This window comes from Streptomyces sp. NPDC001137, from assembly GCF_040298885.1.
Lineage (GTDB): Bacteria > Actinomycetota > Actinomycetes > Streptomycetales > Streptomycetaceae > Streptomyces.
This window is the reverse complement of the sequence record NZ_JBEPBA010000006.1, coordinates 394,786-438,662: the sequence shown is the minus strand read 5'-3', so window position 1 is coordinate 438,662 and position 43,877 is coordinate 394,786. Positions and strand designations below refer to the sequence as shown.

At 69.6% G+C, this 43,877-nt stretch carries 34 protein-coding genes and 1 pseudogene (1 of these 35 running past the window's edge); 19 read left to right on the top strand and 16 right to left on the bottom strand.

Annotation, left to right across the window (positions count from 1 at the left end):
- Positions 1 to 150: 150 nt before the first annotated feature.
- On the top strand, positions 151 to 891 hold the full coding sequence (locus ABT254_RS15475) for an alkaline phosphatase family protein (RefSeq protein ID WP_351469099.1): 741 nt from the start codon (positions 151 to 153) through the stop codon (positions 889 to 891).
- An 18-nt stretch (positions 892 to 909) separates the two neighbouring features.
- Here the strand turns inward: ABT254_RS15475 and ABT254_RS15470 are convergent, their stop codons facing one another.
- The 4 genes from ABT254_RS15470 to ABT254_RS15455 form a co-directional block, all read right to left on the bottom strand.
- Complete coding sequence (locus ABT254_RS15470) at positions 910 to 2,253, bottom strand: lipopolysaccharide biosynthesis protein (protein WP_351469096.1); 1,344 nt, start codon at positions 2,251 to 2,253, stop codon at positions 910 to 912.
- The gene (locus ABT254_RS15465) at positions 2,250 to 5,090 is read right to left on the bottom strand and encodes an HAD family hydrolase (RefSeq protein WP_351469093.1); all 2,841 of its coding nucleotides are present in this window, start codon (positions 5,088 to 5,090) and stop codon (positions 2,250 to 2,252) included. Before ABT254_RS15465 ends, ABT254_RS15470 begins: the two co-directional genes overlap by 4 nt.
- 72 nt (positions 5,091 to 5,162) lie before the next feature.
- Positions 5,163 to 6,227 carry a GNAT family N-acetyltransferase gene (locus tag ABT254_RS15460; RefSeq protein ID WP_351469090.1) on the bottom strand — a complete coding sequence of 355 codons (1,065 nt, stop codon included), beginning with the start codon at positions 6,225 to 6,227 and terminating at the stop codon, positions 5,163 to 5,165.
- A gap of 188 nt (positions 6,228 to 6,415) precedes the next feature.
- Entirely contained in the window at positions 6,416 to 7,468 is a 1,053-nt protein-coding gene (locus ABT254_RS15455) for a phosphotransferase family protein (RefSeq protein ID WP_351469087.1), read from the bottom strand.
- Between the two features lie 167 nt (positions 7,469 to 7,635).
- Between ABT254_RS15455 and ABT254_RS15450 the strand changes: the two genes are divergently transcribed.
- Together ABT254_RS15450 and ABT254_RS15445 are read left to right on the top strand one after the other, a co-directional pair.
- Positions 7,636 to 8,361, top strand: a complete 726-nt coding sequence (locus ABT254_RS15450; protein ID WP_351469084.1) for a TetR/AcrR family transcriptional regulator — start codon at positions 7,636 to 7,638, stop codon at positions 8,359 to 8,361.
- A 20-nt stretch (positions 8,362 to 8,381) separates the two neighbouring features.
- A pseudogene (locus ABT254_RS15445) lies at positions 8,382 to 8,513 on the top strand (glycoside hydrolase); the annotation flags it as partial.
- 29 nt (positions 8,514 to 8,542) lie between these two features.
- On the opposite strand, the gene ABT254_RS15440 reads toward ABT254_RS15445, so the two are convergent.
- The 7 genes from ABT254_RS15440 to ABT254_RS15410 all read right to left on the bottom strand — a co-directional run bounded on the left by ABT254_RS15440 (position 8,543) and on the right by ABT254_RS15410 (position 18,092).
- Complete coding sequence (locus tag ABT254_RS15440) at positions 8,543 to 9,841, bottom strand: phospholipase D-like domain-containing protein (protein ID WP_351469081.1); 1,299 nt, start codon at positions 9,839 to 9,841, stop codon at positions 8,543 to 8,545.
- A gap of 234 nt (positions 9,842 to 10,075) precedes the next feature.
- Complete coding sequence (locus tag ABT254_RS15435; protein WP_351469078.1) at positions 10,076 to 11,932, bottom strand: RICIN domain-containing protein; 1,857 nt, start codon at positions 11,930 to 11,932, stop codon at positions 10,076 to 10,078.
- Positions 11,933 to 12,005: 73 nt separating this feature from the next.
- On the bottom strand, positions 12,006 to 13,742 hold the full coding sequence (locus ABT254_RS15430) for an amylo-alpha-1,6-glucosidase (RefSeq protein WP_351469075.1): 1,737 nt from the start codon (positions 13,740 to 13,742) through the stop codon (positions 12,006 to 12,008).
- A 77-nt stretch (positions 13,743 to 13,819) separates the two neighbouring features.
- On the bottom strand, positions 13,820 to 14,644 hold the full coding sequence (locus ABT254_RS15425) for a carbohydrate ABC transporter permease (RefSeq protein WP_351469072.1): 825 nt from the start codon (positions 14,642 to 14,644) through the stop codon (positions 13,820 to 13,822).
- Entirely contained in the window at positions 14,641 to 15,633 is a 993-nt protein-coding gene (locus tag ABT254_RS15420) for a carbohydrate ABC transporter permease (RefSeq protein WP_351469070.1), read from the bottom strand. Before ABT254_RS15420 ends, ABT254_RS15425 begins: the two co-directional genes overlap by 4 nt.
- Before the next feature lie 10 nt (positions 15,634 to 15,643).
- A complete protein-coding gene (locus ABT254_RS15415; RefSeq protein ID WP_351469067.1) occupies positions 15,644 to 16,891 on the bottom strand; it encodes a sugar ABC transporter substrate-binding protein in 1,248 nt (415 codons plus the stop codon).
- A gap of 178 nt (positions 16,892 to 17,069) precedes the next feature.
- Positions 17,070 to 18,092, bottom strand: coding sequence for a LacI family DNA-binding transcriptional regulator (locus ABT254_RS15410; protein WP_351469064.1), 1,023 nt, complete (start codon positions 18,090 to 18,092; stop codon positions 17,070 to 17,072).
- Positions 18,093 to 18,500: 408 nt separating this feature from the next.
- Between ABT254_RS15410 and ABT254_RS15405 the strand changes: the two genes are divergently transcribed.
- Positions 18,501 to 22,115 (top strand): LamG-like jellyroll fold domain-containing protein, encoded by a 3,615-nt coding sequence (locus ABT254_RS15405; protein WP_351469160.1) that lies wholly within the window; start codon positions 18,501 to 18,503, stop codon positions 22,113 to 22,115.
- Between the two features lie 200 nt (positions 22,116 to 22,315).
- Here ABT254_RS15405 and ABT254_RS15400 read toward each other — a convergent pair whose 3' ends face one another.
- A complete protein-coding gene (locus ABT254_RS15400) occupies positions 22,316 to 23,302 on the bottom strand; it encodes a LacI family DNA-binding transcriptional regulator (protein ID WP_351469061.1) in 987 nt (328 codons plus the stop codon).
- A gap of 613 nt (positions 23,303 to 23,915) precedes the next feature.
- On the opposite strand from ABT254_RS15400, the gene ABT254_RS15395 reads away from it, so the two are divergent.
- The 5 genes from ABT254_RS15395 to ABT254_RS15375 all read left to right on the top strand — a co-directional run bounded on the left by ABT254_RS15395 (position 23,916) and on the right by ABT254_RS15375 (position 26,988).
- Positions 23,916 to 24,314, top strand: a complete 399-nt coding sequence (locus ABT254_RS15395; protein ID WP_351469058.1) for a hypothetical protein — start codon at positions 23,916 to 23,918, stop codon at positions 24,312 to 24,314.
- Positions 24,315 to 24,473: 159 nt separating this feature from the next.
- Positions 24,474 to 24,968 (top strand): MarR family winged helix-turn-helix transcriptional regulator, encoded by a 495-nt coding sequence (locus tag ABT254_RS15390; protein ID WP_351469157.1) that lies wholly within the window; start codon positions 24,474 to 24,476, stop codon positions 24,966 to 24,968.
- A 136-nt stretch (positions 24,969 to 25,104) separates the two neighbouring features.
- Positions 25,105 to 25,722, top strand: coding sequence for a DsbA family protein (locus tag ABT254_RS15385; RefSeq protein WP_351469055.1), 618 nt, complete (start codon positions 25,105 to 25,107; stop codon positions 25,720 to 25,722).
- Positions 25,723 to 25,768: 46 nt separating this feature from the next.
- The gene (locus ABT254_RS15380; protein ID WP_351469052.1) at positions 25,769 to 26,575 is read left to right on the top strand and encodes an MBL fold metallo-hydrolase; all 807 of its coding nucleotides are present in this window, start codon (positions 25,769 to 25,771) and stop codon (positions 26,573 to 26,575) included.
- 2 nt (positions 26,576 to 26,577) lie between these two features.
- Positions 26,578 to 26,988 (top strand): nuclear transport factor 2 family protein, encoded by a 411-nt coding sequence (locus tag ABT254_RS15375; protein WP_351469049.1) that lies wholly within the window; start codon positions 26,578 to 26,580, stop codon positions 26,986 to 26,988.
- A 28-nt stretch (positions 26,989 to 27,016) separates the two neighbouring features.
- Here ABT254_RS15375 and ABT254_RS15370 read toward each other — a convergent pair whose 3' ends face one another.
- Positions 27,017 to 27,661: a dihydrofolate reductase family protein gene (locus ABT254_RS15370; RefSeq protein ID WP_351469046.1), complete on the bottom strand. Its 645-nt coding sequence runs from the start codon at positions 27,659 to 27,661 to the stop codon at positions 27,017 to 27,019.
- Between the two features lie 300 nt (positions 27,662 to 27,961).
- On the opposite strand from ABT254_RS15370, the gene ABT254_RS15365 reads away from it, so the two are divergent.
- The gene (locus ABT254_RS15365; RefSeq protein WP_351469044.1) at positions 27,962 to 30,253 is read left to right on the top strand and encodes a transglycosylase domain-containing protein; all 2,292 of its coding nucleotides are present in this window, start codon (positions 27,962 to 27,964) and stop codon (positions 30,251 to 30,253) included.
- A gap of 10 nt (positions 30,254 to 30,263) precedes the next feature.
- Here ABT254_RS15365 and glpK read toward each other — a convergent pair whose 3' ends face one another.
- A complete protein-coding gene (gene glpK / locus ABT254_RS15360; RefSeq protein WP_351469041.1) occupies positions 30,264 to 31,778 on the bottom strand; it encodes a glycerol kinase GlpK in 1,515 nt (504 codons plus the stop codon).
- 42 nt (positions 31,779 to 31,820) lie between these two features.
- Entirely contained in the window at positions 31,821 to 32,588 is a 768-nt protein-coding gene (locus ABT254_RS15355; RefSeq protein ID WP_351469038.1) for an IclR family transcriptional regulator, read from the bottom strand.
- Between the two features lie 141 nt (positions 32,589 to 32,729).
- On the opposite strand from ABT254_RS15355, the gene ABT254_RS15350 reads away from it, so the two are divergent.
- The 3 genes from ABT254_RS15350 (at position 32,730) to ABT254_RS15340 (ending at position 35,473) form a co-directional block, all read left to right on the top strand.
- Positions 32,730 to 33,164 carry an ATP-binding protein gene (locus ABT254_RS15350; protein WP_351469035.1) on the top strand — a complete coding sequence of 145 codons (435 nt, stop codon included), beginning with the start codon at positions 32,730 to 32,732 and terminating at the stop codon, positions 33,162 to 33,164.
- 273 nt (positions 33,165 to 33,437) lie between these two features.
- Entirely contained in the window at positions 33,438 to 34,322 is an 885-nt protein-coding gene (locus ABT254_RS15345; protein ID WP_351469032.1) for a LysR family transcriptional regulator, read from the top strand.
- Between the two features lie 92 nt (positions 34,323 to 34,414).
- Positions 34,415 to 35,473, top strand: a complete 1,059-nt coding sequence (locus ABT254_RS15340) for a tartrate dehydrogenase (RefSeq protein WP_351469029.1) — start codon at positions 34,415 to 34,417, stop codon at positions 35,471 to 35,473.
- A gap of 170 nt (positions 35,474 to 35,643) precedes the next feature.
- Here ABT254_RS15340 and ABT254_RS15335 read toward each other — a convergent pair whose 3' ends face one another.
- Positions 35,644 to 37,266, bottom strand: coding sequence for a PucR family transcriptional regulator (locus ABT254_RS15335; protein WP_351469026.1), 1,623 nt, complete (start codon positions 37,264 to 37,266; stop codon positions 35,644 to 35,646).
- 278 nt (positions 37,267 to 37,544) lie between these two features.
- Here ABT254_RS15335 and solA point away from each other — a divergent pair, with 278 nt between their 5' ends.
- From solA to ABT254_RS15305, 6 genes are all read left to right on the top strand, one after another.
- Positions 37,545 to 38,681, top strand: coding sequence for an N-methyl-L-tryptophan oxidase (solA, locus tag ABT254_RS15330; protein ID WP_351469023.1), 1,137 nt, complete (start codon positions 37,545 to 37,547; stop codon positions 38,679 to 38,681).
- Between the two features lie 119 nt (positions 38,682 to 38,800).
- Positions 38,801 to 39,484, top strand: a complete 684-nt coding sequence (locus tag ABT254_RS15325) for a haloacid dehalogenase type II (RefSeq protein ID WP_351469020.1) — start codon at positions 38,801 to 38,803, stop codon at positions 39,482 to 39,484.
- A 156-nt stretch (positions 39,485 to 39,640) separates the two neighbouring features.
- Entirely contained in the window at positions 39,641 to 40,660 is a 1,020-nt protein-coding gene (locus ABT254_RS15320) for an ABC transporter substrate-binding protein (RefSeq protein WP_351469017.1), read from the top strand.
- A gap of 7 nt (positions 40,661 to 40,667) precedes the next feature.
- On the top strand, positions 40,668 to 41,624 hold the full coding sequence (locus tag ABT254_RS15315; protein WP_351469014.1) for an amino acid ABC transporter permease: 957 nt from the start codon (positions 40,668 to 40,670) through the stop codon (positions 41,622 to 41,624).
- The gene (locus ABT254_RS15310; RefSeq protein ID WP_351469011.1) at positions 41,621 to 42,388 is read left to right on the top strand and encodes an amino acid ABC transporter ATP-binding protein; all 768 of its coding nucleotides are present in this window, start codon (positions 41,621 to 41,623) and stop codon (positions 42,386 to 42,388) included. Before ABT254_RS15315 ends, ABT254_RS15310 begins: the two co-directional genes overlap by 4 nt.
- A gap of 325 nt (positions 42,389 to 42,713) precedes the next feature.
- Positions 42,714 to 43,877 carry the 5' portion of an NAD(P)/FAD-dependent oxidoreductase gene (locus ABT254_RS15305; RefSeq protein WP_351469008.1) on the top strand. It continues 117 nt past the right edge of the window, so the window shows 1,164 of its 1,281 coding nt (coding positions 1–1,164); its start codon is at positions 42,714 to 42,716; the stop codon falls past the right edge of the window.

Sequence of the window (43,877 nt, the reverse complement as noted above, 5' to 3'; positions counted from 1 at the left end):
TGCACCCGTCCCGGGGGGCGGGGGGTGGGGGGGGGCCCCCCCACTGCACCCCCGCCTTCCGGGCCTGCCCCCGCGATCGCGACCCTGTTGCCCGCAGCCGGCTGTGATGCGCCGTCGCGCCACACGATCCCCCGCCCGGACCACATCGTCGTGGTGATTGAGGAGGACCGGGCATACGGCGACATCATCGGGAACGCTCAAGCCCCGTACCTCAACGAGCTGGCCGGGCGAGGCGCCTCCCTCACGGAGTTCTACGGCATTACCCACCCCAGTCAGCCCAATTACCTGGCGCTGTTCTCCGGCTCCACGCAGGGAGTCAGCGGGGACTCCTGCCCCTTCACCTTCAGCGGGCACAATCTCGGCTCTCAACTCCTGCAAGCGGGCCTGACCTTCGCCGGTTACGCGCAGAGCATGCCCCAGGTCGGCTTCACCGGCTGCACCAGCGGGCACACCTACGTGCGCCGGCACAACCCCTGGGTGAACTTCAGCAACCTGCCCGCCTCCGTCAACCGCCCGTGGAGCCACTTCCCACGCGACTACACGCAACTGCCGAACGTGTCGTTCGTCGTCCCGGACTTGGAGCACGACATGCACGACGGCAGCGTGCGGACGGCCGACACCTGGCTGCGGAACAACCTCGACGACTACGCGCGCTGGGCGATGACCCACAACAGCCTGCTGGTGGTGACATGGGACGAGGGCCCCGAAACAGCCGACGGGACCAATCACATCCCGACGCTTCTGGTCGGTGAGCATGTCCGGCCGGGACCGCACGCCCAGCCGAACAACCTGTACGGTCTGCTGCGCATGCTGCTGGACGCCTACGGCTTGAAACCCCTGCGCCACAGTGCCGATGCCGATCCCATCCGCGTCTGGAAGAAGAACGCGTGAGCGGTCCCACGGAGCGCCTCAATCACCTGAGCCCGCCGGCCCCTGGGGCTGCGTGGGCAGCCAGTACGGTCTGCGCCACCACAGCGTGGCCGCCGCGGCGGTCTGCGCGAGCAGCCACGCCGCCCCGACTCCGGTGATACCCATGACCGGCAGCAGAACGTAGGTCAGCACGGTGGCGAGCGTGCACACCGCCCCCAGGATGCCGACCAGCAGGAACAGCCGTCGTCGGATCCGGCACATGCTGACGGCCGCGACCACGACGATGTTCGGCAGAGCGGAGAGGGCGATCAGCCGGAGCAGATCGGCGCCGTAGCGAGCGTAGTCCGGTCCGAAGATGCGCAGGATCAACGGTGCGGCGGCGCACAGGACGACGACGCCGCCGGCCAGCAGCACACCCGTGTGCCGAAGCACCAGCCGGCAATGAGCGGCAAGCCGGGACGGGTCGTTGGTCCCCTCGACGATGAGGGAGGCGCCCATATTGGTGTTGAGCTGATAGAGCGAGAAGGCGACGAGCCAGGCGAGCGAGAAGTAGGCGGCCTGCCGGGGCCCGCGATGGTTGAGGACGATGATCGGCAGGGCGGTGGTGGCACCCAGCCAGAACAGGGCCGCCAGGTAGTCCGCGACGATGTAACGGCCGGTGGGTCGGCTGGGGTCCACGCGGTCGTCGCCCGTGGCCTCCGCCCGCCGGGGCAGAAAACGAGCGAACAGCAGGATGTTGGTCAGAACGATGGCGACAACGACCGAGAGTGCCCAGGACCACAGGATCCCGGTGGCAGCCAGGAAGGCAAGAGCCGCCACGAGCCCTATCTTCACCACAGCGAAGACGAGGTTCTCCAGCACGACCCAACCGGGTCTGCGCAAGCCCGTCAGCACCCCGTCCTGCAGCACGAAGATCGCGTAGCCGACGGTCGCCAACACGAAGCCGCAGGCCACCAGGGGATGGTGCAGGAACATGAGGCCCGGTGACACGGCCGGGATGACGAACACGAATCCCACGGCAAGGACAGCGGTGGTGACGCACGCGGCCAGATAGCCGGCGCCGACCAGGCGGCGGCTTCGCCGGCCGGCCCCCGGAGTGAACCTGATCATCACATTGGTCATGTTGAGCTGGCCCACTCCGGCCAGCAGCATCATCGCCGCCACCGCCGAGTAGTTCCGACCGAGACTGTCGTCGCTGTAGGAATGTGCGGCCAGTGCCCAGTACAGGGCCCCGAGCACGGAGGTGAGCAGCGAGCTGACGGTCAGCATGTGGCCATTGCGCAGCACGGCCTCCAACGACCAGATCTCCTCCAGGGATCGGATGCGCCGGGGCCTGGCTTCCGGCACTCGTTTGAGCAGGCGGGCGGCAATGGTGGTCCTCATCGCCGTCGCCTCCGGCGCGTGCGCGCGGCGGCCCCTGAACCAGTCGTTTCGCTGGGCAGGCCCCCAGTTCTCCGGGTGTGGGGCCCAGCCGCGGCCACACGGGCTCTCGCGAACCGGGCCAGCCGGAGGGGTATTCCGGCCCGGCCGGACTCGGACACCGCCAAGAGTGCGGTCAGGGCCACATCGGTGGGTGACATCGCGGGTGGCCGGCAGAGAGGGCAGCCGCCCGGCGAGTGCCCCAGCAGCCGCCGCACGGCGTCGGCCAGCCCGGCCTGGTACGGCCGGCGCATGACCGTGAGTCCCGTCGCCCGGACCGCGGGGGCAGCGTTGCCCGGAGCGCAGCCGTTCCGGGCCTGCCGCAGCAGCGCGATGTCGGTGGCGCTGTCGCCGATGGCGAGCACCGGGCGGATTCCCGCCGGGGCGCCGAGCAGTCTCAGCAGCGCCACCAGGCCTGTGGCCTTGTCGACACCCTCGGGAAGGAAGTCGGTTTGCGTCTCGCCCTGTACGGCGCGGAAGCCGGCGGCCTCCGGACGGCCGGTCACTTCGTGCACGGTACGGTCGTCGAGCGCCGTGCGGTCCGGGCCGCATCCCCGGTACGCCCGGAGGCACGACTGATACTGGGGGTCGACCGTCACGGAAGGCAGCCCGGAGAGCAAGCGGGCCAGCGCGGAGCGGTCGTGCCCGGTCACCAGCGGTGTGGAACGGTCGTTCCCGGCGTCGTACACCACAGCCCCGTACTCGGCTACACCGCCGGGCAGCCCGTACGCACGGCAGCGGTCGCGGACCTCCGGCACGGGACGGCCGGTGGCGAGCAGTACCTGGTATCCGTGGGCGCGCAGCCCCCGCAGGGCCAGCATCCCCGTCGGCGAGGGCGCGGGCGCACCGGACAGGTCCGACTCCAGGACGCCGTCCACGTCCAGCACACACCATTGCTTCGCGGGCCGGTCGGTGCCGTCCTCGCGAACGATCTCATCGAGGTCGTCGAGGTCGTCGAGATAGAGACCGGCGAGATACCGCTGCACTGCCCGGGACCGCGCCCTCCGAGCGGCGGCCTCGTCCATACCGGCACCTGTTCCGGAACACACGAGACGCTCGGCGTTCCAGCCGAGCGCGGCCTGGTACACGCACCATTGAGCGGCCGGTACCCGGGTCCCCGTGCGCCGCCGGTATTCGACCAGCAGCTGGGCCACGTGCTCGGGCAGGGCCTGGGCCACACCCGCGAGGTCGTAGGCGGCGTCATAGCAGGCGAGGTCCAGATGGCCGAAGTACCCTTCGTGGAAGTCTGCCTTGGCCCATCCGTCGGGGTCGAGCCACCAGCGCCCGAGAGCCATGCGTCCGTCCACCAATGAGGCGGAAGAGGTGCGCAGCAGGTCTCGCAGCAGCGGATCGATCAGCAGCGGGCGCACGAAGGCCGCCAATCGGCCACACCTGCCGGCGAACAGCCGCGCGCCGACCTCCCAGACCGGCTGGCAGCCCGTCAGCAGCGCGCTGCGGTCCGCCGGCAGCGGCAGACGTTCACGGCGTTGCACGACGTAGCGGACCAGGTCCGCTGCCGGCACCCCCTCCGTCGAGACGAGGTCCGGCAGTCGACCGGGGTCCGCGGGCCGCAGGTCCCGTAGCAGCACTCCGTCGTGGAACCCCAGGATCGGGGGCACCAGACCACCCAGCGCCCCGGCGACCGCCAGGGTGTGGCGGCCGAAGTACCCGGTGCCCGCGCCTTGCGCGACCAGGTGCAGTTCCCTGTCCCCGGAGCCGCTGCGCGTCAGGACGGTGAAAGGAACCTCCAGGTGGGACCAGCGAGAGGGCAGGCCGGGCTCCGCCGCTGACACTCCGAGCACCTCGTGATCCGGCAGCAGGGATGCCACGGTGCGGTGCAGGCCCTTCGTGCGCATCCGCTCGCGGATGTACCAGTCGTCCGGCCGCAGAACGACCTTGGGACAGTCGGCGATGACTTGGGGAACCGGCCGGTCGTCGAAGGCGGCGAAGAGCAGGACGATCGATTCGGCGGGGAAGCCGGCCCGCAGCAGCCTGTGCGCGGCCGTCGCGAGGGTGCCACCGGTGCGCGGCGGATCGTCGATCAGCAGGACAAGGGCACCGTCACGCAGGGCGGAACGCAGCTGCGTGGTATCCGTGTGAGCGGACGCCCCTGACGGTCTTGTCGTGCAGACGCCGACGTCGGTGTACCCCTCGGCGCGGAGGGCGGCTCCGGCGAGCGGCGCCAGATAGCTCCCCGACGTACGCAGTCCCCTCACAAGAAGCGGGCGGCGCCGGTCGCGGTACCGGTGGGCGAAGCGCTCGACAAGCTGGACAACGTCGCGAGGATGCTGGTCGAAGCTGCGGAAGCAGGACGGGGGGCGCAGGACAACACCTTCGAGCATTGTGGTGACGGGCTCCGGTACCTCGGCGCCGAGGCGGTCCAGCAGCGCGCGGGCCGGTCCGGGGAGCGTCTGTCGGTCGGCATCGCCGTCGGGCGGCCGGACGATCACGGCGTCCGCCAGTGCATCGGTCAGTTGTTGTACGACCGACAGCCAGGACCGGAGCCGCCGGACGGCCGGTGTCAGTCCGGTGGCCGTCACGGTGCCGTTCAGCATGAGGCGCAGCAGGGTCCCGGGCCGAGTTCCTTCGAGCTGCTGGGTGGCTCTGCTGAGCAGCCATGGCGTGCCATCGAGACGGTCCTCGCCCACCTGGACCATGCCGGCCGCGAAGAGACAGGCGTCGAGCGGGTCGCCACGAGCTGCGGCGTCGAGCAGCCCGCGGTGCAGTTCTGCCACGTCCGCGAACAAGTCGGGGACCGGCTGCCAGGGGGTGCCGACATCGCCGTGGGAAATCGGAACCACTCCTCTCCGTGCGAACTGCTTGCCCTACGCCGGGGAGATCACCGCACCCACGCACCAGGAAGGAGCGGGACGTCATGCGTCCTGGAAGCGGATCGCACGTTTGACTGCCGTCCGCAGCCAGCCCTCGGCCACCGACACGGGAAGCCGCTCACGGAAGTAACGGGGGGATGAGAGGCTTGCCCCTCCAAAGCCCCCTTTGAAGTAGGCCAAGGAGGACCCTGGGGCGGACTCCCCCATGTCGAACCACCCACAGCCCGTGGCGCACGCCTCGTCGATCGCGTGCTTGTAGAGCAGGGGTACGGCCCGGACCGGGTGGGCCAAGTCCCGATTCATGGCCCCGCGCCAGAGCTTGGCGTAGTGACCGTGACGCAGGACGACGATCGCCGCGGCAGGCTCACCAGCGGACCAGGCCATCCAGATCGCGCACGATGCGCCCAGCCGGGTGGCCACGGCCTCCAGCCGCTGCATGGGGAACGCTCTCCTCCTGCGCCACCGCGCCAGAGCCAGCGGCTCGTGCTGCTGCGCGGCCCAGCGCACGATCGACTGCTCGTAGAGGTGACCGAAAACAGGAACGAGCCTGCCGGTGCGGTCCGCCTCCACATCGACCTGGGATCTCTCGGCCCGGCGGATGTCGCGCCGCACCCGGGTGTGGAAGCGACGCTCCCAGACAGCACCGAACCCGCCGTCCAGGTCGAGCACCTGCGTCATATGGGCATTCCGCTGGAAGCTCGAAGGTGCGGCACTCGCCCAGACGTCCGCGTCTGCGGGCCGGAACCGGACACCGACCTGGAAGACCGGTCGCCGCGACAGGTCGTCGAAGACCGCCCGGGCCTTTGCCGAGCTGACCTCCCCCTGGGACACCGGCCCCCCGATGCCCCAGTCGGCCGGCCAGGACTCCTCCGTGTCCAGCCACCCCGGGCGCTGGCTTCTCCGGACGAGAGGCAACAGGATCCGGGTGCCGTCCGGGAACTCGTAGAGCCGACTCGCGTCCCGGAACGGCCCCGTGGCGCAGATGCAGTCCAGCCACGCCGGAGTCTGGGTGACGTAGGTACCGGCATCCTGATCGGCAAGCGCCCACCACGCTTCGCGAGGAGCCGGCACCGTGATGTGCGTGGGGCCGGCCGGTGTGTTGATCAAGGCCACCGAAGGTGCATTCACAGCCTTCTCCCGCCAGGGGGTGTGGGCCCCACCTGGGCGAAACGCGCGGAGCGAAGATCCTCGCGCCGTCCTCGCACATGCGCGCGCACGTGCGTGGGGTACCCCGTACCGATGTTAGGTGGGGTGGGCGGTGCGGGCATCTCAGGCGCCCGGCAGCCGGTCAGCGGTCAGGGGGCTCCCTCCGCGGCCACCTCGCTGAGCACGGGAACGACGTTCTCGGTGACCCATCGGTGGCTACGCCCGTACCGAGCCGATTTCGCCACGTTGCCCGCCACGTGCCACAGCCAGGTGAGGAGCGTGAGCGCAGTCTCCCCTTGGTTGTCGGTCACGGGCTCGCCCACCTCGGAGAGCAGCCGCCGGTCCTCGGGCCGCAGGGAGTCATCGCGCACCGCTTCGGCCACCACCCGGCCGAACTGGCGGCCTTCATGCTGATGCCGCATGGTCAGCACGAAGGTGCGGCAGTCGATGGCGGACGGCCCGTCGGGGACGGCACCCACCCAGTCGATCACTCCGAGCAGTCCGCCCTCTCTTCGCGCGAGCAGCACGTTGCCTGCGTGGAAGTCGCCATGCGTCCATCCGACGAGGAGCCGGCGACCGAACAGAGCACACTGCAGACGGCCCCTCAGGACCGACATGGCGTCCGCACCACGGCCGTGCCGACACCAGCGGACCTCCCGCGCGAGGACGGACAGCTGGGGCTCGACCCAGTCGCTCAGGCGAGTCGTCACCTCCTCCGTTCTCCCCGTGGCCAGGTGCAACTCGCGAATCGCCCCCAGCGCGGACAGGGCCACTTGATGGGTGAGCTGCGGGGAACGCTGGAGCAGCGTGTCCCCCTCGATACCCGGCAGGCAGCGTTGCACCACCAGGGGCAGCGGCCCTTGCAGTCGGCGCTGCTCCACCTGGGGCACGAGCCGTCGCCACGAGCCGAGGCGCTCGTCGTGCTCCAGGCGTTGCACGACCTCGCACTCCCGTGCGAGCGACGCAACGGCGCGCTGGGTGCGTGGGTGCTTGACCATCACGGATGGCGCCGCACCGCCGTCGAGACGGAACACGAGGAGATCGGAGAGTGTCCGCCGTGGTCCGCGCGGCCCACCGTAGGCGACGCCCTCCGCGCGCAGGGAGCCTGCCAGCCGACGTGCGGTCAGGAGGTCGGCAGGACGGGTCAGCAGGCCTGCAGTGTGCATGGGCAGGAAACCGCGGAGCTCGGCTGTGAGGCCCATCCGACCCTCCTCCCAGAGAGTCACGAACTGTCCCGAACCCCTCTCATCATCCCCGGGGGTGCGTCCACCGGGCCAGTCGGCCTGTTGTCGACGCGCGCCGGCTCATGCGTGTTTACGGTGTACGTGATGCGGTGGCCAGCCTGGTCACAGGGTGAGGAGGCAGGCGCATGGCACGTGACTCCGGGGTCGGCCAAGCACGCCGCGCCAGCGATCGCGGCCGCTACGGCAGGCTCAACCGCGAGCGCGTCCTGGGCGCCGCCCTGGCGCTGGTGGATCGCGAAGGGCTCTCCGCGCTGAGCATGCGGCGGCTGGGTGCCGAGCTCGGGGTGGAGGCGATGGCGCTCTACCGGTATGCGGCGAGCAAGGACGCCCTCCTCGACGGCTTGGTCGAAGCCCTCTATCTGGAGCTCGAGGAACGCCTGACCGCCGAGTCGGGCACAGCGGCCGGGGCGCGGTCATGGCGCAGCGAGCTGCACCGCATCGCCCGCGCCACCTACGAGGTCTGCCTCGCACACCCCCAAGCCGTCCCACTGCTCACCACCCGCATGCTCGCCGTCCCGCTCGCGCGTCGTCCGCTCGCCGTGCTCAAGGACCACGAGAGGGTGCTCGCGCTGCTCAGGGAGGCCGGGCTCGACGACGCCGGTACGGCAGCCGTCTTCCGGGCCTTCACGGCCTGGCTGCTGGGCTATGTGTCCGTGGAGCTGCGGCCCATGGTGGACAACCCCGACGAGCAGGACCCGGCGTTCCGCCTCGGCCTGCACCGCATGCCGCCCCAGGAACTGCCCGGGCTCCGCGAGGCGGCCCCCGCCCTCACCGAGCCGGGCGGACCGGAGGGCCTTGCGGCGGGCCTGGACGCCCTGCTCGACGGGTTCGGGGAGATCGCCGGGAAGTAGGCATCCGCCGGAACGTACTCTTCTACGGCCGGCTGATGATGGTCCTTCACCGCCTGTTCGAGAGTGCACGCGGGAAGCTGTACGAGATGCGGCTCGTCGGCCACGAGCTACGGGTGCTCCGGCAGCGGACGGACCTCGACGGCGGCGGATGACGGCCGAGACGGGGTAGCAACGGGGCCCGTCAACCGCCACAGGCTGAGCGGATCTTGTAGAACGTGCTCAGATACTTCGCGTGGTACGACGCGCTGGCGATCCGCACGATCGCCTCGTCCGCCGAGCGCAGCGACGAGCCGGTCAGGTTGGCGCTGCCCGTGTAGACGCGCGGTGTGATGTCGCCGCCGAAGGAGCCGTCGATCAGGATCTCCTTGTTGTGCGGGCGGACGTCGATTCCCGGGCCGTTAGGGATACGGCATCTGCGGTGCTGGATGCCGGCGTTGGTCAGTTTGCCGGTGATCCTGCTGTCGCTCTCGGCGTAGATGACGTCGATCCAACAGCCCCTGCCCCGTAGCTGGGCCAGTTTGTCGGCGACCTGGACGCGCGAGCCCTGGAAGCTGTGCATCACGATGCGGATGTCGGTCTGGTGCCGATTCCCGTCCGCGCCGGTGTAGTGGCAGGCGACCTCGTCCAGCGAGTTGACGATGGTGTCGGTGGACGGGTTGTTGTACGAGGAGTCACCGCGGGGGAAGAAGAAGCCGCGGTAGGCCGAGCCGGTCGGGGTGGAGAAGTACACGTGGTTGTTGCCGCCGGGGAGTGCGCGCGCGGTGCGCTGTTTCCCGTGGTACGAGGCGTAGCCGTCGTACACGGCGCCGTTCGTGAAGGTCACGGAGTCGTTGAAGGACTCGACCTTGTACCAGTCGGAGAGGTTCGAGGAGGTCTGGAAGACCACCTTCGAGTAGCTGGTGCCGTCGTCGAAGGGCCCGATCCTCGAGAAGATGAAGAACTTGTTGTGGTTGTAGGCGGGCTCGGGCGGGGCGACGCTCAGACAGCCGCGCTCGACCTCGTCCACGCCGTCCTGATCCTCGAACTTGTCGTCGCAGACGACGATCCAGGAGCGGGCCGCGTCGTTGGTTCCGAGCCCCGCCCGCAGCGACCGGAAGGCCGGATTGGGGAACTCCTTGCTGTCACCGTCCACGTAGGTCGAGTCGTCGACGATGATCCTTACGTTCACACCGCGCCGGTGGGCGGCGAGCAGCGCGTCGGCGACGTCCTGGTCCTGGAACTCGTGCATCGAGCCGCGGATCGTCGCTCCGGCGGGCGTCGCGTCGATCAGCCGGATGAGCTGGGTGAAGATCGCGCCCTGCTGCGCCGGCGTACCCAGGGGGTCGTTGAACACGGGCCCGTTGATGACGGGCTTGGTCAGTGCGGCGGCCGGTGTCGCACCGCCGACGAGGAGGGCGGCCACCAGATACAGCACGACGGCGACGAGCCGCAGCGCTCGGAGCGGACGGATCGGGCGCGGGACCGCAGTCGAACGGGTCATCTTCGCCTTCCTCGAGGTGAGTGCACGAGCGTTTCAGGCATGACCAGCTCAGTCGGATCACGGCGGCAGGACAATCACTTTGCGTCGTATGAGCCCGGGCGGCGGCGGGAGATCAGTCGTTCGGAGCAGTCGGTGTGCTCCACGAGTGGTGCGCGCCCGGCCTCGGCGCCCTGCGCACGGCACGGGTGGCCGTCCGGCGGCGACACCGGACGGCCACCCGTCTGAGAGGCGCCGTCAGCTCTTGCCGAGGAGCCGCCAGATCTGGTTCCTCTTGTTGTTCAGCGCGCTCGCCGGGTCACAGGTCCACTGGTGGATCAGCGCGCCGGGTGTGGTCGAGACCCCGCTGACGTCCACGCACTTGCCGCTGTGCACCGCGACCAGCTGGTAGTCCTTGCTGTTGCCGAGCGCGGTGACCGGGTTGAGGGTGAACATCTGGTTCGTGCTGCCGCTGCAGGTCCACTGGATGACGGCGGCGCCGTCGGCCGTGGAGGCACCCGAGACGTCCAGGCACTTGCCGCTGTGCTCATTCACGATGGTGTAGGTGTTCGCCCGTCCGGCGACCGGCTTGAAGTCCAGCATCTGCTGGTAGCCGCCCTCGCAGGAGTACTGCTGGTACTGCGTGCCGTCGCTGGTGCTGAGGTTGGTGTCGTCCAGGCACTGACCACTGTGCTGGGCCACCGCGACAGTGGAGACGGTGGTGTTCGACGGCGGCAGCAGCGTGACCGTGTAGCCGTCCGCGGAGTCCGTCCACGGCACGCTCACCGAGGCCGAGTTCCCGTTCACGGTCAGGGTCTGGTCCAAGACCGTCACCGGACCCGTCACCGCACCGCCGCCGTTGTTCGGTATGCGCTGGACTATCGCGCGCACCCGGCTGTTCTCCACGACCGAGGTGGTGTCGAGACGGTTGAGGCTGACGGTGACATTGCCGGTGTTGGCATTGCTGCCCAGCAGGATCTTCGCGTTCCGCGCGGAGTTGTCCTTCGTCGCCAGCCCGTCGGTGTTCGTACCGGGCGTGAGGTTCACGATGTTTCCGGTCTGGGAGCCGTAGTACCGGTACAGGAACCACTCGCCGAGCGGCAGGTACTGGCCGGAGCTGTTCTTGGTGAGCAGGTTGGCCGCGTAGTCGTGCAGGCTGGGGCCCCCTCCCCAGTTGGAGCGCAGGCCGTCGGCGCCGGCCCGCTCCAGGCGGCTGATGAACCAGCCGCCGCCACCGGGGTTCTGCTGTTCGCGCCCTGCGTACTCATTGATCTGGTACGGGCGGGTGTTGGTCAGGCCCGCGGCGGCGATGGTCGAGTTGGCGTTGCTGACGGCCGGGACGGGGTCGTGCGGGATCGCATGCCAGCTGTAGATGTCGGGGGCGACGTTGTTGGCCTTGACGTAGTTCAGGTAGGTGGTCCACCAGGTGTTGGAGGCGCTGGGCGGGTTGGCCATGCTGGGGCCGACGATGAGCTGACCGGGGAGGTTGGCCCGCACGGCGGCGTGGAACCGCGACCACATCTGAAGATACTGGCTCTGGGACCGGCCCCAGAAGCCGCTGAGTTCCGGCTCGTTCCACAGGTCCCACTCCACCGTCATGTTGTTGGCCTTGACGTCGGAGATGAGCTGGTTGACGAAGTTGTCGAACAGCGTCCAGTTGCCGTTGTCGCCGGGAAAGCCCTGGCTGGTGGTGCCGTCGGCGCCCCACAGGTCGTGCGGCAGGATGACGAACGTGCCGCCGAGCGCCTTGGTGCGCTTGTACTGGGCGAGGGTGGCGTTCCAGCGGGTCTGGTAGTCAGCGAGGCTGGTGGCGTAGCCGCCACCGTTGAGCTGGGCGCCGCCGGCCCGCTCGAAGTGCCACTTGATGTCCTTGAAGAAGTGGTCCGGCGGCAGCGACCCGTCGGGAGTCAGCCCGTAGATCATGCCCGAAGCGCGGTAGGTGGGGGCGCCACCGGCGACGGAGAAGTCGACGGCGACGGTGGTGTCGGCGGCCTGTGACGGGCCGGCGGGCACCAGGGTGGCGGCCAGGGTGGCCAGGAGGACGGCCGCGGACGAGATGGCTCGGCGTCTGGTGCGCGATGCGCGTCCGGGCGGTGCGGAGGAGAGCGACTTCATTGTGCGGCTCCTAACAGGGTGGGGGAAAGGACCGGGGACTGAACGGCCCCCGGAGCTCGCGTGAGGCAGCCGGTCAGCGGCCGCCCCGGTGTGCGTGGGCTTCGGCCAGCAGGAGGTAGCTGCTGGCGGTCCAGGTGTAGGCGCGGTCGCGCAGGCCCGTTCCGGTGAGGGCGTCGAAGTTCTCGGCGAACCCGTGGGCTTCGCACAGGGCGCGGAAGCGGGCGCTGACGTCGTCGGCCAGCCGGTGGTGGCCGGCCCGGCGCAGGCCGTCCTCGACCAGGACGGTGGCGGGGGCCCAGATCGGGCCGCGCCAGTAGCCGTCGGCGAGGTAGTGCGGGGACGTGGTCAGTTCGGTGGCCAGGCCGTACGGGGTGAGGTGTGCCTTGATGTGGTCGGCCAGCGCGCTGCTGACCTCGCCGGGCAGGTGCTCGCCCAGCACGATGGGCATCAGGTCGAGGAGACTGGCGCTGCTCCAGGTGTCCCCACTGGCGGCTCCCCTGGCGACGAACCGTTCGCCGGTCCAGAGCTGGTCGAGCAGTTCCGCCTGTGTCTCCTCGGCCACGGCCGTCCATCGGCGCGCCGCATCCGCCTCGCCCAACTCCCCTGCCAGATCGGCGAGTTCGCGCAGCTGGAGCACGAGGAAGGCGGCCAGGTCGGCGGTGACGACCACCCGCTCGGGGTCGAAGGTGGTGGCGTTGTCCCAGCCGCTGTCGTTGCCGTGCTGGTAGTAGGGCAGTTCGGCCCCCGGGGCTCGTCGTGCGGTGAGCCAGAAGTTCGTCCAGCGCTCCAACTGGGCGTACGCCTTGGACAGTTGAGTCCGGTCGAGAGGTGTCTGGACACGGCGGCGCAGGTGGCCGAAGGCCCAGCCGTGGATGGGAGGCTTGACGAAGTTGTAGAGGACCTCGGAGTGGGTGACCGAGTCGGGCAAAGCGCCGCTGTCGTCCTGGTGGTCGAAGGGCAGGGCGAACTGGTCCAGAGCCAGTTCGGGGCAACCCGGCGCCAGCGCAAGGGCGTTGAAGCAGTGGTCCCAGCTCCACACCTTGTCCATCCAGTGCTTGGACATCAGCACGGCGGGCCGGGTGACCAGGCCCGTCGGCCGTACGGTCGCCGACCAGACGACGTAGGCGGCGAGTTCGGCGGCCGGCGTGGCGGACGAACGCCAGGGGGCCACCGCGTCGACGAACTCCGCGAACCCGCCCTGTGCCCCGGCCACGATCTCGTCGAAGGTCGCCGAGGACGCGTACGGCGGGCGGGCGGTGTCGAGCTCCTCGACCGCGATCTCCCAACCGCCGCCCGGCTCCGCGGTGATGGCCAGACCGCGGTCGGCACTGCCCAGGGCCTGGGTTCCGGCCGCCTCGGCAAGGGAGCCGGACAGCACGGTGACGCGGTAGCGCCGTCCTGTCTCGTACGACGTGAAGACGTGCGCGTCCGCCACCGGGTCGTGGAAGAAGTACGTCCCGCTGAACGGAGTCAGGGCCTGCGCAGCGGCAGACAACCCGAAGCCCAGGCCGCTCCCCCGCAGCCGTACGGTGTCCGGCGACTCGTAGGCGAGGTCGACACGCCCGCTCTCACCGGTCCAGCTGAGCAGGCCCGGTGTCGCCTCGACACGGCTCTCGGCGCGATCGCCGTTCGCCGGGTTCAGAGGGACCAGACGCAGAACGCCGTGCATGCCGTTCTGGTGCGAGACGAGGTGGAGATCCTCGGCGTAGGTCTTCTCCGCGATCACGGGCGAGATGTCGAACCAGGATCCGTAGGTACTGAACGGGATGTCGTGGACGGAGAAGGCCGGGCCGGACGGGGCGGCGGTCATGGTGGCGTGACTCGTTTCTGGGGACAGGGGCAGCAGTCGACCGACAACTGGCCGGTTTCTGTGGTGGGTTGGGGGGCTCAGTCCTTGACGGCGCCCGCGGTCACGCCGGCGGCGACGTAGCGCTGGGCGAGGACGAGGATCACCGCGGCCGGCAGCGAGGCCACGACGGCGGTGGCCATGATGGCGTTCCACTGCTGGTTGTTGTTGCCGATGTAGTGGTAGATGCCGAGGGTGATCGGCTCGTGGGCGCCGCCGTTGACCAGGGTGCTGGCGAAGACGAAGTCGGACCAGGACCACAGGAAGGCGAACAGGGACACCGTGACGACGGCGTTGCGGCTCATCGGCAGCACCACGGACCAGAAGGTCCGCAGCGCCATCGCCCCGTCCACCTGCGCGGCCTGGAGGAGTTCGCCGGGGATGCCGGACATGAACGCCGTGAAGATCAGCACCGCGAACGGGACGGCCAGGGTGGAGTCGGCGACGATGAGGCCGGGAACGGACTGGAGCAGCCCGAGCTGGAGGTAGACGGCGTAGAAGCCCATCGCCATGATGATGCCGGGGATCATCTGCGCGGCCAGCAGGACGAAGCTGAGGATGCCGCCGCCGCGCGGGCGCAGCTTGGCCAGCGCGTAGCCGGCGGGCGCGGCCAGGACCACGGTCAGCAGGACGGTGCCCAGGCCGATCACGAGGCTGGTGCCGAGATAGGGCAACTGCTCGTCCAGGACGGTGCGGTAGCCGGCCAGGGTGCCGTGCAGGGGCAGCAGGTCCGGTGGGCTCTTGCGCATGTCCTGGTCGCGGGTGAGGGACACGTTGAGCATCCAGTACACCGGGAAGAGCATGATCGCGGTCAGTACGACACCGATCGTGGTCTTCACCCACGTACGCCTGCGGATGCGGCTCATGACAGGGCCTGCTTTCTCTGCACCCGGACGTAGACCAGCCCGAAGACGAGCGCGGCGACCACGAGCAGGTTGCCGACGGCCGCGCCCGGGCCGAAGGCCGGCAGGAGGTTGCCGAAGCCGAGCTGGTAGGACCAGGTGGCGAAGGTGGTGGAGGAGTCGGCCGGACCGCCCTTGGTCATGATCCAGATGATGTCGAAGACCTTGAGCGTGTAGACCAGCCCGAGCAGCAGGGTGATCGCGGACACCGGGCGCAGCAGCGGGAAGGTGATGCTCCAGAACCGGCGCCAGGCACCCGCTCCGTCCAGCGCTGCGGCCTCGTACAGGCCGGCCGGGATGGACTGCAGACCGCTGTAGAGCACGACCAGGTTGAAGGGGACGCCGATCCAGATGTTCGCGATGATCACCGAGGTCAGTGACCAGGACGGCGAGGTCAGCCAGTTCACGGAGTCGATGCCGACGGCGTGCAGGGCGGCGTTGACGATGCCGGAGTCGGTGTTGAGCATCCATGACCAGGTGGACGCCGACACGATCAGCGGCAGCAGCCACGGTACGAGGAAGAGGGCGCGCAGGGTCGCGGAGAGCCGGAAGTGCTGGTTGAAGAAGACCGCGAGGGCGAGCCCGATGGCGTACTGGAAGACCAGGCAGACCGCGGTGAAGAGGGCGGTGTGCAGCAGGGACGGGGCGAAGGTGGGGTTGTCGAAGACGGTGCGGTAGTTGGCGAGGCCGGTGAAGGGTGCGTCGCCCTGGACGAAGGAGCGGACGGTGTAGTTGCGCAGGCTCAGGTCGATGTTGCGGTAGAGCGGATAGGCGTAGAAGAGGACGAGGTAGAGGGTCACCGGGGCGAGGAATCCCCAGGCGGCCCCCTGGGTGGAGGCGGGCCGGTGGCGTTTCCTGGTGCGGGCCGGGGGCGGGGCGGCGGTGGCCGCCCCGTTCCGGTCGTCCGCGGGCCGGTGGTCCGGCGGACGGGTCGTCTGCTTCAGCTGCTTCATGGGGCTCATGTCACTTGGCCGCGGCCTGCGCCGAACTCAGCGCGTCCTTGGGCGACTTGGAGCCGCTGAGGGCGGACTGGACGGCCTTCCACATCTGCTCGGAGATCTTGGGGTACTTGGTGCCCAGGTCGTCACTGGTGCGGCCCTTGGCGGCCTTGACGGCGTCGACCCACGGCTTCAGATCGGCGTTCGCGGCCACCTGCTTGGCCTGGACCTCGCTGGTGGGGGCCACGTAGGACAGGGTGGTGTCGGTGTTGTAGAGGTTGTCGCCGCTGGTCAGACAGGTCACCAGCTTCTGGGAGGTGGCGTAGCGGCCGCTGTCCTTCTGGACCGGGACGGTGACGAACTCGCCGCCGGTGGGTGCCGCCGCGCTGCCGCCCGTGGCCGCGGGGATGGGCAGGACGCCGTAGTCGAAACCGGCCTTCTTGGCGCCCGCGAGCTGCCAGGTGCCGTTCTCGCTGAACGCGTAGTCGCCGCTGGCGAACTCCTGCCAGCTGGTGGTCTGGGTGTTGTTGAGCACCGAGTTGGGGGCGTAGCCCTGCTTGAGCCAGTCCTTCCAGAGGGAGAGCGCGGACACGGCCTGGGAGGAGTCGAGTTCGGTCAGCTTGGCGCCCGAGCCCCAGAACCAGGGCAGGAACTGGAAGCTGCCCTCCTCGGTGCCGATCGCGGAGAAGGTGATGCCCTTCTTGCCGGCCTTCTTGACCTTCGCCAGGGCCGCCGTCAGCGAGGTCCAGTCCTTGATGGAGGCGACGTCCACGCCGGCCTTCTTCAGCACCTCCTTGTTGTAGTAGAGGGCCAGGGTGTTGGCGCCGATCGGCGTGCCGTAGGTCTTGCCGCCGGACTGGCCGGCCGCGAGCAGGTTGGGGTCGACCTTCGAGGTGTCCAGCTTGTTGTCGTCGGTCGTGGTGAGCACGCCCGCCTCGGCGAGGGTGGACACCACCGGGTTGTCGACGATGAGGACGTCCGGGGAGTTGCCCTGCTGCGCCGCCAGCAGCGTCTTGTTGCCCAGGTCACTGGTGTCGAAGGCGGTCCGCTTGACCTTCACTCCGGCCTTGGTGCCGCACTGGTCCAGCAGCTTCGCCCAGTCCGAGGTCTTGTCGAACTGCGGGTACGGGTCCCAGATCGTGTACGTGCCGCCGCCGGCGCCCTTGGTGTCGGTGCTGCCCGAGCCGGAGGAGCAGGCGGTGGCGGAGACGGCCACGGCGAGCGCGGTCACGGCCGCGGCGGTCAGACGGCGCTGTCTGGAGAAGCTGTTCATGGCGAGGGTTCCTTTGTTCTGGGCATGCGGGTGCCGAGGGCACGGGTGGGTGAAGGCATGGGTGGTGCAGGCCCGTCCCGGCAGCGCGAGAACAGGCGGGCACGACGAACGGCGCCGTGTCGAGCGGTGCGAACGGCCGGTGATGTGAAAGGAGTTGAGGAGTACTACGGGGGCGTGGTCAGGGCGCGGTGACGGTGCCGGCGGGACCGGTGCTGGCCCGCAGGGAGATCGGCGGTGCGAGGAGGTGGTGGCGGGGTGGTGCGTCGGGGTGGTCGAGCCGTTCCACCAGCAGGTCGACGGCGCGCCGGCCCATCTCCTCCGCCGGTACGTCGGCCGCGGTGAGCTGCGGGGTCACCGTCTCCGCCCAGCGGCTGGCGACGACCCCGGTGACGGAGAAGTCGCGCGGCACATGGCGGCCGGCCTGGGCGAGTCCCCGGTAGAGGCCGCCGAGAGCCGCCTCGTTCAGGGTGACCAGGCCGGTGGTGGCCGGGTCGTCGTGCAGGATCTGTTCCAGGCAGGCCTGCCCGGCTGCCGCGTCGTCCCCGCAGCAGTACGTCCTGACGGTCAGCCCGCGTTCGGCCGCGGCCTTGGTGAAGCCGTCCAGGCCGCGGTGTGCGGACTCGTACCCGGCCCGCAGCAGTTGCTCGGGGCGGTTGACGAAGGCGATCCGGCGGTGGCCGAGGTCCGCCAGGTGGTGGACGCACGCCGCCGCCAGCGCGGTGTGGTCCAGGCCGACCCACCAGCCGCCCTCCGGGTGGGCGGTGCGGCCGATGGCGACGGAGGGAAAGCCCAGCTCGGCCAGGTGGTCGACCCGGTCGTCCGCGAGCCTGATCTCCATCAGGATCGCGCCGTCGACCCGCCGCTCCCCCAGCAGCCGCTGGAAGGAGCGGTCGCTGTCGACGCCGCTGGGTGAGAGCAGTACGTCGTAGTCGTAGGCCGCGGCGGCCTCCACCACGCTGCCGATGAAGTCGAGCTGCATGCCGGTGTAGTGGTTGCCGGCGGGCGGGAAGACGAGGCCGAGGGTGCTGGTGCGGCCGTTGGCGAGGGCGCGGGCGCTGGCGTTCGGGCGGTAGCCGAGCTCGTCGATGACCTGCTGGATCTTCCGGCGGGTGTCGTCCGAGACCGGGCGTTTGCCGCTGAGCGCGTAGGAGACGGTGCTCCGCGAGACACCGGCCCGGCGGGCGATCTCTCCGATGTTCACGGGCGGCTCCTTGCTCGAAATCCTGCTCGAACCCTGCTCGAACCGGTTCGGCTCCTCGGTGGACAGCGTAGGCGCAAAGCCGGGCATCGAACCGGTTCGCGTGAAGTGAAGGTAGGAATCCGACCGACGCCTGTCAACACCCCTGACAACACTGCCGCACCCGCCAGAAGGTCCGGATTTCTTAGGGCGGGAGGGATTGCTGGCCCGGATTCCCGGTGCTAGCTTCCCCGAACCGGTTCGATGACCGATCGGAGCCGCAACTTCCGTCGGCTGTACGCGCTTCCCTCGCATGTGCGGTCATGGAAATCGAACCGGTTCGATGCATGCCGATACGCCGATACACAAGGATTGAGGACGCAATCCATGCCATCCGCTGACAGATCCGCCCGGCGCCGGGCCCCCGCCGCCATGGGGCTGGCTCTCGGTGCGGGCCTGCTGGCCGCACCGGCCGTCCCCGCGCAGGCAGCCGATACGCCCCAGCCCGCCGCCCACTACACCTTCGACCAGGACGACCCCGCCTCCGGCCGGATCACCGACAGCTCCGGCAACGGGCTGACGGCGACCCTGGTGAACGGCTCCACCGCGCAGTCCGTCGCGGGCTCGGACGGCGGCAGGGCGCTGTCCCTGCCGGGCGGGGCGCCCACCTCGGACGGCGCGTACGTCCGCCTCCCCCGCGAAGTGCTCGGTGACGCAAGCGACCTGACGGTCTCGGCCCGGGTGAAGTGGAGCGGGGACAAGTCGGCCTGGCAGCGGATCTTCGATCTGGGCACCGACACCACCAAGTACCTGTTCACGACGCCGTACAACGGCAGTGTGCTGCGGACCGCCGTGACCACCGGCGGAGGGGGCGCGGAGGCACAGGTCTCCGGGTACGCGCCGCTGCCCGCCGACGGCTGGCGGACCGTCACCGTCACCCTCGACACCGCCGCCCACCGGGTCACCACCTACCTCGACGGGGTGGCGGTCTCCTCCGCCGCGACGAACGTCAGGGCCAAGGATCTGCTGGACGGCTCGGCCACCGCGGCCGGCTACATCGGCAAGTCCTTCTACCCGGACCCGCTGCTCAAGGGCGCGGTCGACGACTTCACGGTCTGGCACTCGGCGCTCACCGCGGAGCAGGTGGCCGGCACCGTCGGGACGCTTCCCATCCTCGATCAGCTCTCGCAGACCTCCTTCGAGGTCCGTACGACGACCGGGACGGCTCCATCCCTGCCCGCAGCCGTCCGCTCCTCCTTCTCCGACGGCTACGACCGCGACACCCCGGTCACCTGGGACGCCGTACCGGCGGAGAAGTACGCGCAGCCGGGCACCTTCACGGTGGCCGGAACAGCCGCCGGACGCGCGGTGAAGGCGACCGTCACCGTGGTCCGCGAGGGAGCCCTGACCGTCGACCTCGGCTCGGACACCGGCAGGTTCCACGGCGGTGCCTCCGGCACCCTCTACGGCGTGTACGGGCCGGGCGTCCCCACCAACAACCTCATCGAGGGCATGGGCCTGCGCACGGTCTCCACCAAGGCGCAGGACGGTCCGCAGCACCCCGGCGCCGACGCACTGGACGTGGTCGAGCCGCTGGCCGACTCCACCGACGGCGACGTGTACATCTACATGACGGACATCCACCGCGGGTTCCCGTACGAGTGGCCCGGCGACACCCCCGCGGAGAAGCTCAAGCTCTACGAGCAGAAGATCGCGGGGCAGGTCGACCAGGTCCTGCGGCTGCCGAAGCAGTACCAGGACAACATCGTCTTCGTGCCGTTCAACGAGCCCGAGGGCAACATGTTCGGCACCGGCGAGTGGAGCTACGACAAGGTCAGCTGGCTGAGCGACCCCAAGGACTACTTCGCCGCCTGGGACTCCGCCTACCGGCTCATCAAGGGCAAGATGCCGGACGCCCGGATAGCCGGTCCCAACACCAGCATCCTGTACGACCAGGTGAAGGGCTTCCTCACGCACACCCTGGCCGCCGGCACCCTCCCGGACGTCATCACCTGGCACGAGCTGAGCCACCCGGAGGCGGTGCGCGAGAGCGTCGCCAAGTACCGGGCCTGGGAGAAGGACCTGTTCAAGGGAACCTCCCGCGAGGGAACCCAACTTCCCGTCAACATCAACGAGTACGCCTTCAACTACCACACCTCCGTCCCCGGCCAGATGATCCAGTGGGTGTCCGCGATCGAGGAGTCCAAGGTGGACGCCGACATCGCGTACTGGAACATCGACGGCAACCTCTCCGACTCCGCGGTGCAGTCGGGCCGCGGCAACGGCCAGTGGTGGCTGCTGCACTCGTACGCCTCGATGAGCGGGCACACCGTGAAGGTGACCCCGCCGTTCCCGGGCCGGAACTACACCATGCAGGGCGTGGCCACGCTCGACGAGAAGAAGAAGCAGGCCCGGCTGATCTTCGGCGGCTCGACCGGCAAGGGTCACATCACCTTCGCAGGCATCCCGAAGAAGGTCTTCGGGGACCAGGTCCACGCCTGGGTGCGGGAGATCGACTGGAGCGGGCAGATCGGCGACAACTCCGGCCCGAAGCTGCTGGCGGAGACGAACCTGAAGGTCGGTGCCGACGGTAGGGCCGTCGTGGACTTCGGCGAGGGCACACTGCCGAAGCTGAAGGAGTCCTCGGCGTACGAGATCGTCCTCAGCCCGGCCGGGAAGGCCAAGGGCACGCAGTCCGCGCCCGTGCGCTGGCAGGGGTCGTACGAGGCGGAGGACGCAGCCCACACCGGATCCGGCTACTCCAAGAACGGTCCGGAGGGGTCGACGACCGACGTGTCGAAGTTCTACACCTCCGGCGGCTACGACGTCGGCGGCTTGCGCACCGGATCGGACGTGACGCTCGGCTTCGCCGTGGACGTCCCCGAGGACGGCACGTACGACCTGAGCGTCTTCGCCAACTCCCTCAACACCTTCGACAAGGTGAAGGAACAGGGCCCCACCAACGTCTTCCTGCGGGTGGACGGACAGGCCGACAGCGAGCAGGAGTTGTATCTGCCGCTCGGCTACAAGTGGGTGGTGTGGGACCACACCGACACCAAGGTGCATCTCACCAAGGGCAGGCACACCCTGACGCTCGCCGCGAAGAGCCTCGACGGCAAGCGCACCACCAAGGGCGACGCCATCGTCGACCGCCTCACCCTGTCCCTGCCGGACCCGTCGGCGGCCACCCAGGTCCACGAGGGCGAGCTGGCCTGGCTGGGCGGCGGGGCGCGGCCCGTCTACGACCTGCCGAAGCAGGCCACAACCCCCGCCACGGGCTCGGGCGCGGCCCGGCTCGCGAAGGGCCAGACGGCCACGTTCTGGGTCTACTCCCCCGCCGACCGCGAGGCCACCCTCGGCATCGACACCCTCGGCGCCGCGGACGCCCGTCTGTCGGTCAACGGGCACGACGTCCTGCACGTGACCAAGGCGAGGAACCAGGTCGCCGTCTCCCTCTCGGGCGGCATCAACAAGGTGACGCTGACCGGCGGTTCGACCGCCACCCTCGTCGACCGGCTGAGGGTCACGCCCACCGAAGGCACACTCAAGACACGCACGTACGAGGCGCAGGACGCCAAGCTGGCGGGCTCGGCCGCGCTGACCTCGCTGCCCCTGGCGACCGACGGTACGGCGATCACCGGCATCGGCGGCGCTCCCGGCAACGGCAACACGGCGACGTTCACCGTCGCCGCGGACAACCCCGGCCTGTACGCCCTGCGCATCCGCTACTCGAACCCCGAACAGTCCGAGGCCACGCACTACAACCCTGACCCGCTGGCCCGCCACGCCGACCTCACCGTCAACGGCGGCACGATGCAGCGCGTCAGCTTCCCGCACACCTTCCACCAGGACAACTTCTGGGAACTGACCGTCCCCGTCCACCTCGAGAAGGGACAGAACACGCTCACCTTCCGCTCCGAGGAACTGCCGAACTTCGACGGCACGACATACGCCTCGGACACCTTCCCGGGAGTGCTGCTCCGCTCCCGCTACGCACCGCTGATCGACCGGCTCGTCGTGGCGCCGTATGCGGGGCAGGTGCGATGAGCCGACCGCCGGGAGCGTGAGCAGAGGCCCGGTTCCGCCGCCGGGAGGCGGAACCGGGCCTTTGGCGTTTCCGGCGGGGCGCCGGTCGCCGGGGCGGTGGAGCACGGCGGGGGCCGGCGACGGGGAACGTCAGCGCGCCCTCGGCCTTCAGTGGCGGCGCCTGAGCGCGGGTGTTCGACCAGGCGGAGGCCGAAGGCGGGTCACGTCGTGCCGCGGACATTCAGGGTCGGTGTCAGGACGATAGGGGGTGGCAGTTCGCCTGCGAGGAGTTGTTCGACCTGGTGGATGGCCAGTTCACCCAGGCGTCGCTTGTCGAGGTGGACGGTGGTCAGGGGCGGGTCGACCAGATCGACGACACTCAGCCCGTCGTAGCCGACCAGTGCGCAGTCCTCCGGTACGTGGACCCCGAGCCGTCGGGCGGCCCGGAGCGCGCCGATCGCGACCAGGTCGTTGAAGGCGACCACGGCGGTCAGGTCCGGTCGCGCGGTGTACAGCGCCTCGAACCCGGCGGCACCCCCGGCCGGGGACTGCTCGGCCATGACGATCCAGCCTTCGTCGACCGGCAGCGCGTATTCGGTGGCGACTTCGAGGAAGGTGCGGTGCCGCACCTGCGGGGCGCTCAAGCACTCGCAGTCGATCATGCCGATCCGGCGATGACCACGGTCGACGAGGTGCTGCAGCCCGGCCCGGATTCCCGTCGCGGTGTCGATGTGGACCAACGCGTGGTTCGACGAGTCCAGCCCGCGATCGACCAGGACCAGCGGCGTGGTGCCCACATACGGCTCGAGCTGCTCATCGGGATGGCTGATGTAGCCGACGAGAGCGTCGACCTGCTGGCCGAGTGAGCGGACCAGGGCCAGCTCCCGGGTCCGGTCGTTCTCGGTGCTGGCCACGAGCACCTGCCAGTCGCGCTCGTCCGCGGCCGCGATCACTCCTGCCACGAACTCCGGGAAGAAGGGGTTGACCACGTCGGGAACGACGAGCCCGACGGACACGACGTCAGGGCGGACCAGCCCCCGGCCGAACCGGCTGGGCCGGTACCGCAACTGCCTGGCGACATCGAGCACGCGTTGCTGAGTTGCCGGGTCGATCTCCCCCTTGCCGTTGATCGCCCGGGAGACCGTCTGATGCGACACGCCCGCCGCCTGGGCGACGTCGCGGAGCGTGACGCGCTTGACGGCTTTCACACCCCGCGCCCGCCCCTGGTCTTCCGTTCCCCGCTGTCCGGCCACGCTGCCCACTCACTTCTGTTCCTGTGCCGCCCTGTCTCCAAGTCAATCAGGTTCACCGGACGGCCGCGCCATCGCCGTCCGGCTGCGGGCGTTGACGGAATCTCCTCCCCTGGGCAAGAATCTCGTTAACGGTCACGTTACCGGTAACGGAGCAAGCGAAGGAGAGCACAGTGGCTTCATCGAGGGGCCCTCTACCGCACGAGCCCCACCCGGTGTTCCGCGGCCTGTTCAGCGGCTGGCACGCAAAGGCCGGCGCCTTTTCGGCGCTGCCGGACGCACCTGTGGAACCGGACGACCCGCAGCCCTGGTGGCGGCAACTCCGAGTTCGGCGGCAGAAGCCGAGCAGTGGTGGTTCTTCGATCGATTGGTCCACGGCGCGTCCCCGGGGCTGCCCTGCTCCCAGCGGGGACAGTCCGAGCTGACCAGACCGCGCCCGCAGGGCCGCCGCCTGCGCCGACACCACCACTTCCCGGCAGCTCCTCGACCTGCTCACCGCAGGCAACTCCGAAAGGCCTGCGGCCCCGGCTTCCGAGACTGCCCCTTCATGCGGACCCCATAGGGTAGCCCGATGTTCGATCGTTTGGAGATCCGCGTAGTGCCGCCGGGACCGCGGTTCGCTGCCCAGGTGCGGTTCTGGGTCAACGGCGAGGACGTGATCGAAGGGCCTGTCGGCGAGGGCGGCCGTGGGCCGTTCGCGGCCGACCTGCTGCCTGCCGGCCGGCCAAGCCTCCTGCGGGCGACCGGCGAGGCACGCCGGCTGGAGGTGGGGGAACCGCAGTGCACGGGCGGTTGCTGCGGTTTCCTGTCCGTCGTCGTGCAACGGTTCAAGGACGTCGTGCAGTGGTCGGACTGGGAGGTTCCGCAAGCCCCCGCCTCTCCGCCGACGGAATTCCACTTCGACGCCGGCCAGTACGACGCCGAGGTGGCTCGCGCCGAGGCAGACCGGTGGTGGCAGGTCCACGCGTAGTCCGGCACGGCGCACTTCCGGTCCAGACAGCCATGGCCCCGGCCCGCGTGGCGGGCGAGCCGGGTGGCCACGGAGAGATCGATACTCCCCGCATCCACGGCGCCGAGACGGCATGATCAATGGATGGAAGCCGTGGAAGACCCGACAGGCGGTGGCGACGTGGATGAGCGGGCGGACATCTCGTCGGCGAAAGACGCTGCGAACGACCCGCTGGTGCTGGCGTTCGGAAGGCTGCAGGGCGCGGCGAACCGACTGGAGTACATCCTGGGGCGCGCCCTGGAGGAGGAGTGCGGGATCAGCCACCTGATGTTCGAGGTGCTGCTGATCCTGGGGCGGGCGGGCGAGCCGGGCCTGTCGATGCGGGCCATCGCCCAGGAGCAGGTGCTGACCACGGGCGGCGCCACCCGCCTGGTGGACCGGATGGAGGCGGCCGGGCTGGTGGAGCGCGCCGAGGATCCCGGCGACCGGCGCGGCCGGCTGGTGTGCCTCACGGAGTCGGGCGAGCAGACCGCGGTGCGTGCCTCGCGACTGCACGTGGAGAACATCCGCCGCTACTTCCTGGCACCTTTGCCCGCGGAGGATCGCGAGCGGTTCGCCGAAGACCTGCGCATCCTCAGCCACTCGGCCCGGGACGTACTGCCACGCCTGCCCTGAAGGGCGCCTGAGCCCGCACCACGGGGCATGTGGTCGGCGCCACACGTGCAGGGAAATATCTGACGCGTCAGTTACTGTTTTGTCAGGCGAGACGCTCGCAGTCGGCGGGCGCGCCATCACCTTGCCGAGGTCTTCGATGAAACTGGTCTACGTCTTCGACGCCTACTGCGGTTGGTCGCACGGCTTCTCCGGAACGCTGCTCGAGGTCGTCTCCCGTCACCCCGACCTCCCGGTGGAGGTGGTCTCCGGTGGCCTGTTCACCGGTGCGCGCCGGGTGCCGATCCGGGAGTTCGGCTACGTCCAGGGCGCGAACGCCAAGATCGCCGACGTGACCGGCGCCGAGTTCGGCGAGGCCTACGAGCGGCTGATCGCCGACGGTTCGTTCGTGATGGACTCGGAGGCGGCCGCGCGCGGTGTCGCCGCCCTGCGCCAGGCAGCTCCCGCCCGCGCAGCGGAACTGGCCGCCGCCCTGCAGGGTGTCTTCTACGTCGACGGCCTCAGCCTCTCCGACCCGGCCACCTACCGGAAGGTCGCGGAGAAGGCCGGGCTGGACGCCGACGCCGTCGTCGCCGCCTTCGAGGGTGCCGAGGCGCGGCAGGCCGCCGAGGCCGACTTCCGCCGGGCCGCCGAACTCGGCGTCACCGGCTTCCCCACCCTCCTCGCCGTCGACGACGAACGCGTCATCCCCGTGGCGTACGGCCGCGCCGACGTCGACGAGATCGACCGGCAGCTCACCGCCCTGCACGCCGCCTGAGCGCCTCCCCGTCCCCACCCGGTCAACTCCCCTCAAGGAGCCATCCATGAGCACCCTGTCCTTCAAGGTCCTCGACCTGGACTTCCCCGCCGGCAGCAAGAACAAGACCGCCACGCTCGTCACCGGCGAGAACGAGGCACTGCTGGTGGACGCCGGCTTCACCCGCGCCGACGGCCACCGCCTGGTCGCCGAGGTCCTCGACTCCGGCAAGACGCTGACGACCGTCTTCATCTCCCACGGCGACCCCGACTTCTACTTCGGCGCCGAGGTGATCGCCGACGCCTTCCCCGAGGCGAAGTTCGTCGCCACGCCAATCGTCATCGAGCACATCCGGCACTCCTACGAGGGCAAGCTCAAGGCCTGGGCCGCGCTGGGCCCGAACCTGCCCACCCGCCTCGTCGACCTCGAGCCCCTGACCGGCGACCTGACCCTGGAGGGCCACCGCTTCGAGCTCAAGGGCGGCCCGGCCGGACTGCCCGACCGCCACTACCTGTGGCAGGCCGAGCACCGCGCCCTGCTCGGCGGTGTCCTGCTCTTCCAGCAGGAGCACGTCTGGGTCGCCGACACCCCCACCCCCGGCGACCGCGCCGCCTGGATCGACCTGCTCGACGAAATGGCCGCCCTCGACCCGGAGTTGGTCGTCCCCGGCCACCGTCTCCCGGAGGCACCCGCCGACGCCTCCGCCATCGCCGCCACCCGCGCCTACCTGCTCGCCTTCGAGGAGGAGCTGGGCAAGGCGGCGGACGGGGCAGCCCTGACCGAGGCCCTCATCAAGCGCTACCCGGACAACGGCATGCAGATCGCCGCCCAGATCGGCGCGAAGGTCGCCAAGGGCGAGATGAAGTGGGGCTGACCATGGCCGAGTTCGCCACTTCCACCGCCCCGGCCGACGTCGTACGCCGTCAGTACCTGGCCTCCGCGGCCGGCGACCTGGCCGCCCTGCGTGCCACCCTCGCCCCCGACGTGGAGTGGACGGAGATGGCCGGCTTCCCGCTGGCCGGCACCTATCGCACCCCCGACGGCGTCACCTCCAACGTCATGGAGAAGCTCGGCAAGGACTGGGACGGCTGGACCGCCCACGACGACACCTACGTCGTCGACGGCGAGAACGTCGTCGTCCTCGCGCGCTACACGGCCGTGAACAAGGCCACGAGCAAGCCGATCGACGTCCGTGTGGCGCACCACTTCGTCGTCCGTGGTGGCCTGATCGTCCGCTTCGAACAGTTCGTGGACACCGCGCTCGTGCGCGAGGCCATGATCCCCTGAGACAGCCCGAGGCGGCCACGGCCATGATTCAGGCGGTGGCCGCCTCGTACCGCGGGCGGCCCGTGGTGCGGTAGGTCTGGATGGTCAGGCCTTTCGGGGTGGACCGCAGGTCGACCAGTTCGAGTCCCAGGTCCCGGCCGTCGGCGGCGAAGAGACGGGTGCCCTGGCCGACGACCACGGGATAGGTGAGCAGCACCATCTCGTCGACCAGCCGGTGGTCGAGCAGCCCGCGGATCAGGGTGCCACTGCCCCACACCTGCAGCTCACCGCCCGGCTCGGCGCGCAACGCGCCGATCGCGCCCGCGACGTCGCCGGACAGTACGGTCGTGCGCGCCCATCGCGGGTCGGTGAGCGTGTTCGAGGCGACGTACTTGGGCCGCGTGTTCAGGGCCTCTCCGATGGGGTTCCCCGGATCCATGCCGGCTCCCCAGGAGCCCGCGAAGATCTCGTAGGTCCGTCGGCCGAACAGGAACGCGTCGGCGCGCTGGAAGGCCTGGACGATGAAAGCGGAGGCCTCCTCGTCGAGCAGCGGCGGGGCCCATCCGAAGCGCTCGAATCCACCGCTGCCGTCCTGGTCCGGCGCCTCGGCCTCGGGCCGGGTCCCCGCGTCGATCCGTCGATGTCCTTGCGTCACGCCGTCGACGGAGACGTTCGTGATGGTCGTCAGTTTCATGGGGGCAGTTTCCTGGGAGCCTGGCGCCCGCCGCCGGTGGGCACGCCCGGTTCTCGTCACGGCGACCGCCAACTCCCCCAGCCGATCCGGCTGTTCGCCCCGTCGGGCACCGGTCGAGAACCCGACCCGCCCTGTCGGAAAACCGCCCCCGCAAACCACCGTGACAGGCATGGTTCGGCCACAAAGGGGAAAATGCTATTCCATTAGTGGTATTTACGGCACTTCGGAGCGGCGCGCCGCGTCCGGTACGCGCCCCGAGGCGCACCCCCCGACTCTGCCGCTCTGAAGAACGGCGCAGGTATGAACAACGGGGACGGCGAGTCCGCGAGACCGGTTGCCGCCTGGCGCAGGCAGCTTCGCAGCGCGCGGCAGACCCGCCGGCGCGCCCGGTTGCTGCGCAAGGCGGCACGCCAGGCGATGCCCTGGTGGCGCAGGATGTTCCCCACCTGGCGCATGGTGCTCAGCAGCCTGCTGACCGTGATCCTGCTCGTGGTCGCGGCGTTCTTCGCGCTGTACGTGACCGTCCAGGTTCCCGATCCCAACGCCGCGGCGGTGAGCCAGAGCAACGTCTACTACTACGCCGACGGCACCGAGATCGGCCGCACGGGCGCGGTCAACCGCGAATCGCTGCCGCTGCCGGAGATCGCCGTCAGCATGCAGCACGCCGTGGTCGCCGCGGAGGACCGTACGTTCTATTCCAACAACGGCGTGGACGCCCGCGGCATCCTGCGCGCGGCCTGGAGCACCGTCACCGGCAACGGGCTTCAGGGCGGTTCCACCATCACCCAGCAGTACGTGCGGAACTACTACCTCACCCGCGAGCAGACCCTCGACCGCAAGGTCAGGGAGGCCATCATCGCGATCAAGGTCAACGAGACGCAGAGCAAGGACTCCGTGATGGCCGGGTACCTGAACACGAGTTACTTCGGCCGCAACGCCTACGGCATCCGTGCCGCCGCCCAGGCGTACTACGGCATCCGCGCCTCCCGGCTGAGCGTTCCTCAGAGCGCCTACCTCGCCGCGCTGCTCAAGGCACCCAGCAGTTACGACGTCTCCACGGCGACCCCGGCCCTCAGGGCCGCGGCCGTCGCCCGCTGGAACTACGTCCTGGACGGCATGGTCGACCTGGGCTACCTGGACAAGGACCGGCGCGCCGGAATGACCTTCCCGGAACCGAGCGCGCCCCGGCCCACCCCCGGGGTCGGCGGCCAGGCCGGGTACCTCATCGACATCGCCCGCAAGTACCTGATCGACCACCACATCGTCGACGAGGCCACGCTCGGCTCGGGCGGCTGGCAGATCACCACCACCTTCGTGAAGAAGGACCAGCGGGCGCTGGTCGCCGCGGTGAGGAAGGGCCTGCGGGAGCTGCCGGACACCCGTAAGGCCAGGTCCATCCGGGTCGGCGCGGCATCCGTTGACCCGTCGACGGGACGGATCGTCGCTGCCTACGGCGGACCCGACTACGCCGTCCGCCCCTACAACGACGCCGTCCGCCACGACCTCCAGGTCGGCTCCACCTTCAAGCCGTTCGACCTCGCGGCCGCACTCCAGCACCGCGCCACCACACAGGACGGTCGTGCCATCACCCCCCGAACCCGGTACGACGGCACCAGCCGCCACTGTGTGCAGGGCCTGCCGCGCGGTTTCCACTACTGCCCGCCCAACGAGGACGACCGCGACTACGGCCGGATCAGCCTGCGTACGGCGATGATGAAGTCCGTCAACGCCGTGTACGCGCAGGAGGGCGCCGACGCCGGTCTGGCCCGTGTCCGCAAGGCCGCCGTCGCGGCCGGACTGCCCGCCGACACGCCCGACATGGGCGCCACACCCGCCCTGACCCTCGGTGTGGCCACGCCCAGTCCGCTCGACATGGCCGGCGCGTACGCGACCTTCGACCACCACGGCCGGCGCATCGCTCCGTGGGCGGTGCAGAAGCTCACCCGTGACAACAGGGCGTACGACCTGCCCGGTCATGAGGCCAGCCGGGCGTTCTCCCGCGCCACGGCCGACCAGGTCACCTCGGTGCTGAAGAGCGTCGTCAGCCCCGAGGGCACCGGCTATCTGGCGACCGCCCTGGGCCGGCCGGCCGCGGGCAAGACCGGCACGACGGACGACAACCTCTCGGCGTGGTTCGTCGGTTACACGCCCGAACTGACCACATCCGTGGCCATGTTCGCCGAGAAGCCCACGGACCACACCCGGATCTCGCTCGGCGACGCCGCCGGGATCAGCCGGGTCAACGGCGGCTCCTATCCGACCCGGATCTGGACGGCGTACATGTCCGCCGCGCTGAAAGGCCGACCGGTGCACGACTTCCGGCTCAAGCTGCCCGCGCAGACCCGCAGCCCGCAGACCGAGGCCAGGCCGCACCCCTCGAGCCGGCCCAGCCACCGCACGACCCCCACTCAGAGGCCGACGACTCCCGCCCCTACGACGACTGCGCCCACGCCGCCGCCGAGCACGCCCCCCGCGACCACGACTCCTCCGACGCCCACGCCGACCGAGACCGAACCGCCCACACCCACGGACCCGCCGCCGACCCCGACAACGCCACCGAGCGGGACCGGCACCAGTCCCCCGCCGCCCTGACACAGGCACGTCACGGCCGTTTCGGCGGCTGGATCCACCCCAGGGACCGCTCGACGGCCCGCTTCCAGCTGGCGTACTCCCACTCCCGCCGTTCCGGGTCCATGTCCGGCAGCCATTGGGCGGCCATGTGCCAGTTGCGGCGCAGCACCTGAAGGTCCGGCCAGTAGCCGGACGCGAGCCCCGCCGCGTAGGCGGCGCCCAGCGACACCGTCTCGTGGACGAGGGGCCGTACGACGGGAACGTCGAGCACGTCGGCCAGGATCTGCATGAGCAGATGGTCGGAGGTCATGCCGCCGTCCACCTTGAGCTGCTTCAGGGCGAGCGCGGAGTCGGCGTTCATGGCGTCGACGACCTCGCGGGTCTGCCAGCCGGTGGCCTCCAGGACCGCCCGGGCCAGATGCCCCTTGGTGATGTACGAGGTGAGGCCGACGATGACGCCGCGGGCGTCGCTGCGCCAGTGGGGTGCGAAGAGACCGGAGAAGGCGGGGACGATGTAGCAGCCGCCGTTGTCCTCGACGGTGCGTGCCAGCGTCTCGATCTCGGGTGCGCTGTGGATCAGGCCGAGGCGGTCGCGGAACCACTGGACGAGCGAACCCGTGACGGCCATCGGTCCTTCCAGGGCGTAGACCGTGGGCTGGTCCGCGATCTTGTAGGCGACGGTGGTGAGCAGCCCGTGCTGGGAGCGCACGAGGTCGGTACCGGTGTTCATCACCAGGAAGCTGCCGGTCCCGTACGTGCACTTCGCCTCGCCGGGCGAGAAGCACGTCTGTCCGAACAGGGCCGCCTGCTGGTCGCCGAGGGCAGCCGTGATGGGCACGCCCGGGAGGAGCGAGCGGGCCTCGCCGTAGCGTTCCGCGGAGGGGCGGATCTCGGGCAGCATCGAGCGCGGCACGCCGAAGTAGTCCATCAGGGCTTCGTCCCAGGTCAGCGTGCGGATGTCCATGAGCATGGTGCGGCTGGCGTTGGTGGCGTCGGTGATGTGCAGGCCGCCGTCCGTGCCGCCGGTGAGGTTCCAGATCAGCCAGCTCTCCATCGTGCCGAAGAGCACCTCGCCGTCCCGGGCGCGCTGCTCCAGCCCGTCGACATGGTCGAACAGCCAGCGGATGCGGGGCGCGGAGAAGTACGTCGAAGGGGGCAGGCAGCAGTGTTCGAGGAAGAACTCGTCGCCGGGCTCCGTTCGCAGCTCGTCGACGAGTGGGGCGGTGCGGGTGTCCTGCCAGACGATGGCCCTGCCCAGCGGGGCCCCGGTCCGCGGGTCCCACAGGACCGTCGTCTCACGCTGGTTGGCGATCCCCATGGCCGAGATCTGTCCCGCGTCGACGCCGGCGTTCGAAAGGGCCTCCGGTACGACCCGCTGGAGATTGCGCCAGATCTCGACGGCGTCGTGCTCGACCCAGCCGGGCCTCGGGAAGAACTGCTGGTGCTCCCGCTGGGCGACCGACACCAGCCGTCCGCTGTGGTCGAACAGGATGCATCGCGTGGAGGTGGTGCCCTGGTCGATGGACATCACATACCGCTCAACCATGATCGGCCCTGCCTTCCGATGTGTCGCGGAGGTGCTGGGGACCTACCAGCGGGCCGCGCCCAGGTCTCTGGAGATCGCACGTGCCGCCTCCCGCAACACGGTGATCAGGGCCGGCTGAGGCCGGCCTTTGGTGTCGCAGATCCGCTCGACGGCGCCGGACACCCCGATCGCGCCCACCACCAGACCGCCCTGCCCCCGGATCGGCGCGGCGATTCCGGCTTCGCCCATGCTCATCTCCTGCACCTCGGCGCCCCAGCCGAGATCCCGTATCTCGGCCAGCGCCCGGTTGATCTCCTCCGGGTGCACCAGGGTGTGCCGGGTGTACGGCTCCGGTGCGTCCTCCAGCAGGGCTTCGACGGGCGTGGCTCCGAAGGCCAGCAGGACCTTGCCGAGCGAGGAGGCGTGCAGGGGCAGCAGTGCGCCGACGTCGAGGGTCTGGAGGGTGTCGTCCGGCCGGAAGACGTGGTGGATGACGAGCACCCTGCCCTCCAGGGGCGTGCCCAGGCGTACGGCCTCGCCGCTGCGGGCGGCCAGGGCGTCGGCCCAGTTGATGGAGCGCGACCGCAGTTCGTTGACGTCGAGATAGCTGGTGCCGAGGTGCAGCAGAGCCGCCCCGAGCTGGTACTTTCCGGTCGCCGGGTCCTGCTCTACGAAGTCCACATGTTGCAGGGTGCGCAGGATTCCGTGGGCGGTACCCTTGGCCAGGCCCAACGAGGACGCCACCTCGCCCAGGCCCATCCGACGGGATCCTCCGGCGAGCAGGCGCAGAATTGCCGCCGCTCGCTCGATGGACTGGACTGGGCCGGCCATGAAGCGATGGTAGTCCGAGTTTTTCCGTTTTGGGACTGTCGTTCGGTAATGCCGACCGATGTTCGTTGACCGGCGGGATTTCCCTCTTTAGCGTTCCATCGGCATGCCCGGTCCGCCCATGCGCTTCCCCGAGGAGGAAACATGACAGCAGCGCAGCTCGCCGCCGCGCCCCGCGGGGAAGCCGAACACGTCTTCCCGCTGCCGCACGCGGCGGGAGCCGTCTCGGCCGTACGCCGCCGGATACGCCAGATCCTCACCGACTGGAACCTGGCCGCGGACCTCGCCGAGGATGTGCTGCTGGTGGCCTCGGAGCTGCTCACCAACGCCTTCGTCCACGCCCTGCCCCCGGCGACGGTGAGCCTCTCGCGCCGCGAGGTGGACCGGTGCGGAGCCGTACGCGTCGAGGTGACCGACATGGGACCGGCGAGATCTGCGGGACTGTCCGCTTCCGTCCTCGACCCGGACGAGCACGGCCGGGGCCTCGGCATCGTCACCGCACTGGCGACCCGGTGCGGCGTACGCGTGCACGCGGGCGGGACGAGCCGGTGGGCGGAGCTGCAGGTGGGGCGGGGCTGAGGCACACGACCTTCCGGCCCGGTCGTCAAGCGAGCCAGTTGCGGTGTGCGTTACGACTCGGGTACCGCTCGTCGGCCAGCGCAGCCGGATTCTCCGGCAGATGTCTCGCCTCCCACCATCTCGGCAGATTTGCCGTTGCCGCCGATCATCGCCGAGACGTGAGGATTACGGCCAATGCATCGGTGGTCCGTGCTTCGTCCAGGCGGTCCTTCACGCAACCATGGTCGCGGCCAATCGAGTCGCCGGATGATTCCCCGAGGGCGGAGGGCGCGTATGGACGTTCGGCAGCTGGAGTACTTCCTGGCGATTGTCGATCGCGGTGGATTCAACCGTGCGGCCTCGGCCCTGTACGTGTCGCAGCCGTCCCTGTCACAGGCGGTGCGGGCACTGGAGCGTGATCTCGGTTCCGAGCTTTTCCATCGCATCGGACGCAGAGCGGTGCTGACGGAGGCCGGAAGAGCCCTGATCGAACCTGCCCGGGAGGCGGTACGGAGTCTGCAGACGGCGCGGGCGAGCGTCGCGGCGGTGCACGAGCTACGCGAGGGGCGCCTGGACGTGGCATCCGTGCCCTCGCAGGCGGTGGAACCGCTGACGAGTCTGGTGAGTACCTTCAGCCACCGGTACCCCGGCGTCTCCGTGGCCATCAAAGCGGCGTTCACCGCACGTGATGTCATCGACATGGTGCGCACGGGTGCCGTGGAACTGGGGCTCTTGGCGTCCACCGGGCCGTTCTCCGACAAGGAGGTCGTCGCCTACGCGCTGGAGCGGCAGCGCTTCGTGCTGATGGTGCCGGCCGACGGTCCGTTCGCCGGTCGGAGGGCGGTGGAATGCCACGAGCTTGCCGGGCAGCGGCTGATCGTCGGGCAGCCGGGTACGGGGATGCGCGCCTACGTCGACGCGCTGCGGGAACAGGGCATCGAGTTCACCATCGCCGCCGAGACGGAGCACCGGGTGTCGCTCATGCCGCTGGTGTTGGCCGGGGTGGGGCTCGCGGTGATCATGGATTCCTGGCGGGACCTCGCCCGGCGGCTGGGCGCCCGCGTTCTGGACATCGAGCCGGAGACCAGCTTGGACATCGCTCTCGTCAGCCGCCGCGGCAGCCTGTCGCCGGCAGCCGCCGCGTTCGTCACGGCCGCCACCTCGGCCACCGGCAGCTGACAGGCACCACTGGAGCTGATAGGCGTCGCCTATATGGGATATCCGGTTTGCGTCTTGGACGCCCCACGGACCGCCTTGCTGCAATCAACGGCATGACGACAACCCACCGCATTGCCCTGATCCCCGGCGACGGCATAGGCGCCGAGGTACTGCCCCCAGCACAGCAGGTGCTCGACGTTCTCGGCCGCCGCCACGGCTTCAGCCTGTCCTACACGTCGTACGACTGGTCGTGCGAGCGGTACCTGCGGGAGGGCGCCATGATGCCCACCGATGGGCTCGACCAGCTGCGCGACAAGGACGCGATTCTGCTGGGCGCCGTGGGATACCCGGGAGTGCCCGACCACGTCTCGCTGTGGGGACTGCTGATCCCGATTCGGCGCGGCTTCCGCCAGTACGTCAACCTCCGGCCCATCCGTGTCTTCGAAGGCATCGACAGTCCGGTGCGCGGCGCACGTCCGGGCGAGGTCGACATCGTCGTCGTGCGGGAGAACGCCGAGGGCGAGTACAGCGAGATCGGCGGACGACTGAACCAGGGCACGTCCGAGGAACTGGCCGTCCAGGAAGCGGTGTTCACCCGCGCCGGGGTCACCCGGATCGCCGACTACGCGTTCTCGCTCGCCGCCCGCCGCCGAGGCAGGCTCACCTCCGCCACCAAGTCCAACGGCATCATCCACACCATGCCGTTCTGGGACGAGCTGATCGCCGAACAGGCCGCCGGGCACCCCGACGTCACCTGGGGCCAGGAACACATCGACGCCCTGGCCGCCAAGTTCGTCCTCGACCCCGCCCGCTTCGACGTCGTCGTCGCCTCCAACCTCTTCGGCGACATCCTGAGCGACCTCGCGGCCGCGGTCGCCGGTTCCATCGGCATCGCCCCGTCGGCCAACCTCAACCCCGAGCGGGACTTTCCCTCGATGTTCGAGCCGGTGCACGGTTCCGCGCCCGACATCGCGGGCCAGGGCATCGCCAACCCGCTGGGCGCGATCTGGTCCGCGGCCCTGATGCTCGACCACCTCGGCCATGGAGCCGCGGCCAAGGACATCACGGATGCGATCGCGGCGATTCTGGCCAAGAGCGATACCCGTACCCGTGACCTGGGCGGAACAGCGACCACCGCCGAGTTCACCGAAAAGCTGATCGAGCTCCTCTGAGCCGTCCCCTTCCGCGTGCGCGGCGGAGACGACGCCACCCGCCGCTCGCCGGGCAGTCCACGTCTGCTTTCCACGCGGGGTCGGGGGCCTGATCGTCGTCGACGCTCTTCAGGGCGACGCCGGGTGTGCGCGCCGATCCTCGCCGACGGCGTGAACTCATCGGCGGGGGGTCATGCGCCAGGAGCAGGCGCCTGGCCCGCGTCCAGGACCAGTACCGCGACATGCAAGGACGTGCGCTGCAGCCCGGATTCCAGGTCGCAGCCGAGGAGACGTTCGATGGTGTGCAGGCGCTGGTAGTACGCCTGCCGGGACATCCCGGCGTGTTTCGCGGCGACCGACTTGTTTCCGGCCGCCGCGAGATAGGCGCGCAGTGCCGGGAGCAGATCGCCGTTGTTGCGGTCGTCGTGCTCGATGAGGCGGGTCAGCTGCCGTTCCGCGTACCGCTGAAGACGAGTGTCCGCCCGCAGGACGCCCAGCAGGTCAGGCAACTGGACGTCGGCGGGCACGTAGAACCACCGCTCCGGGGAGGCCGCGGTGATGGCTTCGGCGGTCTGCTCCGCCTCTTGCCACGACCGTGCGATCCCGCCGAGGTCGGTCACCCCGGGGCCGACGGCGACGACCGCCCGCGGTCCGAGTTCTTCCCGGGCCAGCCGGCCGATCCGCTCGGCGACCGGCTGCCAGGCACTCGCCTGTGCCAGTGCCATGAGGACGCCGATCCGGCCCGGGGCCGTCTCGCCGACCAGGGCGCGCACGCCCGTGTGTGTCAGCGCCTTCGCGATCCGTTCGTCGAGGTGCTCGTCCTCGGTGCTGGAGCACGGGTGGCGGATGACCACGGCGAAGAGCCGGTGTCCGGAGGTGGGCAGCCCCAGCGCCTCGGTGCGGGCCCGCGCGTCGGCGGGCGAGCGGAAACGCCGTTCGTACAGGTCTCGCAGTACGGTGCGGTGGGCCCGGCGCTCCCACCAGGCCTGCCCCGCAAGGCGCGCCATGGTCAGTGCGACCGCCGCGCTTTCCAGCACGAGGATGTGTTCGGGGTCGGGCTCGGCGTTGAGCCGGCCCTCCAGCAGGACAAGCCGCCCCCAGGGCCCGTGGTGGTCCTGCACCGGTGCGATCAGCCACCCCTCCGGGCCGCTCGGCGTGATCGTCTCCGGTGTCGGTGCGGCTCGTGAGCGCCGCGACCAGGCCGAGACCACCGGTTCGTACGGCCGACCGAGCAGCTCGCACATGAGGACCCGGTGAGTGAGGTCCTCCAGTACCACGGGCGCTCCGGTGAGCTCCGCGGTGGTGTGCACCAGTTCCTCGGGGTCCGCGCCCCGCAGCGTCAGGGCGGTGAAGATGTTCTGGATGTCCCTGCCGCGGCGCAGCAGGGCCCCCTGGGCGTCGAGGATGAGCGCGTGCACCGTCTGCGTGACGTCGATGAACCGGACGCCACGGGCCAGCTCGACCAGCGGCACGTCGCGAGCGCGGCACGCCGCCACCAGCTCGTGGGGCACCTTCTGGTACCGGTAACCGAGTTCCACGATCAGACCCGCCGCGCCGACGTCCGCGAGCTGGTCGACGTAGCCGCGCAGCTTGGAGGCGTCCTCGGGATGCGGCATGCCGGTCGTCAGTATCAGCTCGCCGCCCTCCAGGAAGTCCGCGGGGTTGAGGAGCTCGGTGACGTGCACCCAGCGCACCGCGCTGTCCAGCCGTGACTCCCCGGCCAGTACGCGCGGCATCCCTTCGGCGAGCACGGGCAGGAGCAGTACCTCCCTCAGAGTAGGGAAGTGCCCGGTTGCGGTGTGTCTGGGCGGCATAGGGGGTCTTTCTTCTGAAGGAATCGGGGTCACCTTGGCACCGGCCACTCATCGTGACAAGAGGCGGCCCGTCATTCGGGCAGTCCGGTCGTCCGCCGTGACAGACCGTCTCGAGAAGGCCCCAAGCCGGAACACAGTGTGGGTTGACCTGCAGGTTCCGCCGGGCGGAAAGTGAACGCCATCCCCAGCAGGAGCCGAACTGCAAAGGTCCGCACGGTATCCGCAGCGTGCTGGGGCCCGACTGCCACCCAGACCACACCATCGAGAGGAGCGACCTCATGCGCATCCCGAAGCGCGTCGCCGTGATCGGTGCCGGCAGCATGGGCAGCCAGGCCATGTGGCGGCTTGCCGCCCGCGGAGCCGAGGTCATCGGCTACGACCGGTACGCACCGGGTCACGACCGCGGCGCGGCCGGGGGCGAGAGCCGTATCTACCGAGCCGTCCACCTCGGGGAGCCCGCGTACATTCCTCTGCTGCGGCTGGCGGACCGGATGTGGGAGCAACTGCAGGCGGAGACCGGCCGGTCGCTGCGGCGCCGCAGCGGCAGCCTGGTGATGGGGGAGGCCTCCTCACCGTCCATGAGGCTCCTCCTCTCCACCAGCACCGCCCAGGGACTGGATCACGAGGTCCTGGAGAGGGAGGAACTCGCCCGCCGCTACCCGCAGCACCGGCTCCCGGACGGACACATCGCCGTCCTGGACCGGTTGGGCGCCGTCATCAGGCCGGAGGCGTCCATCCAGGCCGCCGCCGGCCGTGCCGAGCACCTGGGCGCCAGGCTGCACCGCTACACCACGGTGCGCGAGGTCGTCGCCGTGGCGGGCGGCGGGGTGCGGGTCGTCACCGACCAGGGGACGGACCACGTGGACGTCGCCGTGGTGACCGTGGGCCCCTGGATCAACACCCTGCTCCCGGGCCTTCCCCAAGCCGTCGACGTACGGCGGGTGGTCTGCTCCTGGCACCTGCCCACCCGTCACGACTGGTTCGCGGGCGGTGCCCCTCCGTTCGTGCGCGCCGTACCGCACGACTGCTTCGGAATCCCGTCACCCGACGGCATCTCCGTCAAGCTCGGTCTCTCCTTCAAGTACCACGCGCCGGTGCCCGAGCCCGAACAGCTCGACCGCACGGTCCGCCCCGAGGAACTCGGCACCTTCCGCGAGCTCATCGATGAACTCATGCCCGACCTGAACCCCGACCCCATCAGGATGTCGGCCTATATGGAGGGCTACACGCAGTCCGGAAACCCGCTCGTCGGTCATCTCCCCGGCGAGGACGACATCATCGTCATGGCCGGGTTCTCCGGCAGCGGCTTCAAGATCGCGCCCGCGATGGGAGAGATCGCCGCAGACCTGGCACTCGACGGCACCACCCGGCACCCGGTCGGCTTCCTCGCTCCGGCGGGTGTCGGCGCCGCCTGATCGCCGACGATCGTCCACCGCATCGCCCCGCACACCGACACACCTGTCGCGAGCATGCCAAAAGGCAGTCCGTGTCGGCCATGACCGGTTACCCACGCACAAGAGACTGGAGTACGTCCATGCGACCCATCCCCTCGTTCCAGTTCCGCCCTAAGTACGTCTCGTTCGACTGCTACGGCACGTTGATCGAGTGGCCGATGACCCCCATCACCCGTGAACTCGTCGGTGACCAGATCCCGGCCGAGCACTGGGACCAGTTCGTCAAGGAGTTCCGCGGCTACCGCTACGACTCGATCCTCGACGCGTTCCGCCCCTACGAGCAGACGCTTCAGGACGCCTTCGAGGCGGTCTGCCGCAAGTGGGGCGTGAAGGCGGCCCCGGACGCCGGCAAGCGGTTGGCCGACGGCGTGCGCAGCTGGGGCCCGCACGCGGATGTGCCGGAACCGCTGAAGAAGATGGGCGAGCACTACAAGCTGGTGATCCTCTCCAACGCCGAGGACTCCTTCCTCGCGGAGAGCGTGCCCCGGCTCGGCGCGGACTTCCACGCGGTCTTCACCGCGGAGCAGGCCGGCTACTACAAGCCCCGCTACGCGGCGTTCGAGTACATGCTCGACCAGCTCGACGCGTCCCCCGAGGACTTCGTGCACGTCTCCTCGCACACCCGCTACGACCTGATGCCGATGCACGACCTGGGTTTCCGCAACCTCGTCCTCCTGGACCGCGGCTACGACCCGGTCACCCACGGCTACGACTACGTGACCGTCAAGTCCCTCGACGAGCTCAACCAGATGCTGGGCATCTGACGCGCCACCACGCCGTCTCACCCCCCGGACCGACCCACACATCGTCCCCCCGCAGATCGGGCTCCCCGTACCCCCGCATCACGGCCCCACCCGCATCCGTCGCATCCCTCGCATCACCGGCTCCCCGTATCCCCGCGTTCCCCAGGAGGCACCGCCATGGAAATCAACCGGACAGGCCGCAGAACCGTACGCCGCACCGCAGGCGCCGTAGCGGCAGCCATGCAGGTCAACAGGCAGTTGAGCATCCCGCTCGTCACGACCGCCCTGGCCCTCGCGCTCGCCGCGTGCGGGGCCGGCGCCACCGGGCAGAACGTGGGGGCGAAGAGCACGGCACAGGGCGCAGGATCCGGCCCGTCCGCCGAGCACACCGACGACATCTCGGTCGGTGTGAAGCCCGACCAGAACGCGGTGAAGCTGCTGCCCGCGGCGGTGAAGGCCAAGGGCACCCTCTCGGTGCCCATGGACCTGTCGTACCCGCCCACCACCTTCATGGCATCGGACAACAAGACCCCGATCGGATTCAACCCGGACATCGCCCGGCTGATCGCCGCCAAGCTCGGCCTGAAGCTCCAGATCAACAACGTCAAGTTCGACACCATCATCACCGGACTGCAGGCCAACCGGTACGACTTCACCGCCTCCACCATGGGCGCCACGACGGACCGGCTGAAGGCGCTCGACATGGTCGACTATTTCAAGGCCGGGACGGGAGTGTCCGTCCCCTACGGCAATCCGCAGAAGCTGGGCACCCACACGCTGTGCGGGCACCACGTCGGTGTCACGTCCGGCAGCACCCAGGAGCTGCAGTGGCTGCCCCAGCTGTCGAAGCAGGACTGTACGAGCAAGGGCAAGCCGCCCATCAAGGCCGTGACCCTGCCCAGCGTGAACGACGCTCTCACCCAACTGGTCTCCAAGCGGATCGACGCGGTGATGTACGACTTCGTCGCGCTCGAGTGGGCGGCCACGCAGCAGCCCAAGACGTTCGACGTCCTCAAGCCCCTGGTGACCACCAAGCCCGTGACCGTCGCCCTGAAGAAGGACTCCCCGCTCACCCCGGCGGTGAAGGCCGCCCTCCAGTCGATCATCGACAGTCCCAAGTACGCCCAGGCGCTGGGCCGCTGGGGGCTGCAGGACCTGGGGATCAAGACCGCGGCCTCGGCCGTCCCGCAGGACTGAGACGCCGATGGACGTGATCGAGACCTCGACGACCAGGAGCGAACCGGTGCCACAGCTACGGGCCGAGGAGAAGAAGCGGATCACGCCGAAACGTCCGCGCGACTATGTCGCCTGGGCCGTCGCCATCGCGATCGTCGCCGGCCTGGTGTGGACCGCGGTGACGAACGAGAACTATCGCTGGCCCGTGGTGTTCAGCTACTTCACCACGCAGACCATCCTCAACGGCCTGCTGGTCACGCTGCTCCTGACGGCGGCGAGCATGGGTCTGGGCACGCTGCTGGGGCTGGTGCTGGCGGTGATGCGCATGTCGCACCAGCGGCCCGTCTCCGGGCTGGCCCAGCTCTACATCACCTTCTTCCGCGGCACCCCGGTGCTCGTGCAGCTGGTCTTCTGGTTCAACATCGCGGCGCTGTACCCGAACCTCTCGATCGGCATCCCCTTCACCGACATCTCAACACCGGTGAACGTGAACGCGATCATGACGCCGATGACCGCGGCCATCGTGGGACTGACGCTCAACCAGGCCGCCTACATGTCCGAGATCATCCGCGGCGGGTTCGCCTCCGTCAGCCGCGGACAGCACGAGGCCGCGGAGTCCCTGGGCATGTCGGGGTTCACCAAGCTCCGCCACGTGATCATCCCGCAGACGATGCCGGCGATCATCCCCGCCACCGGCAACCAGGTGATCGGCATGCTCAAGGAGACCTCGCTGGTGAGCGTGCTCGGCGTCGCCGATCTGCTGCAGAGCGCCCAAGCGATCTACGCCCGCACCTACCAGACGATCCCGCTGCTGATCGTGGCCAGCCTCTGGTACCTGATCATGACGCTGGTGCTGAGCGTGCCGCAGTCCATGATCGAGCGCCGTTTCTCCCGCTCCACCCGGGCGCGGCTGACCCCGGCCGTCACCTCGGCCGAGCCCGGGACCGGTCAACTCGTTCCCCCTACGAGGGAGTCGCTGCTGTGAACCCGGACGGAACGATCGTCGCACGCAAGCTGTGCAAGAGCTTCGGACGTCACCAGGTCCTGCGTGACATCGACCTGACCGTCGCGGCCGGGGAGATCTCCTGCATCATCGGGCCGAGCGGCTCGGGCAAATCAACCCTGCTGCGGTGCATCAACGGGCTGGAGACCGTCGACCGCGGAGTCCTCAAGGTCAACGGAGAGGACTTCGGCTACGTCGAGAAGGACGACGCCTACCACGCCGTACGCCCAAAGCGGCTGGCCGAACAGCGCGCCCGTATCGGGATGGTGTTCCAGCAGTTCAACCTGTTCCCCAACATGACCGCCGAGAGCAACGTCATGTCCGGACCGGTGCTGGTGCAGAAGAAGGACCGCGCCTCCTGCCGGGAGCAGGCACAGCAACTGCTGGCCAGGGTCGGCCTGGAGGGGTGCGGCCACAAGTACCCCGCGCAGCTCTCCGGCGGCCAGCAGCAGCGCGTGGCCATCGCCCGCGCGCTGGCGATGGAACCCACCATCATGCTGTTCGACGAACCCACCAGCGCGCTGGACCCCGAACGCGTGGGCGAAGTACTCGCCGTCATGCGCGACCTCGCCGGCAACGGAATGACCATGCTGCTCGTCACCCACGAGATGGCCTTCGCCCGCGAGGTCGCCGACGAAGTCCTGTTCATGGACGAAGGCATCGCGGTCGAACGCGGGGACGCACGCGAAGTGCTGGCCAACCCCCGCGAGAAGCGCACGCAGGCCTTCCTCGAAAGGGTGCTGTAGAAGCGGCTGGTCACGTGGAAGCGGCCTTGCCGCGGCAAGCGTGGAGAAGTCGCCGGCCGACCGCGATTGACGCGATGTCCGCCCTTGCCCATCCGCGTCTTCAACACCTCCAGTTCGACGTCGAACTGACCGTCACCGTCGTCAGCGCGCCCCTCATCGCCTCCGTCCGCAAGCTCGGTGGCAACAGGACAGTCAGCACGTCCTGCCGGCACCGCCCCCATCCCGGCCTTCCCTCCGACACGGGCCGCGCAGGCGCTCAGAGCGCGATCCGGCCCCGCTCCCCGGTCACCCCCCTCACTTCGAAACTCCCCGCTAAGGACCCGACATGAAGACGATTCCCTACTGGATAGAAACCGCCGGGGCGTTTCCCGACCGATCCGGCAAGCCGCTGACCGAGGACACCGACCTGGTCGTCATCGGCGCCGGCCTGACGGGTCTGTCCACCGCCCTGCACTCCGCCCGCAAGGGCGCCCGCGTCACCCTCGTCGAGAAGGGGCAGATCGGCTCCGGTGCCTCCGCCCGCAACGGAGGCATGGCCAACCTGGGCTTCACCATCGGCGTGGGCCAGGCCATCCGCCGGTACGGACTCGAACGGGCCCGCGAGATCTACAACTCCTACGGCGAGGCCGTGAACACCGTCGAACGGCTCGTGAACGAGGAATCCATCGACTGCCAGTTCCGCCGCGTCGGACGCCTGGGCGTCGCGTCCCGCCCCGCCCACTTCGAGAGCAAGAAGGCCCAACACCGCGACCTGGCCAAGTACTTCGGACACAAGACCACCCTGGTCGGCAAGGCCGAGCTGCGTACCGAGATCGGATCCGACGCCTACCACGGCGGCCTGCTCGACCCGTTCAGCGCCGCCCTGCACGTCGGCCGCTTCGTGCGCGGCATGGCCGAGGCGTGCGAGCGCACCGGCGTCGAGATCCACGAGCGCAACGCGGCCATCGGCGTACGGCGTACCGCAGCAGGCCGGTTCGAGGTCAGCACCGAGCGCGGTGTGATCCGTGCCGGGCAGGTCATGATGGCCACCGACGCCTACACCGACAAGAACTTCCCGTGGCTGCGCCGCCAGCAGGTATGCGTGGGCAGCTTCATCATCGTCACCGAGCCGCTCGGCGAGGAACTCGCCCGGGACATCATCCCCAAGGCCCGCCTCATCGTCGACTCCAACAAGGTCTGCCACTACTTCCGGCTCACCCCGGACAACCGGCTGCTGTTCGGCGGCCGCGCCCGCTTCGCACCGTCCGACCCCACCTCGGACAAGAAGAGCGGGGCCGTCCTGTTCCGTGAGATGTGCGGAATCTTCCCCCAGCTCTCCCGCACAAAGATCGAGTACGTATGGGGCGGCTCCGTCGGCTTCGCCATGGACCGCATCGTGCACGCCGGGCAGACCGACGTCGGCGTCTACTACTCCATGGGATACGCCGGCCACGGCGTGCAGATGGCCACCCACATGGGGCAGGTCATGGCCGAGGTGATGGACGGCCAC

Coding starts and splice junctions, on each gene's coding strand:
- ABT254_RS15470 (WP_351469096.1), bottom strand. CDS start 2,253: ATGAGGACCACCATTGCCGCCCGCCTGCTCAAACGAGTGCCGGAAGCC.
- ABT254_RS15455 (WP_351469087.1), bottom strand. CDS start 7,468: ATGGGCCTCACAGCCGAGCTCCGCGGTTTCCTGCCCATGCACACTGCA.
- ABT254_RS15450 (WP_351469084.1), top strand. CDS start 7,636: ATGGCACGTGACTCCGGGGTCGGCCAAGCACGCCGCGCCAGCGATCGC.
- ABT254_RS15440 (WP_351469081.1), bottom strand. CDS start 9,841: ATGACCCGTTCGACTGCGGTCCCGCGCCCGATCCGTCCGCTCCGAGCG.
- ABT254_RS15435 (WP_351469078.1), bottom strand. CDS start 11,932: ATGAAGTCGCTCTCCTCCGCACCGCCCGGACGCGCATCGCGCACCAGA.
- ABT254_RS15430 (WP_351469075.1), bottom strand. CDS start 13,742: ATGACCGCCGCCCCGTCCGGCCCGGCCTTCTCCGTCCACGACATCCCG.
- ABT254_RS15425 (WP_351469072.1), bottom strand. CDS start 14,644: ATGAGCCGCATCCGCAGGCGTACGTGGGTGAAGACCACGATCGGTGTC.
- ABT254_RS15420 (WP_351469070.1), bottom strand. CDS start 15,633: ATGAAGCAGCTGAAGCAGACGACCCGTCCGCCGGACCACCGGCCCGCG.
- ABT254_RS15415 (WP_351469067.1), bottom strand. CDS start 16,891: ATGAACAGCTTCTCCAGACAGCGCCGTCTGACCGCCGCGGCCGTGACC.
- ABT254_RS15405 (WP_351469160.1), top strand. CDS start 18,501: ATGGGGCTGGCTCTCGGTGCGGGCCTGCTGGCCGCACCGGCCGTCCCC.
- ABT254_RS15395 (WP_351469058.1), top strand. CDS start 23,916: ATGTTCGATCGTTTGGAGATCCGCGTAGTGCCGCCGGGACCGCGGTTC.
- ABT254_RS15385 (WP_351469055.1), top strand. CDS start 25,105: ATGAAACTGGTCTACGTCTTCGACGCCTACTGCGGTTGGTCGCACGGC.
- ABT254_RS15380 (WP_351469052.1), top strand. CDS start 25,769: ATGAGCACCCTGTCCTTCAAGGTCCTCGACCTGGACTTCCCCGCCGGC.
- ABT254_RS15375 (WP_351469049.1), top strand. CDS start 26,578: ATGGCCGAGTTCGCCACTTCCACCGCCCCGGCCGACGTCGTACGCCGT.
- ABT254_RS15370 (WP_351469046.1), bottom strand. CDS start 27,661: ATGAAACTGACGACCATCACGAACGTCTCCGTCGACGGCGTGACGCAA.
- ABT254_RS15365 (WP_351469044.1), top strand. CDS start 27,962: ATGAACAACGGGGACGGCGAGTCCGCGAGACCGGTTGCCGCCTGGCGC.
- glpK (WP_351469041.1), bottom strand. CDS start 31,778: ATGGTTGAGCGGTATGTGATGTCCATCGACCAGGGCACCACCTCCACG.
- ABT254_RS15355 (WP_351469038.1), bottom strand. CDS start 32,588: ATGGCCGGCCCAGTCCAGTCCATCGAGCGAGCGGCGGCAATTCTGCGC.
- ABT254_RS15350 (WP_351469035.1), top strand. CDS start 32,730: ATGACAGCAGCGCAGCTCGCCGCCGCGCCCCGCGGGGAAGCCGAACAC.
- ABT254_RS15345 (WP_351469032.1), top strand. CDS start 33,438: ATGGACGTTCGGCAGCTGGAGTACTTCCTGGCGATTGTCGATCGCGGT.
- ABT254_RS15340 (WP_351469029.1), top strand. CDS start 34,415: ATGACGACAACCCACCGCATTGCCCTGATCCCCGGCGACGGCATAGGC.
- ABT254_RS15335 (WP_351469026.1), bottom strand. CDS start 37,266: ATGCCGCCCAGACACACCGCAACCGGGCACTTCCCTACTCTGAGGGAG.
- solA (WP_351469023.1), top strand. CDS start 37,545: ATGCGCATCCCGAAGCGCGTCGCCGTGATCGGTGCCGGCAGCATGGGC.
- ABT254_RS15325 (WP_351469020.1), top strand. CDS start 38,801: ATGCGACCCATCCCCTCGTTCCAGTTCCGCCCTAAGTACGTCTCGTTC.
- ABT254_RS15320 (WP_351469017.1), top strand. CDS start 39,641: ATGGAAATCAACCGGACAGGCCGCAGAACCGTACGCCGCACCGCAGGC.
- ABT254_RS15315 (WP_351469014.1), top strand. CDS start 40,668: ATGGACGTGATCGAGACCTCGACGACCAGGAGCGAACCGGTGCCACAG.